Consider the following 56,859-nt stretch of genomic DNA (forward strand, 5'->3'; position numbering starts at 1 on the left):
CATCTCGCGACATCACCGGACAAGCGACTGACCCTCGCCAACAAGGCGCGAGACAATTGGACAAACTGGCTCAGCTTCATTGCCAATGGATGCCCAGCAGAACCAGAGAACTGGCCTGCCCAGCCCAAGAAAGGCGACCGCCGGTTCACCGACCCCGGCTGGACCAAACCGCCTTTCGCCGCTTGGGCGCAGGCGTTCCTGCTGACCGAAGACTTCTTTGATGCGGCCACATCGAACGTACCGGGATTGAACCCGGCAAATGACGCAAAAATGACCTTCATGATGCGCCAGATGCTGGACGCCATGTCACCCAGCAACTTTCTTGCCACCAACCCCGAAGCCATCGCACGCACTGTTGAAACAGGCGGGCAAAACCTCATTGACGGCGCAGCGCACGCCTTTGCCGACATGCAAAAAGGGCTGAAAGGCGATCGCAAACGACCCACGAAAGTGGTGGGACGGGACGTTGCCATCACCAAAGGCAAAGTCGTCTATCGCAACCGCCTGATGGAGCTGATCCAATACGCCCCACTTACCGACACGGTACATCAGGAACCGGTTCTGATCGTGCCCGCCTGGATCATGAAATATTACATCCTCGATCTCAGCCCGGACAATTCAATGATCCGCTACCTGACCGAACAGGGGTTCACCGTATTCGCAATCTCATGGCGCAATCCGGGGGCAGAAGACGCCGATCTTGGCATGCTCGATTACCTCCATCAGGGGCCCATGGCAGCGCTTGATTACATCACTGACGCAACCGGCGCCCAGCAGGTACACGGAACCGGCTACTGCCTTGGCGGCACGCTTCTCTCGGTCGCTGCGGCCAGCATGGCCCGGGACAAGGACACGCGGCTCGCCAGCCTCACCCTGCTCGCCGCACAAACGGATTTCAGCGAGGCCGGTGAACTGATGCTGTTCATCAACGAAAGCAAGGTGTCCTTCCTCGAAGATGTCATGGCCGAACAGGGCTACCTCGAAGCCGACCAGATGATGAGCGCCTTCCAGATGCTGCGATCAAACGATCTGATCTGGTCGCAGATGGTCCGCAAATACCTGCTGGGCGAAGGCGAACCGCCGATGAATGACCTCATGTCGTGGAACGCCGACAGCACCCGGATGCCTGCACGGATGCACTCCGAATACCTGCGCCAGATGTTCCTGAACAACGACCTCGCTGCCGGACGGTACCACGTGGACGGACGTGCAGTTTCGCTGCGCGACATCCGTGTCCCGATCTTCGGTGTCGGCACGGAAACTGACCACATCGCCCCGTGGAAATCCGTGTTCAAGATCCACGATCTGGGCCATGCGGACGTCACCTTTGCCCTGACCAATGGCGGCCACAATGCCGGGGTCGTTTCCAAACCTGGCCACCCTCGCCGCCACTTCCGCCTCCACACCATCCGCGACGATGAAAACACCCTGACCCCCGAGGATTGGTGCGACGTGGCCGAGCTGCACCAAGGCAGCTGGTGGCCCGCCTGGACGGCATGGTTGTCCGACCGGTCCGGCAAAATGGTCAAACCTCCGAAAATCAAGAATGCGTTGGCGGATGCGCCGGGAACCTATGTCAAAATGGAGTAAGATATGCTGCCCAAAACCGACTTTCTGGCCGGTAAGAAGGGACTTGTTGTTGGTGTCGCCAACGAAGATTCAATTGCGGCAGGCTGTGCCCGGGCCTTTCGCGCCTCACAGGCCGATCTGGCACTGACATATCAGACCGAAAAATCGCGCAAATTCGTAGAACCGGTCGCACAAGCCGTCGATGCAGATATTTTCATGCCACTGGACGTCACCGACGATGATCAGATGGATGCCGTGTTCGACGCCATTCAGACACGCTGGGGCCGGCTCGATTTCCTTGTCCATTCGATTGCCTTCTGTCCCCGCGATGACCTGCACGGGCGGGTCGTCGACTGCTCAAAGGAAGGGTTCGGGCTGGCCATGGACATTTCGGTCCATTCGCTGATCCGGCTGGCCAAACGGGCAGAACCCCTGATGACCGATGGCGGCACGATCCTGACGGTGTCCTATCACGGTGCTGAAAAGGTCGTGGACAACTACAACATCATGGGCCCGGTCAAGGCCGCGCTCGAGGCCACCACCCGCTATCTTGCGGTTGAGTTGGGGACCAAGCGTATCCGCGTCAACGCCATGTCCCCCGGCCCGCTGCAAACCCGTGCGGCCTCTGGCATCGATCATTTCGACGCGCTGATTGACGATGCCAAAACACGCGCACCCCTGAACCAACTGACCACCATCGAAGAGGTCGGCGCGATGGCTGCCTGCCTCGTCTCGGACTTTGCCCGCTCGGTCACCGGAAACACCGCCTATATAGACGGAGGCCACCATGTCGTCTGACATCACCCCCAGCATGGGCTACATCGAAAACCGTCCCTTCGATGAAATTGTTGTGGGCGACAGCGCCGATTTGGTCCGCACCCTCACCGCACAGGATATCGATGCCTTTGCCGTGGTGTCGGGCGATGTGAACCCCGCCCACGTGGATCAGGAATTCGCCCAGGAAGAGGCCTTTCACAAGGTCATTGCTCACGGCATGTGGGGTGGCGCTCTGATCTCGAACGTATTGGGCACGCAATTGCCCGGTCCGGGCACGATTTACCTTGATCAGACCCTGAAATTCCTCAAACCGGTTGGGATCGGCGACACCGTGACAGTGCGTGTCACAGTCACCGAAAAGGACCCCGAAAAAAAGCGCCTGACACTGGATTGCATCTGCACCAACGGCGATGGAAAACCCGTCATCACCGGGCAGGCCGTCGTCCTCGCCCCCACCCACAAGATCAGGCGCCCGCGCGTGGTCATGCCGGACCTCGTCATGCACCGCCGGGGTGCAGGGCATGACCGTCTGCTGGAGGCCGCGGGCAAGCACCCTGCCCTGCCCACGGCCGTCGTGCACCCCTGCGATGCGACCTCTCTGGACGCCGCTTTGCAAACCTTCGATCTGGGTCTGATCCATCCTCTTCTCGTTGGTCCGGAGGCCCGCATCCGGTCGGTGGCAGAGACAGCAGAACTGGACATCAGCGCGCTCGAAATCATCGACACCCCGCACAGCCACGCCTCTGCCGAACGGGCCGTGGCGCTGGTTCGTGAGGGTCGTGCCCGGGCCCTGATGAAAGGCGCGCTGCACACGGATGAAATCATGTCGGCCGTGGTGTCAAAAACCACCGGCCTGCGCAGCGAACGCCGGATGAGCCATGTCTATGTGATGGACGTGCCCACCTACCCCAAGCCGTTGCTGATCACCGATGCCGCGATCAACATCGCCCCCGACCTGCAAACCAAGGCCGACATCGTCCAGAACGCCATTGACCTGGCCCATGCCATTGGGATCGACGCGCCCAAAGTCGCCCTGCTCTCTGCCGTGGAAACCATCACCCCGCGGCTGCAATCGACGGTCGAGGCTGGTGCCCTGTGCAAGATGGCCGACCGGGGTCAGATCACGGGCGGTGTGCTGGACGGCCCGCTCGCCTTTGACAACGCGATTTCGATGCGGGCGGTGGCGACCAAAGGCATCACATCTGCCGTCGCAGGTCAGGCCGATATCCTCGTGGCCCCGGATCTTGAGGCGGGCAACATGATCGCCAAACAGCTCATGTATCTGGCGGGCGCCGAGGCGGCTGGCATCGTGTTGGGTGCGCAGGTTCCGATCATCCTGACCAGCCGCGCCGACGATCGCCGAACCCGTGTCGCCTCCGCCGCGATTGCATCTCTGTTCAGCGGGGCTCTGGATCGATGAACGCTGCAATCCTGACGCTCAATACCGGGTCTTCCTCGCTGAAATTCGGGCTCTACCGAGACGCCCCCGAACCCGAGATGTTGCTGACCGGACAGGTGGACGGGCTGGGCGCGGATGCCCGGTTGGTGCTGGAACGGGCAGGGGAGAAAACCACTGAAACCCTCAGCGCCCCAACCCATGAGACTGCCCTTGGTCAGGTCATCGAGACGCTGAAGCCGCACATGGCGGGTCTGCCAATCTCCGGCATCGGACATCGCATCGTGCATGGCGGCCCACAGTTTGCCGAACCCATGGTGCTGACCCCGGATGTTCTGACGGCGCTGGACGCGTTCTCACCCCTCGCTCCGCTGCATCAGCCGCACAACCTTGCCGGTGTTGAGGCGGCCCGGGCTGCCTTTCCAGACGCGGTGCAGGTCGGGTGTTTCGATACGGCCTTTCACCGCGGTCACCCGTGGGTCAACGACACCTTCGCGCTGCCTCGCAACTTCTATGACGAAGGTGTGCGGCGGTATGGGTTTCATGGGTTGAGCTACGACTACATCACCGGCATCATTGCCCGGGATGAACCGGAGCTGCACAAGAAACGGATGGTGATTGCTCATCTCGGAAACGGGGCCTCCATGTGTGCTGTGCGCGAGGGCAAGAGCGTTGGCTCCACCATGGGGTTTTCCGCGCTCGACGGTCTGCCGATGGGCACCCGCTGCGGGCAGATCGATCCGGGCGTGGTGCTGTATCTGATCCAGCAGAGGGGCATCGCGCCGGACGATGTGATGAAGATGCTGTACCAGCAAAGTGGCCTTCTGGGGTTGTCGGCTGAGACGAGCGACATGCGTGATCTTCTGGCTTCGGACCGGCCAGAGGCGGGGCAGGCGATTGACTACTACGTGTTCCGCGCCCGACGCGAGATCGGGGCTTTGACAGCCGTGCTGGGCGGGATTGGCGCGTTGGTGTTCTGTGGTGGGATCGGGGAGAATGCAGCCCTGATCCGGCAGCGCATTGTCGAGGGGTTGGAGTATCTCGGGATCTCAATCGATCCGACCCTCAACCAACAGAATGCGCGTGACATCAACAGTGGTGCAACACGGGTCATGGTCATCCCCACGGATGAGGAGCGCATCATCGCCCGCGCGGTCAACAGTGCCATGTGGCAGCGCGCGCAAAGGGCGTCCTGAGTGGCTTTTCACGAGTTTGGCGGTAAGACGACCATTTTATCACGTTTATGAGTGGGGATGGCGGACGTTTTGACAGCCGTGCAAATCTGAAAAATGTATTTAAAACAGAGAATTAAGTGTATTTCTGTGTTTATGTGATCAACGCTGGCGTAGCCCTCCGCAAAACTTCAAATTGATATAATCGTTGTGGATAAGTCCGTTCCGCGTTAAGCACAGTTTAACGGTAGAAATCGCGCAAAAAGCGATATTACACGAGGCGGCAGCATGGGAAATCCCCAATTAGAGCCTGTTATAGGCGATATGTCCTTTGATGAAATCATCCTTCGGCAAGGGGAATTGATTTCTGACAGGCTGAACATCCTGCGTCAGGAACAGTACCCCCCGAACGCCCAGAAAGGCCTGCGGCAGTTTTCGCTGGCCGAGGTGGCCTATTTCCTGGGTGTCACGCAATCCACGATCAAGAAGCTGCATCTTGAGGGCAAGGGCCCGGAACCCGAAACATCACCGTCAGGGCGGCGGTCATATTCGGCTGAACAGATGCTGGAATTGCGTGCCTACCTGGATGCGCATGGCCGTCCCGGCAAGCGGCAGTACCTGCCGCACCGGGCCGAGGGTGAGGAATTGCACGTCATCTCGGTCGTGAACTTCAAGGGGGGCAGCGGCAAGACGACCACGGCCGCGCATCTGGCGCAGCATCTCGCGCTCAAAGGGCACCGGGTGCTGGCTATCGATCTGGACCCGCAGGCGTCGTTGACCGCGCTACATGGGATTCAGCCTGAGTTGGACTCTGTTTCATCGCTTTATGAGACGTTGCGCTATGACGACGAACGGCAGCCGATCAGTGCGGTGATCCGGCCCACGAACTTCCCGAACCTCGACATCGTTCCGGCCAGCCTCGACCTGCAGGAATACGAGTATGACACGCCTGTCGCGCTCACCAGCCGCGACCCGTCCGAGGGGCGCGCATTCTTTACCCGCATCTCGAAGGCGCTGGAGGAGGTTGAGGACCGCTATGACATCGTGGTCATCGATTGCCCGCCGCAGCTTGGCTATCTGACCCTGACGGCCCTCACGGCGTCGAGTTCCGTGCTGATCACCGTGCATCCCCAGATGCTGGACGTGATGTCGATGAGCCAGTTCCTGTTGATGCTGGGTGGCATCCTGCAAACGATCCGCGAGGCGGGGGCGGAGATGCGGCTGAAATGGTTCCGCTATCTGGTGACGCGGTTTGAACCCACGGACGGGCCGCAGAAGCAGATGGTCGGCTTTCTTCAGGCCATGTTCCCCGAGCAGATGCTGGAAGCACAAATGGTGAAATCGACCGCGATTTCTGATGCGGGCATCACCAAGCAGACGCTTTACGAGGTCGAACGGGCGCAGTTCGTACGGTCCACCTATGACCGGGCGATGGGGTCACTGAATGCGGTGAATGACGAGATTGCGGGCCTTGTGCACCAGGCCTGGGGCCGGGATATACCATGAGTTTTGACAGCCGTGCAGATTGGATTTTTGAGCGCACGAAAAGGAGGATGACATGGCCAGAAAGGACCTGTTGAAATCCGTGATTGGTCAGCCGACCGACACGCCAAGCGGGGCAGGGCGGTCAAGCTACGCCATGCGCGGGGCGTCGAAGTCGATGAAGGTGTCGATTGACAGTCTGGCCGAGCATTCCAAGCGGTTGATGGAAGGCGAAACCATTGTCGAGATCGATCCCGATCTGGTCGATGTATCCTTCGTCAATGACCGGTTGACGGGCGATGATGAGGCCTATGAGGACCTGAAAGCGTCTATTAAAGCCAGTGGTCAGGACACGCCTGTCCTGCTGCGGCCGCACCCGGATGTTGCGGATCGCTATATGGTGGTCTTTGGACACCGTCGCGTGCGTGTTGCCCGCGACCTTGGCCGGGCCGTGCGCGCGGTCGTCAAGGAGATGGACGATGAGGCTCATGTGCTGGCGCAGGGTCAGGAGAATACGGCGCGGGCGGACCTGTCCTTTATCGAGAAGGCGCTGTTTGCGCGGAACCTGTTTGATCTGGGGCAGGGCAAGGATGTCATTCAACGTGCCTTGACCATTGATGGGACGTTGCTGTCACGGATGCTGGCCGTGGCCCAGACCGTGCCCGAGACCATCGTGACCGCCATTGGACCCGCCAAGCAGATCGGGCGGGACCGGTGGGAGGGGTTCAAGAAGCTGATGGCGGATGAGGCCAATCAGGGCATCGCGTATCGCATCCTCAAGACCGAAGGGTTTGAGCAGCTCGACAGCGACACGAAGTTCGAGATCATGCACAGCAAGGTCGAGGAAGCGGGGAAAGGGCCCAAACGCCGACGGGCCAAGGCCGCACCGCCCAAGCGGACCTGGACCGCTGGCGAGGGTCGGATCAAGGGTGTGATTGGACGTGTAGGGCGGGCCTATAACATCTCGCTGACGTCCAACGATTCCACGGCGTTTGGCGAATATCTGTCCGAAAACCTTGATCAGCTTTATGCGGATTTCCTCAAGAAGCCGGACCCTTGACTACCGTGGTTTTATTGTGCCGGGCCGTCACAACCCTGCGGCTTTTGTGAGGTTGACGCGGAACCGGTCGCGGCGGGTCACTTCGGCGGAGGCGTGGCCTGCACGCAGGGAGTGACCGGAGAACAGGGCGAGGCGTTCGGCCTTGGGCAGCTCTGCGCGGATGCCGCTTTTGAGAACAGTCGCCTTGATCAGCCGCGCCACGTGCTTGTCGTTGAGCCGTGTGTCGAGCGCCCTTTTCCCGTCTCGCGACGTGCGGACGAAGACCGGGCCAAAGTCGATCTTGGCGAAGTGCAGCCACTGTTCCAATGCATGTACCGGACAGGTTTGATCGCTTGAGCCGCGCCCGATCTCGACCTCCCGCCAGCCGGTTTTGGCGTTGAGCGTCAACACCGCGCCATTGTCGAGGATTTCGATCCAGCCACCGGAATCCAGAGTGTCATCCTTGCCGACATTCAGGCTCACGATTTCGCTTCGGCGCAACCCGCCGGCATATCCGATGAGTAGGATGGCGCGGTCCCTGAGCCCGCGCAGATCGTGGGGCAGGGTGGCCACCATGGCGCGGATGTCTTCGGGCAGGATCGCTTCCTTTTGCGCTGGCGGACGGGCGTGTGTGCGTTTGATCCCAGCCATGATGGCGGCGATGTGCCGGTCCTTGCGATCAAGGGTGAAGCCGCGTTGTGCATAGTTCCAAACCAGGCCGGAGAGGCGGCGGTCGATCGTTGACACCGACAGGGCAGGGGTCTTTCCCTGGGGCGCGGCGAGGTCCGTCAGATAAAGCCCGATCATTTCCGGCGAGGGGGGCAGGGGTTCGGTGCCTTTCAACCGGCACCAGCGGGCAAAGTGTTTCCAATCGGCGGCATAGGCCTTGTTGGTATTTTCGGCGGTGGAGGCCTGGGCGTAGGTGCGCGCTGTGTCGACAAGCCGATCAAGGGCACCGGACCCGGCGAGGCCCCCGGTATGCGAGGGTAGGGCGAGGGCATCGTTGTCTGTGGGTTTCGTTCCGCTGGGTTCGTCGACGGTCATTGCATCTGTGGATGCTGCGCTTGATTTCCGGGGTTTCGGGCGGTGGGTTTCAGATGGTTCGCTCATATTTTTGACTGCAGCCCAGATATGTCCGATAAGACAACTTTATTGGACATAAATGCGAACTTCAAGGTGGGGCGGTTTATACACTATCTGGTAGCCAAAAGCGCCGTTGCTAGATAGTCTTGTGGCATGACCTACCAACCCGCAGCTATCGATGACGACTTGAACACTCTACCGAAACTCCCGGGTTGGGTCACCTCCCTGCGTGCGGAAACCCCTGAAACTGTGGCTTTTCGATCCGGGGCAGCGCTCATGGCGCTGGACGCGCTGGTGAGCGATCCGCGTTATGGCGTGCCGGTGAAACTGCTTGCCAATTGTGTGGCGTTGAAAGCGGCCACCGCCACCTCGAAACTACAGGGGCGGATGGCGCGAGAGGGTGATATCCGGGATGCGTTCCATCTGACGCCGCCCGGTGAAGCGCGGGGACCGGATGGCGATCTCCTGGCCTTCTGGCGCGAGGCAGCGCGGATGCGACTGACCGGACGCGATTGGCAAGTGGTGCTCAAAGGGTTTGTTGGGTCCGAATTTGAGATGGACGTCGATGTTTGGCTGCAATCGGCTGTGGCCCATAGTCGGACCCATGGGCCACTAGCGGGATGTGTTGCGGTAGTGCGCGCGGTTTTGGCGGTGGACGACCGGGCGGAGCGGGCGGCATGTCTGTTGTCGGATATCGTGTTAGCGCGTTGCCTGAATTGGCCGATGATCCTTCCCGTCTCTGCCCTGAACCTCACCAAAGCAGTATTGCGCGATCTCGTCGGGAACGGGCAGGGGGCTGACCTCGCGGTGCAGCAGCGTCTTTTGCAGTCCACTGAAGAGGCGATCCGACTGGCACGAGACCTGGCACAGCGCGGGGCGGCGCTTCAAGTGGTTGCCCCAAAGCTACGCGCCAAAGGATCGGACGCCGCGGTCGCGCTGTTCCTGTCTGAGGATGCGGTTGCGCCGTCAACTATGTTGTCGCCCCTGATCCAGGGCACCGACATTCCCATGACGGACCGTGCTGCGCGGCGGTTTTGTGATCGGCTGGTGGAAATGGGAGTTGCGCGAGAGCTGACCGGACGCCCGACCTTCCGCCTCTACGGGATCGCGCCATGACAACTGCAACCAAGAAGCGGAAACCGGTGGACGAGCGCGGCGCCATCTTTGACCGGGACCTCGAGGATCTGCCGCAGGAGCTGCGCTGGCGCGAATGGATGGGGCGGATCGAGGCGGTTCTGTTCGCGAGCGCGACGCCCGTCGGGCGCGAGGATCTGGCACGCGTGGTGGGGAACGTTTCGGTCGAGATGCTGATCGATGACATCCAGGCCGAGCTGGCCGGTCGTCCCTATGAACTGGCGCAGGTTGCGGGCGGCTGGATGTTCCGCACCAAGACGCATTTCGCCGAGGCGATCAATGCCGCCGCCGATTTGGGCGACCAGTCCTTGGCCTTCAGCGAAATGGAGATGGGGGTGCTCTGCGCCATCGCCTATCACCAGCCGATCGATCGGGCGGGGCTCAAGGACATCTTCGGCAAAGAGGTCAGTCGCGATCTGCTGGCCCGGCTGCGCTATAAGGATCTGATCGCGAGCGGCCCGCGCGCCCCGCGCCCCGGCGCGCCACATACATTTGTGACGACTGAGACGTTCTTGGTGACGTTTGATCTGGAGACTCTGAGAGATTTGCCTGATCTTGATCTCAGCGTTGGCGGTGAAGCTGAAGACGTCTAAATTCTGCGGTCAGGGCCGGTGCGCTTTCAATTGGTCGAGCTTTGACTTTCAATCAGTCAGAAGTTCGAGTGCCAATCAGACAGTATCTCGCTTTCAATTGGTCGGATATTGACTTTCAATTGGTCGGGCGCGTACTTTCAATCGGTCGAGAGGAGTCGCGCGGTAATGTACCCAAGATTTACCAAGGCCAGAGTAGAAGAGGCGCTGTCCGACACCCGCGTGGTTCTCATCTCGGGGCCACGTCAGTCCGGCAAGACGACGCTTGCAACCGACATTGCGTCGGACAAGACGCCCTTTCTGACATTGGACGATGCCAACGTTTTGCGGTCAGCGATCGATGATCCGGTGGGGTTTGTCCGCGGATTGGACCGCGCCGTGATCGATGAGATCCAACGCGCGCCCGACCTTCTGCTCGCCATCAAAAACCTCGTCGATGACGACAAGACTCCGGGGCGGTTCCTCCTAACGGGTTCGGCCAACCTCATGACCATTCCAAAAGTGGCGGATTCCCTTGCCGGTCGCATGGAGGTCGTTCGGTTACTTCCTCTCTCACAGGCGGAAATTCTGGGTACGAAATCAGAGTTTATTGATCGGGCCTTTGCTCGGGAGAAACCGACAGCCGAGCATATGATCGTCGGTGATGAGCTCGTTGAAAACGTCCTTTCCGGCGGGTATCCAGAAGCGCTCGGCCGGACGAGATGGTCCCGGAAGCAGGATTGGTATCACGGCTATCTTGATGCGATCGTTCAGCGGGACGTCCGTGACGTCGCACAGATCGAAAAACTCGCCATCATGCCAAAACTAATGTCGGTGCTGGCCGAGCACTCGGGGCAGTTGGTCAACTACACGGGTATCGGTGCTGGCCTCGACCTTAATCATGTCACCACACAAAAGTATGTGAGTGTCTTCGAGAGTCTCTACCTTGTTCATACCCTGCAGCCCTGGTTCACAAATCGACTGAAACGTCTGACCAAGTCACCCAAACTACATTTTTATGATGCGGGCCTTCTCGCAGCGATGCGGGATGTTTCACCCGAAGTGGTCCGCAAGGACAAAACGAGTTTCGGTGCGATCCTGGAGACGTTCGTGTTCAGCGAACTGCGGAAGATCGCGACCTGGAGCGAACAGAGGTGCACGTTCTCGCACTTCCGGGACAAGGACAAGAACGAAGTCGACATCGTATTGGAGAACCGCCGCGGCGAGGTCGTCGGAATCGAGGTGAAGGCCTCTGCTACCGTTTCGGCGAGTGATTTTTCTGGCATGCGCAAACTTGCAGAAGCATGCGGGAAGAAGTTTGTCCAAGGTATGGTGCTCTACGATCACGACCAGGTCGTTCCATTTGGAGAGAATTTATTCGCCGCACCGCTTTCATGCTTGTGGAGTTCACCATGAGGATTGTCAGCGCCAGATGCATCGAAAATATGACGGAAGGACATTTCAGCTTCAGTACTAGATGGCGGAACTTTCGCGCGCAAATTCTGCTGGCTGCGGCCTGGGTTGGCCTCGTACCGCGACAATACAGTACAGGCGGTCGCACAGTGCTTGGCCGGATACCAAAGCGTGGCAGCCGATACCTGCGAATGCTCTTCGTTCAGGCCGCCAAGGTTATCTTGATGCGAACCAACCGTTGGCCGGACTTTAGCTTTGGAGATTGGCTGACGCGAGCCGCAGAACGGATGAACCGCAACAAGCTTGCTGTCGCCTTGGCCAATAAGCGGGCACGAATGGCGTGGAGCATCTTGAGATACAAAACGGCGTTTGACGCGCCCAGAGACGAGATCGCCATCGGCGTGTAAGTCGGATCGACCCAGAAGAGTTCGCGACTGAAAGAAAGCATGGAGCGGAACAATTACGCCCCCAGAGGCTGACGGCCCATTCGGTCAATTTGGACCTTGCCGCTAATGAGACCACGGCGCGTGCGTAACCCCAACACGGCCACGACCCGCGTGTCGATCAGTAGGCTGGATACATATGAGCCACTTCCGAGAACATGCGAGAAATCATTTGCGAACAGCAGCCGGTACATACATTGGGGCCGATAGGGACTGAAGACTGACGTAACGACGTCTTGTTTGCGCTGTAGTGCCGCAGGATCGGTGAGAATCGCCGTACAAACAATCCGCAATTTAGACGGACCGGGGTCATAGGCTCTATTGTTTTCGGTTGGTATTGCCGCTGGGACCAGTCATAGAGAACAATGCTCTCCGTATCGTTGAAATCAGTTCTACAGCACGCAAGATACTTTCCACTGTGGTCGGCGCTGACCGCTGTGAGGTGGCGCTCCTTTGACTCTCGTTCTGCTGGATTGGGAACGACATTCAGAGCCGTCATGCGTTGGTTCCCACCAGCAAAGCGCCGATTTGACCGCGAAGCCAAACGGGTCTTTCCCGATATGAAGCGCAGTACACGCGCCAAGCTTGGCCAAGATATGGGCTGGCATATGGGCAGAACGCTGTTTGAGATTTATCATGATGCTGATTTTCAAACCCAACACTATAAGTTCAGGGTCTCCGGTCCTGGCATTGTTGCTCTCGAAGAGGCTCAAAGGGCTGGCAGGGGAGCGATCATTGTTTCCGGCCATTTTGGACAGTGGGAAGCTATTCGCGCCGTGATCAAAATGCATGGGCTCGAAAGCGGAGCTGTATATCGGCCACACAAGAACCGCCACTACGAGCGTCGCATTCGTGCTGGAATCGAGGCAGGTGGGAAGCCGATCTTGGCGACCGGCCGCGTTGGAACCAGAGCCCTTGTGCGGCATCTGCGGAATGGTGGCATTATTTCAATTTTGCTCGATGAAAAATATTCAGAAGGTGTAAGGATACCGTTTCTCGGGCATGACGCTCTCACATCTCTGTCGGCGGCCCATCTTGCACTGAAATACGATCTGCCCATGATCCCTGCATTTGGCACCCGCATTGGCGATGGGAACGCATTTCGCGTAGAGTTCGAAGCCCCAATCCCCCACACCGACACCATCCAAATGACGCGTGCTTTCAATGACAGTTTGTCTGCGCGGATCATGGCGAACCCGGAACAGTGGTACTGGATGTTGAGACGGTGGGATGGTGTTTGAAGGAGTGCAGTTCGCTAGCCGATCGTCCTAGTTTGAAGGATGTTGCGCCTTCCACCAATGACCGGTTTGGGGAGGTTGCGCTGCAGCGACGGGTAGCCAGCTGAAGGTCAGCTCGGGGCCGTTATCTTGGCAAATCAGAGCTAGTTCGTGGGATTCTGCGGTGGCTGCAATGGCACCAAGGAGCCTAGACTTACGAATGCTGCGCCCTAAACTAGTGGCCGCTTTCTTTTCCAAGTCTACATGAGTTTGCACAAGGGTTTGGGTAGGTACTGAAACGGGTTAGGTTACTCCAAACTATCTGCGATGTATCGCTGCACTCCTCTGCGGTCGTCGAGCTTAACCTTCACAGAAATCAAGCGTGATCGACATCCAGACAAGCGATAGATACAGATCAAAGTCGACCACACCAACGCTGACCATAGAGCGACAGACATCTTCCGCCTCGAGTATGCTGGCCTATTTTGGCGGCGAATTTTCCTGCGCCGTCGTTTCCATTCGCAACCAAGAGCGGGAAGAGTTTTCATACCGGCTCAAGGAGCACCGCTTTTGCTACAACCTGTCAGGGGGAACTCGTGAAACAGTGATTGTCAAAAACGGTCGACAAGATTTCCGCGGGGCGGATGAGCCTGGCATGCTGACCGTCTTGCCATCGGGATCGGACCGTCGATCAGTCTTGTTTGGATCGGATCTTCGGATTTTACGGTTTGAGATGTGCGCGGACAGTTTTGCCGCGCGTGCCCAGCGTGCCTTCAGATCACAAAAACAGTTGCCGATCATGCCGATGGACAACAGCTGTCATTCTCGCCTCGCCCAATTGGCAAAGGAAATGGCGCGGAGCCTCGTTTGCGGAGCGGAAACGATCCACTTTGAATTTCTTGCAGAGACGCTTGTTCACAGCGTCCTCACTGCAAGCGGCCACCGTAAGAAACCCGACAGCGTTTGGGGCTTGCAACCTAGAGCGCTGACGAGAGTTGTGGACTATGTCTATGCACATCTGGATCGGCGCATTCGTTTGGACGAACTCGCGGCTGAAGCGGGGCTGGCCCCGTCACCCTTCATTCGTGCTTTGCGCTCAAGCACTGGTCGGACGCCGGGTCAACTTGTGCGTGACATCCGGATGGATCGTGCAAAATCCATGCTCCGTGACGATCAGCACTCTGTTTCACAGATCTTTGTCGCACTCGGATATGCGACCCACAGCCAGTTTAGCGCCGCTTTCCGCAAAGCCGTTGCTGTTACGCCCTCTGACTATCGCAAGAGATATCGGACCTGATCGGTCAATTTTTGAACAGTCCAAATCGCTGACAACTCTTATCTGGATTTCCGAAGAGGTTGCGCGGCACCCTGAACGGTGAGCCCGTTCGAGAATGCGGGGTGCCCTCGCAGCCACGAGTTTTTGGATTGCGAAGGGACACGGAATGGCTGCATCTGCACACCAGTTACGCATCGATCTTACCATCAACGACACAGTGCATGGCATAGATATCGATCCACGCACGACGTTGTTGGATCTTTTGCGTGAGACGCTGGATCTGACTGGAACCAAGAAAGGCTGCAATCACGGGCAGTGTGGGGCCTGCACTGTGCACGTCAATGGTAAACGGGTCCTGGCGTGTCTGACGCTGGCAGCGCTGTGCGACAGGGCTGATGTGCGTACAATCGAAGGCGTTGGTACGCCCGAAGAACTGCACCCGCTCCAGGATGCATTCATCGCCCATGATGGTTTTCAGTGTGGATACTGCACCTCGGGTCAGATCATGTCGGCTTTGGCGGCGCTGGAAGAGCCATGGGGGCCGGACGATGCAGCAATCAAAGAGGCCATGAGCGGCAATATCTGCCGCTGCGGTGCCTATCCCAACATTGTTTCGGCAGTTCAAGAGGTTCGCAACAGCTCGGAGGGTGGCCGCAATGCATGAGTTTACCCTGATCCGTGTCGAAACGGGCGAAGCAGCAGTCTCCGCCCTGACAGCACATCCAGATGCCCGGTTGATTGCAGGCGGCACCAATCTGGTCGATCTGATGAAAGAGGGCGTTGAGGCCCCGACGCACTTGATTGACATAAACGGTCTTAGTGACCTCGACCATATCGAAGTGCGTGCCGATGGTAGCCTCATGATCGGGGCGATAACCGGCAATTCAAGCGTCGCGTGGCACGCCGATGTTCAGTCACGTTTCCCCATGATCTCCGAAGCAATCCTCGCCGGAGCCTCAACGCAGCTTCGCAACATGGCGACGATGGGTGGCAATCTTCTGCAGAAGAACCGCTGCTTCTACTATCCTGAACACAACGCGCGCTGCAACAAGCGCGCGCCTGGCAGCGGCTGCGATGCCATGGACGGGGTGAACCGCATGTGTGCGGTGCTTGGCACGAGCGATCAGTGCATCGCGGCACATCCGTCGGATGTGTGCGTCGCGTTGCGCGCACTTGATGCCATCGTGCATGTGCAGGGTGCCGAGGGTCGCCGACAGATCGACTTTGCCAATTTCCACAAGCTGCCCGGCGATACACCCCATGTCGAATTTTCCCTGGCGCATCATGAACTGATCACAGCCATTGAAGTGCCGGGATTGCCTTTCGCTGCGAACTCAACCTATCTCAAACTGCGCGACAGAACGAGCTATGCCTTCGCCCTTGTTTCTATTGCCGCGGCTTTGAAGCTGGACGGCGACAAGGTGGAAGACGTGCGCCTTGCCGTGGGCAGCGTCGGCACGGTGCCGTGGCGCAGCGCGGACGCCGAAGACGCGATGCGCGGCGCACCGGCGACGGCAGCGACATTCACCAAAGCGGCGGAACTTTTCTTTGAAGGCGCAAAACCCCGAGCAGGCAATGGATTCAAGATCGAACTTGCCAAGAGGGCCATCGTCCGGGTCATGGAAGGATTGAGGGAGCAGGCAGCATGAATGTGGAGAGCAAGGTCATTGGAAAGCCAATCTCCCGGGTCGACGGACGACTGAAAACCACTGGCACTGCCCGTTATGCCGCAGATAACCGCCTGGCCGAAGATCGACAGCTGCATGGAGTTTTGGTCAAGAGCAGCATCGCGTCTGGCCGCATCACGGGGTTTGATCTGTCTGCAGCGCAAAGCATGCCCGGATTTGTCCGCTTTCTAAGCCACCTCGATGGCGGGTTGATCCGCCGCATCAAAAATCCCGCAGATGGAACCTTTGCGGCGGGCGAAGAATACACACCCTTCGACAGAGATCAGGTTCACTTTGTCGGCCAGCATATTGGCCTGGTTCTGGCGCAGACGCTTGAGGTCGCAGAAGCGGCTGCAAAGGCCGTCGTGGTGAACTACGAGGCGTCGACCGCAAAGACGGAGTTTGATGACCCGGACGCAGAGGTGCGCCAGCCCAGTTTGTATAACACGGGCGAAGAACTTCAGGTGTCACGCGGAGATGTCGAGGCTGGCCTTGTCCAGGCCACTCACGTCGTCAACGCAACCTACACCACACCGATCGAGCACCATAATCCAATCGAGCCGTCGGCAACGCTCGCGGTCTGGAACGAGGATCAGGTGACGGTCTACGACGCCACGCAAGGCAGCGTGAACGACAAGAACTACGTTGCGTTCGGGATGTCGGTGGACCCTGAAAACGTGCGCGTTCTGAACCCTTTCATCGGGGGTGGTTTCGGCTGCAAGGGTTTTACTTGGCCACACACTTTGATCGCGGCGGCTGCCGCGCGTGCAGTCAACCAACCCGTGCTGTTGGTTCTGAGCCGGAAGGACATGTACACCTCCTGCGGGCACCGCCCCCATACAGAGCAGGAAGTGACACTGGCCGCGAACGCTGACGGGGTTTTGACAGCAACGAGGCATCTTACCCATAGCTACCGCTCTCCGGTCGGAGACCATGTGGAACCCTGCGGGGTGACAACCGTGATGTTGTATCAGTGCGACAATTTGGAGGTGAGCCACAACATCCGGGTTCTGAACCGTCCTTCCGGAACGCCGTTGCGGAGCCCTGGTGAAGCCCCCGGCACGTTTGCCCTGGAAAGTGCCATGGACGAGTTGGCAGAAAATCTGGGCATGGATCCGGTTGATCTGCGTCGCCGTAATCACACCGAGATCGATCAACGAAATGGCCGCAAGTGGTCATCGAAGCACTTGCTCGAATGCTATGATCGTGGTGCCGAAAAAATCGGCTGGGGGCGACGCAAGGCACCCGGACAGTGGCGTGATGGCAACGATCTTGTCGGGCTTGGGATGGCGACATCCTGTTACCCAGGCTACCGTATGCCGGCCCAGACTCGTCTGACGCTGGACCGCGATGGCACTCTGCATGTGGGTGTAGCGGTGCAGGACATTGGCACCGGGCTTTACACCGTCTTGGCACAGATGGTGGCCGAACGGTTTGGCACATCCCCCGAAAATGTACGCGTGTTGATCGGTGACAGCGACCTGCCGCCGGGGCCTCTTGCCGGTGGGTCCATGACCACGGCGAGCGTCGCTGCAGCGGTGGATGATGGCTGCCGTGCACTTTCTGAGAAACTGCGCGCCCGGCTGGTTGATATGGGGCATACCCCTGGCAATGAACCGCTGGTGATCGACGGCGGAGCGTTACAGAGCGGTCCACTCTCGGTTCCAGCAGCCGAAGTGATGCCGACCGATGTGCATGAGATTGTCGCGGAAGGGGGCTCCGATGACACCTACGGATTCACAGGCGGCGTTGAAACCGACAAAAGCTTCTACTCCTTCGGTGCTATTTTCGCCGAAGTTCGGATCGACCGGGATTTCGGCATCATTCGTGTGCCCAAGATGACCGGCGTCTTTGATGTTGGCCGGGTGATCAATGCCAAGACCGCGCGCAGCCAGATGCTGGGCGGCATGACATTCGGCATCGGCATGGCACTGATGGAAGAAACCTTCATTGATGACAAAACCGGCCGGTTCGTGAACCCGAGCTTGGGCGAATACTATGTCCCGGTGAATGCCGATGTGAATGAGTTCGACGTCGAGATGCTGGATATCCCCGACTACGATTTCAACCCGTTTGGCGCACGCGGCCTTGGTGAAATCAGCAACGTAGGTGCGTCCGCGGCCATCGCCAACGCAGTCTACAACGCAAGTGGCATCCGCGTGCGCCACCTGCCCATACGCCTTGACGATCTTCTGAAGGACCTACCGAGATGACCGACACAACAGCCCGCCCCGACTTTGTGACCAAAGCACATGATGCCACTATTCGAGCTGCAACCGAATTTCTCGAGACGCTTGGACGTGGTGACATGGAGAGCCTGATGACGCTCTGGCATGATGAGGGAAGGTTGGAGTTTCCGTTTTCCCCCAAGGCCGAGGCACCCGTTGTCGGGATCGACAATCTGCGCTCTTATTTTCTGGACACCAAAGGCTACAAAAAACCGCGCGGCTTTCCGATCAAGGCTGTGCATCCCGGTGCTGACCCTGAATGGGTGATCATCGAATTCCACGGCGATCTGACGAACACTCGGACGGGAAAGGAGTACTCGAACGAGTATGTTGTGATCGTGCAAGTTACCGAGGGCAAGGTGATCTTGTTTCGAGAGTTTTTCGATTCACTCAAACGCGCGAACGAGGAAGGCTGACCGGACAGCCCGGAGTCGGAAGGGCGGCGATGATAGCGGCTCTTTTCCAACCGGCAGCGCTGGACGCATTTGCACAGGATGGAGCGGTCAATTCCCAGTGTTTAACAAAAGGACAATTGAGCCAGCAGGCTCCGGCGTATATTCGGTGCGATGCTTCTACAAGAGGGCGCTTTCACTCACTGACCTTGCTCTGTTTTATCGTGAAGCCGCCATTGGCGCAGCCGAAGCGAAGCCGAGCTTGAACGAATTTCCGCTCAGGGCCGCCTGCACCAGAATGACTTTTGTTGGCCCAATTGCTGCTGAGATCCTTAATCGGGCGAAATCAGGAATTTGAGTTCAGCTTTTCGTCGCACCAACGTTGTACGGCATTGCAAAAGTGTTCCACCCTGGAGGGCCGCATTGTGCCCGATGGCAGTGCCATGTTGACTGGTAAGCAGGCTGCGCGCAGATCCTGTGCAGCTTCGAGGAGCGCTTTGTCTTCAAGTTCTGATGCGATAAACCAGCGCGGCATGATGGCAATGCCCACACCTTGCATTGTCGCCTCGTAAATCGCGTGAATATTGTCACTCGCCATCTTCGGTTTGACGGAGAATGTCTGTGTCCTTTCTTCTTGATCGAACAGTTCGATCCTGTTCCCTTCGAAAGGGCCCAACGTCAGCCAAGGCATTTCATGCAGATCGCACCCGGCATGTCTCTCCAAACATTCCGGCGTTCCCACGACCAGCCGCTCGACACGTGCCAGTTCCCGCACGACCAAGGTGTCGTCCGGGACAGGGCCAACTTTGAACCAACAATCGCAGCCTTCCTCGGCAAAGCGAATGGGATCATCACGCAATCGCCAGTCAATTGTTACTTCGGGATGATCTTTCAAAAACTGAGCAGCGGCTTTAACAAAAAGGCTTTGACCAAGGGCTACCGGGGCAATGACCCGAATGGTGCCTTTCAACGCGCCTGCACCTAAATGTCGATCCTCAAGCGCTTCCCATGCTCCGAGCATCCGTCGGGCGTCCGCCAATAGGGCGAGCCCATCTGGTGTTAGTGTCACATCATGTGTTGTGCGACGCGCCAAGACGACGCCCAGTCGCTTCTCCAGCGCCACAAGCTGCCGAGAGACTGATGGCTGTGATGTCCCCAAATCACGTGCGGCTGCGGAGAGCGATTGCCTCTCTGCGATCCTCACAAATGATTCCAACAGTGCAAGGCGATCAAAGCGGGTGGTCATGCGTGAAACGTATAACAATTTTACCTTTCATGCCACTACCGTATTTCCCAGTGCTGGATAGGTTCCTCTCAATCGAAATGAAAGGAACCAGGACATGACAAATGATCTCAACCCCACATTCACGTTTCTTAACGGACGATCAGTGAACCGTATCGGTTATGGTGCCATGCGCTTGACTGCGCAGCCCCGAAACTTCGGCCCCTATGCCGATTGGCGAGGTGGTATTGAGTTGCTCCAACGCGCCCGTGACCTCGGCGTGACGCACATAGACACTGCCCGCGCCTACGGACCCCATGAAAACGAGAAACTGATCGCCGACGCGCTTGTTGGTGAGAATGGCAGCTACGGCGAGATGTTTATTGCGTCCAAGGGCGGGGTCGAAAAAACCGCAACCAGCATCAACAGGGATACAACCGCTGAAACGATGAAACGCCATCTTTACGACAGCCTTGCAAACCTGCGCACCGACAAGATTGATCTCTACTACGTGCACTCACCAGACGGAGTCACGCCGATTTCCGAAAGCATCGCTGCGCTGGAAGACATGCGGCAAGCTGGAAAAATCGACATGATTGGTTTGTCCAACGTCTCCCAAGCGCAAGTCGAGGAAGCCCTCAGGATCGCCCCGATCGCGGCCGTCCAGAACCGCTATTCGCCAGCCGATGCGCGGGATGAGGTGCTCGAAGGAATGATTGACTGGTTGGACGAAAAAGGTATCGCGTTCGTGCCCCACGGTCCGCTTGGGGCAAATCCGATGAAGCGGGGGGCAACTGTCGATCCCAATGTTGCATTGCGCTCGCTTCTGGCGCGGGCCCCCAACATTCTCGTCATTCCCGGTACGACAACCATAGCCCACCTAGAAGACAACGCTGCAGCATTAGGGGCGTGAGATGCGCGGGATCCTGATTTCGTGGGCAGCAGCATGGCCGACAATCACGGGCTTGCTGTTCGCCCTTGGAAGAGTTTTGGAACATTGGCCGCTGGCGCTGCGAACGCTTCTTTTGACTGGCATGATGGTCCCTGTGATGGCTCTTTTGATCGTACCAGCTTTGAACCGGTTGCTTAACAAGGCCACGAAGAGCTAGCGACAGAAGCGTCACGACGATGCATGATTGCCGCCCAAGGGCGATGTTGTCATCGGACTAAGTGTCCGGTCCAGCTTGGACTTAAGGGATGTCCAAAGTCGAGCCGCGCGCGTCGAGGGCACGACGGCGGAACGCAGGCGTTGGCAACTGCCACAATGCGCTGCGCAGATCGCGAAGAAGCGGGGAGACAGGCCGAGGCAGGAGTCAGAAAACCTAGCGGCGAGCTCAAACGGTTGAAGTGTCAACGGATGCCGAAGCGCAACTTTGCTATACGTGCCGCCGGTTAGAACCCCATCAGCTATCGAAAAACAGTGTCTCCGCCCGTTGGGGTGGACGACAAAAACAGCTGAGCGGTTACACCATCACTCTGAACTACCAATCAGGAGACCCCGACAAGACCTCGCGTACAGATCACAAATTAATGAAACAACCAGGAAATGCGCGCCGTTTGCAGAACATAGTACTCCGTGACGGCACAACATGAGTATCAAAGAGAAAGAAACTTCAATGAAGAAGCTAATTATCCTAGCTGTTCTCAGTCTCTCCGCTTGCGAAACACCTGCAGAGATTTCCGCCCGCAATCAGCTTGATGCTGCCTGTGTCGACGGAGACCTGCAAGCTTGCAGGGCTGTCCAAGAGAGGGTTGCCGCAGAGAATCAGGCGCTAGCGACAACTGTCGCAGGACTTTGAATACGGCGGCCGATACTTTTCGAAGTGATATCGGCAGACCCAAAAGACCTTGATCGATGACATTAAAACTTGGGCAGCCGCGACGAAGAAAGCCTAAAGTCGGCGCTGCCCAAGCCTATCTTTGGGACTGCCCATAACCGGTATCAACCAGGCCAGCTTGAGATGGCTGTCAATTGTGTACCGACAACCGACGTCCGGGATTGCACTACCGTCACTCGCGGGGGCACATCACCCTATTGGACAAAGAAGGTTAAACGGGCGCTGAATGACATTGGAAATCTCCATCAGCATCATCACGACAGGCATTTGTTTGTTTTGCGCGCATCTTTTGTTGCTCAGGCGGCGAGACACCGGGGTATATCTGCCCCTCGCATTGTTGTTCCTGTTCCAAGGGACGTCTACTGGCGTCGCTGCAATGGCCGAGACGTATGATCCCAATGGTTTGGGCATCCTTTTCCGTATCAGCGTCCTTGTCGGTGGCTTGGAAATCACCATCCCGTTCCTCTTTTGGGTCTATGTGCGGGCGCTTACTACGGAAGGCCAAACGGAACGTATTCCAAAATTGCGGTATCACGTGATCCCGATCGTTCTGGTCTTGGCATCATTCTGGTCTCTCTTGTTTCTTCCAGACGGATTTGCAGAAGCGGAGTTTGACGATGATGACCCACAGGCGTTGGGATTTGTACTCATTGCGTTGGCAGTTCTACTCGCGGATTTTGTGTTCAAGGCGATGATAGGAACATACGTCTATCTGACCATCCGCCGCCTTATGGCCTATCGGGCCCGCCTTAGGGATGTGTTTGCCAGTACGGAAAACCGAGAACTGACTTGGATATGGATGATCTTGATCTGCTTGGCCTTTTACCTCTGCGTGAGCATTGCCTTTACCGCATCAGTTTTGTCAGGTCTTTTTGCCGAAGATATCTATGGCACCTGGTTACCAACACTGAACGGCGTGGCGCTGCTAGGTTTATTCTGGGCTATCGGTGTTTGGGGGTTGCGACAGCGTCCGGGAATGACCCGCCAGCCCGTTGTTGCCCCGCCAGAGCCCGACCATCCTCAGCCGCAAAAATATGAGAAGTCCGCGCTTGATGATGATCGGCTACAGCGCATTGCCCGCAAGGTTGAGGCGGCGATGGAAAAGGACGTACTCTACCGTGACCCAAACTTGTCACTTTGGGATTTGGCAAAGCATATTGGCGTCACGTCTCATTACGTGTCTCAAGCTCTGAACACTCATCTGAACAAAAGCTTCTTTGATCTTGTGAATGGGTGGCGGATCAAGGATGCGATCGAACAGTTGAACGCGACAGACGAGACAATCCTTGTGATTGCCTACGATGTCGGCTTCAACTCCCGCTCTGCGTTTTATAAAGCATTCAAACGCGAAACAGGGAAAACCCCTTCTGATCTAAGAAAGTAGCGTATGTTTCTGTCGGTGAATACGAACACCTCAGACCTTCTTGGCCTGATTGAGCTCAAACCAGTCTAATACAATCGTGTATCTAATGCAGTTGGGTTGTCCTTTTGGACATTGCAAAGACCAAGGGTATGTCACTGGCTGAGGCCGCCGCACTGCTCGTTGATCAAAACGACACGCATTTACTATTTACGATCTGAAAATCCAGTCAAGCCACGTTCTGCGGGAACAAGCAGACCTTCAAGCGACACAAACGGATACACTCTTTGCCCACAGTGTGTAAGTCCGCTGGCCGTCTTACTTTGCGGTTGCGGCGAAGGTCCGGTCTGGTGAAGCTGCGCCTCACCGCTTGAACGTAAAGCGAACGACTGGTTTGGACCAGTTGCGCCAGTGAGTGATCTTAGTCCAGATTTCTTGGCTCAAGGATGCTGCACTGCCTTGGAGGTCGGCTGTGAGCTCCAAATTGCCTGATGCTGCGGGTTGCACGAATGTCGGCTTCTTATGCAGCACGCATCGTATGTGATTTGAATTTGCGAATGGCTGCCGACGCATCCTGGACTTTCAGAAATGGACGAGCCGCTGGACCGTTAAGAGGCGATTTCAGGCATGTCGCCCCGAATCTATCCCTCAAAGTATGGCGTTCTCGATGGCGCAGACCTGCCAAAACCAAGGGGCCCAGCAGCAAGGATTCCGTTGCGCAACCGTTGGCAAAAACGATCTCGTGACGGCGAAAGGCGAAATGAAACCATTCGACGCCTTTCAGGCCCATCATGTGACGGACCCCGCAACATTGGGCCAAAGCCTTCGAAGCCGTCAAAGCCGGGCCTGCAAATATATCATGGAGTTGCTCGTTTTGACCAAGAAGGATGCGATGTTGCGGCGAAACGATCAGGTCCATTGACGGTCGGTTTGGCCCAAGTGCATGCGCTTTGATCAGAACAGGCCTCTTGTTCCTGTCCGCTTGCAGAAGCGGCTGACGTGCATGGCGCAGCCACACGATCGGTTGCGCGCCGTTGTCCATTGTGGTGACCAGATCGCCTGCGCGCAGGGTTTCGACGGGCCGCCGACCATCTGGAGTTTCTATCAGCGTTCCCCTTGCAAAACAGGGCACTGTTCCAGGTGTTGAAGACGACGTGGTTTGATAGCTCGCGCCACCTTCTGATGTGGCGATGGACTCTTGGTCCCCACTATGCTCACCGATTTGTGTTGCGGATATTCCATTCGCAGGCCCGTCAATCGCCGTGATTGCGTCCTTGAATGAGATGAACTGGACAACAGTGCCAGTATCGTCAACCAATGCCAGGGCCTGGTCGTTCTTGATGTCCGGAAAATCCGGATCGGTTGCGTCAAAGAGGTATACGTCCTGGCCTGCAATGGTCTGCGTTGATGGATCGAAGGAAAGCGTGGCGGCAACCGCGCCATCCTTGTCATAGACGACAAGGGTATAACCTGACACATCGGTACCAGCGGGCATGACGACTTCCACGAAGTTGTCGTTCGCCCCCCCGTCGTAATCTACCTCTGAAATATAGCCAGACATTGCGCTCTCGTATCTTCACCCGAGCGCTAATTTGTCATTGAGGCATTAAAACAGTGTTTTTGGGGTGACTTCGTGGTCGTTTGAACGGGGATCAAAATTGCAGCGGTCACATAGAAGTTCCAGCGGTTTGAGGGAAACATCTTCACGCGCGAAGAAGCGTTTTCTCCGTCCCCAGAACCAGAAACCCGCATCGGACGGAATTTCGGAGACACATGATCGCGTGGGTACAAACTGGACATTGAACGCTTTTGGGTCAACGACCGCTCTGTCCCGCATACTATGGTTGGGCCGCAACTGAGCTTAGGGGCTGCAGCGAATGTCTCCTCTGACGGACCGCAATGCAGCATCTTGTCGATTGTCTGAAGGTCCGCTTAGGGTCGCTTCTATTTGAGGAGATAGAGGCACTGTTCGCAATGACGGCCAAACCATTGCGCAAAAACAATACAATTTGTGTGGCCGTGATGAACCCGAGATTGCCCTCAAGCACGGCAGCATTTGAGCCAGGTAGCTCACTGCTCAAGAACGACACCCGCTTCTGCCAGTTCAAATGCCTCCAGATGAATGCCGGACGCCGAAGCCCCCTGTCGGACCGCTGCCTTTGCCTGCTCCAGATGGGTCGGATCCGACATGGCAGCATCTAGCGTGACGCTGACCAAGATGGTCTGCAGATAGTGCGCCTTGGCCATCTCCTGTTGGGATGCATTGTCTGATGAAAGCAGTGCAGGAAATGCGGCAATCGCAGGGTTTTCAGCTGTCTCCCGTCACACGCGCTGAAGGTGAATTTAGCACGTAGGTTAACGCTATCGGAGCACTTGAAAAGGTCCAACAACTTGCCGTCTGCATTGTCTGGCAGGGGGAAGTAGCTAAGCGAACCCTAGATGGAAGCCGACAATCAGTTCAGTTGCTGCTTCGGTCGAAAGGACCAATGCGAATAACCTGTTCGAAACAGAAGAAAGACCTGCGCGCGCCGGGCACGACGCTCCAAGCCGGGCACGAAACACATCCGACGGCCCCGCAAAGCGCAAGAATGTCGCTGCATCGTTTCAGAGTCAGAAACCGGTGGCCAATCGAACTTGTGTGTCCGCGTCAAAAACGGTTGCGCAGCCGCGGTCGAACGAAAGCGGAACCCGGTTCGAGCCCGGCGCAAATCGTGCTGGCATACGTGCCAAAACGTCGACACCGGCCCATTCGAATGTCAGAAACGTGTCTGACCCGGTGTCTTCCATCATGCTTGGGTTGGCCTCAACAAGCGCACTTTCTTCGGTAAAGTTGAAATGCTCCGGTCGGACACCGACAAGCACGTCCTGTGGCAGGTTGGAGAGTGAGGTTGCGATCCGGCTATCGCCTATCTGCAAGTGCCCATCTGCTAAGGTTGCCGGGATCAAGTTCATCGGCGGCGACCCCATAAAGTCTGCCACAAAGGTATTGGCGGGCATGTCATAGATCTCGGTCGGTGTCCCGATCTGCTGCACATGGCCACCCTTCAGAACGACGATCCGGCTTGCGAGTGTCATGGCTTCGACCTGATCATGGGTGACGTAGACGATGCTTGCGCCTGTCTGCATGTACAACCTTTTGATCTCCGCGCGCATCTCGACACGTAGCTTTGCGTCCAGGTTCGAAAGCGGCTCATCGAACAGGAACAGCCTTGGGTCCCGTACCAACGCGCGCCCCATCGCAACGCGCTGGCGTTGCCCGCCGGACAGCTGGCTAGGTTTCCGGTCCAGTAGATGGTCAATTTGCAGCAACTCGGCCACAGAAATGATTTTCTGCTGCATCTTGGCCTTCGGCATACCGCGGATCTTCATCCCGAAACCGATATTCTCACCCACGCTCATGGTCGGATAAAGAGCGTAGGATTGGAACACCATCGCGATGTCGCGGTCCTTGGGTGGTTCTTGCGTCACGTCGCGCCCACCGATGAAGAGTTGGCCCGAACTGATCTCTTCCAGCCCCGCGATGCAATTCAGTAGCGTAGACTTGCCGCACCCCGAGGGACCGACAAGCACAAGGAATTCACCCTCGGCCATATCGATATCAAGATTGTGCAAAACCTCGACTGCGCCGTAGGTTTTGCGCAAACCACGCACCGATAGGGCAAGGGGGGTATCAGTGTCATCGAGGGCCATCGGATATCTCCGGTTTTGGGGCGGGCCCGGTAGAGCCGCGAATGATCAGATCGGCCTTCAGCGTCACCTGAAGCTCATGTGCCGGGGTGCCGTTCAAGTGATCGACCAACATATGCGCCAGCGGTGCGCAGGCATCACGCATCGGCGCGCGCGTGACCGTCAGCGCCGGTTCGAAATTGATTGCGCGGGTTTGCGGCAGCGCGTCATCGTGGGCCATGACCGATACATCGCCGGGCACACTCAGCCCGCGATCGCGAATGGCACGCATGGCGCCCGCCGCAATAACGGTCGATGCACAGATAATGGCGGTCGGCGGGGTGGCAGCTGACAGAAGATCAAGCGCCTGAGAATAGCCGTGGCTTTCCAGGCTCGCGCCTGTCCTTATCAGGTCTTTGTTCAATCCGAAATCTTCCATCGCGGCCTCGAACGCGGCGAGGCGATCATGCGCAAACGCGGCCGAAACTTCGCCGTTGATCAGTGCAATTCGCCGATGGCCCAACTGCGCCAGAAGCCGAACGGAATCAGTCGAGACCGCAAAATTATCTATCCCGAAAGTCGGGTAGTTCGGACACGCCCGATCCTGACCGTGTAGCACAAATGGGATGCCACGCTCTTGCAGAAAAGAGACCCTGGGGTCGTCAGGGACCGGCGCATTTAAAATGAAGCCATCGAGGACATCGCGTTCCAGCATACGCTGATAGGGCAGCACTGGATCCTGAGCCTGATCGACGGCCAGTACGAGATCGATTTCGCGCTCAGACAGCGCGGCCGTCAGCCCTGTTAACATCTCAAAGAAAGTCTGGTCGGCACTCATGTCCGGCTTGATCTTTACGATCATGCCGACCATTCCGGAACGCCCGGTCACAAGCCGTTGCGCCACTCGGTTCGGGCGGTAGCCGAGCCGATCTGCAGCCTCCCGCACCCTATTGCGGGTTGTTTCCTTGACCTCGGGAAACCCATTCAAAGCACGACTGACGGTTGCCACCGACAGCCCAAGCTCTTCCCCGATTTTCTTCAGCGTTGCCAAGGGTAGACCTCAAAGCGTTTTAAAAAACTGCGCGCAGTGTACAAAAACAGTGCCAGCATACATCAAAGAAGACAAATTTAAAACGTTTTGAATAATGTCGGATTTCTTGGTACGTTCTCCGCAGAATCGTCCGGAGGTTTTCATGTCAGACTGGTGGCGCAACGCCGTGATCTATCAAGTTTACCCACGGTCCTTTCACGACTCAGACGGCGACGGCGTTGGAGACCTGAAGGGCATCACTCGTCGCCTGCCGCACATCGCCTCTCTTGGTGTCGACTGCATCTGGTTAAGCCCTGTCTTCACGTCGCCGCAAAAGGACATGGGCTACGATGTGTCTGACTATTGCGATGTTGATCCGCTCTTCGGCACGCTGGCGGATTTCGACGCGCTCATCGCCGAGGCGCATCGCCTGGGCCTGAAAGTCATCACTGATCAAGTCCTGTCCCACACCTCTGACCAGCACCCATGGTTTCGCGAAGCGCGCGTCAGCCGCGACAACCCAAAGGCTGACTGGTATGTCTGGGCCGACCCGCAGCCCGACGGATCACCTCCGACGAACTGGCACAGCCATTTTGGCGGGGCGGCATGGGAATTCGATCCGCAGCGCGGACAGTACTACCTGCACAACTTCCTCGCCGCGCAGCCCGATCTGAATTTTCATAATCCAGACGTACAGGACGCGATCCTGGATACATGCCGCTTCTGGCTCGAGCGTGGGCTTGATGGCTTCCGTCTCGATACCGTGAACTACTACGTTCACGACCAGCAGCTACGGTCGAACCCGCCGGCGCAGGTCGCGCCGCAGGTGATGGCGACCGACCTCTTCGGGATGCAGGACAACATCTACAATAAGAACAGACCCGAAAATCTGGCCTTTCTGGAACGGTTGCGTGCACTGACCGATGAATACGCCGATATCATGATGGTCGGGGAAGTGGGCGACATTGGCACCCGCTCCATCCGCATCATGGGTGAGTACACCGAAGGCAGCGCGCGCCTGCACATGGCCTACAGTTTCGCCATGCTCAGCCCGGAATTCAGTGCCGATCACTTCCGCACCTGCATCGAAGGTTTCCAGCAGGGGGCACCGGGTGGGCACCCCAAATGGTCCTTTTCGAACCACGATGTAGAACGCCATGTCAGCCGCTGGTCGCAACACGCAACCTCCGAAGATGATATTGCGCGGCTGGCCTGCGCGATGCTGATGTCCTTTGAGGGCGCGATTGGCATCTACCAAGGCGAGGAATTGGGCCAGACCGAGACCGAATTGGTTTACGAAGAGCTGACCGATCCGCCTGCGTTGCGATTCTGGCCCGGCATCAAGGGCCGCGACGGCTGCAGGACGCCCATGGTTTGGGAGGCCGAAGCGCCGAACGCGGGCTTCACCTCTGGCAGTCCCTGGCTGCCCGTTAAAGCTCCGCAAGCGGCCCGTGCCGTCGATCTTCAGGAGGCGGCCAACGACTCGGTCCTGCATTTCTATCGCAACGCCATCGCCTTCCGCAAAGCCAACCCTGCGCTGCAATCGGGCCGCACCGCGTTCCTGACGGCCCCAAAGGCGGTTCTCGCTTTCCGGCGTGAGACCGCCGAACAGACGCTCACTTGCGCCTTTAACTTGTCGAAAGAGCCGCTGACGCTGACCCTCTCGGACGCCGCCAACCTGACGGGTCCGTACAACGCGGCGCTTGAAAACCAAACCCTCACGCTGCCCGGCAACGGGTTCGCCTACCTCAGCCATGACGGGCACCTGTCCTTGTCCGCCTGAAACGCATCTCTGGGAGGATACCATGAGAACGACCACCATCCTGACCACCGCAGCGTGTCTGCTTACCACCGCGATCCCTGCCGCCGCCTTCGACGACGACAGCCTTACGATCTGGACCGGCAGCAACCGGGACCGCGATCAGCTTATGGCCGCCACCTCCGCCTTCACCGAAGACCTCGGGATCGAGGTGATCGTCGAGGTTGTCGATCCCGACCTGCCACAGAACTATCAGCAGGCAGCCGCCACCGGAGATGGCCCTGACATCTTGATGTGGGCCCACGACCGCTTTGGCGAATGGGCCAGCGGCGGCCTGATCCAGCCGGTTTCCCCCGCAGCCGGATGGGTCGAAGGTGTCCTTCCTTCCGCTATGGACGCGGTGCAGTTTGACGGGAAGACGTGGGGTTATCCCGTCGCGGTTGAGGCCGTCACGCTGGTCTACAATGCCGATGTGATCGATACCCCTCCTGCCTCGTTTGAAGAGATCATTGCAACCGGCGAAGCCAACATCCTCTGGGACTACAACAACACCTATTTCACGATGCCGATGCTGATGGCAGATGGCGGCTATGCCTTCCAGAAGGTCGATGGAAGCTATGATGGCAGCCAAACCGGTGTCGCCACTGACGGCGCAATCGCAGGTGCCGAGGTTCTGGCGGCGCTGTTCGAGAACGACATCATGCCCGAGGGCGTCGACTATGGTGTGATGGATAGTGCAATGGCCAGCGGCGATGTCGCCATGGTCCTCAATGGACCGTGGAGTTGGGACGGCTATGCCGATGCTGGTATCAATGTTGCTGTGGCTCCAATCCCGTCTGTAAACGGTAACACCGCGCCACCCTTTCTGGGCGTCCTATCGCTTGGCATCAACGCGGCTACACCCAACGCCGATCTCGCAGTGGAACTGATCGAAAACTACCTGCTGACCGATGAGGGGCTGGCCACTTGGAACGCCAACGGAGCCCTGGGCGCAGTGGCCGACATCTCTGCCGCCGAAGCGCAAGGCGATCCGCTCGTTTCCGGAATGCTTGAGGTTGCGGCCAACGGTGTTCCGATGCCCTCGAACCCCGAAATGGGGGCTTTCTGGGCGGCCATGGGGCCCGCGCTGACGAACATCACATCGGGCACATCCGCGCCGGTCGATGCGCTGAACGACGCCGCCACGCGGATCATGGAAGAATAAGGTCCACGGGGTGGCCTTGTGCCTCCCCAATCGCCATGACCACCCGCACCGATATTCACGCACAGCCAGCCTCGGCCTTGCCTCGCGTCATGCTTGTCGCTGCGGTTTTTGCTGTGCTCTGCGCGGTGGCCTTCTATCTCTACCAGATCGCGCAACCGCTCTTCGGGGCGATCGTTCTTGCTCTGGCGACAGGCTTCGCCGTCGTCTTCGGGGCCAGCCGCTTCTACGGCGCGCGGTTTATCTTTCCCGGCATCGCAGCGGTCCTGATTTTCATCGCCTTTCCGGTGATCTACACAATTTACATCGGCTTCACGAATTACAGCAGCTCCAACCTGCTGACTTACGACCGCACGGTCGAGGTCCTGACCTCACGCGCGTCGGTCGATCCGGCGACGGAGCAGCCTTTCGCCGTGGCACAGGATGATCGCGGCTACCGCATCTGGTTGCCCGAAAGCGCCCTTTTGTCCGAACCTGTCACCCTCACCGACGAGGAAACCGCCACGCTTTCCGAGGCCCAGGCACCCGACACCCTGCTTGAAAGGCGCGCGGCTGTGCGCCTGCGCTCGGGCCTCCAAACCCTGACCCTGACGCTGCCCGATGGCACGAAGCTCCAAAACTCGGGCCTGCGGACATTCGGCACCGTCACGCCTGACTACACCCGCACCGACCGGGATGAGCTGACACGCTTCGATGGCATGGTCTTGCGCGCTGACCATTCCACAGGCTTTTTCACCGACACCGCGGGTGAGCGGGTGCCGCCCGGTTGGCGGGTGCCGATTGGCTGGGACAACTTCGAACGCATTTTTCGGTCCGAAGGCATTCGTGGCCCGATGCTTCGCGTCTTCGTCTGGACGTTCTTCTTCGCCTTCGCCTCGGTCGTATTGACCTTCACTCTAGGCCTGACGCTTGCCGTCATCCTCCAATGGCCGCATCTGCGTTTCAAGGCGATCTACCGAATCTTGTTGATCTTGCCCTATGCGGTGCCCGCCTTCATCTCGATCCTCGTGTTTCGCGGGCTGTTCAACCAGAACTTTGGCGAGATCAATTTGATCCTTGAGGCGATCTTCGGCATCCGGCCGAATTGGTTCACCGACGGCACATTGGCGCGGACTATGGTTTTGGTGGTGAACACCTGGCTTGGCTACCCCTACATGATGCTGCTGGCGATGGGGTTTCTTCAAAACGTGCCCGAAGATCACAAGAAATCCGCGGCACTCGAAGGAGCGTCCTCTGTCCGCATCTTCTTTTCCATTACGCTGCCGCAGATCATCCCGCCGTTCCTGCCGCTTCTGATCGCCAGCTTCGCGTTCAACTTCAACAATCTCGTCCTGATCTTCCTGCTGACCCGCGGCTTGCCCGACATTCCCGGCACCGTAATCCCAGCGGGCGAGACAGACATTCTGGCAAGCTTCACCTACCGCCTTGCCTTCGACAATGCCGGTCAGCAGTTCGGGTTGGCCGGGGCGATTACGCTGCTGATCTTCCTGGTCGTGGCTGCGATTTCCTATGCCAATTTCGTGGCGATGCGCCGCGCCGCTGAAAAACGGTCGGGGAGGGCGTGATGTATCGCGGCAAAGTATCTAGGATATCCTCTGTATACACCGGTTTCGTATCCGGTAATCTCGGCATGCCGGGGCGCGTCTCATGATCGTCGAACGCCCTCGCGACCTTCTGATCAAGAAGGTCCTTGCCCACGGCTTCCTGCTGGTCTTCCTCGGGCTGATCCTCTTTCCCTTCATCGTTGTCCTGTCGATTTCTTTCCGTGAAGGCAATTTCGCCGTGGGCAGTATCATCCCGGAAAACCCCACATTGGAACATTGGGTCTTGGCGTTCGGGTTCGACTATACCCGAGCCGACGGCACAGTGGTTGAACCGCCCTATCCGGTTCTGCGTTGGATGTGGAATTCGATCAAGATCGGCTTGATCGCCAGCACCGGTGTTCTGGCTGTGGCCACAATCTCTGCATATGCGTTCAGTCGGATACGCATTCGCGGCAAGGGCGCGATGCTGGATGGTCTGTTCCTGATCCAGATGTTCCCAACGACGCTGGCACTGGTTGCGATCTATGCCATTTTCGACACTTTGGGTGAGGTCTCACCCATCCTCGGCCTCGACAGCCATCTCGCGCTGATCCTGATCTATATGGCCGGAGTGACGCTGCATATCTGGACGATCAAGGGCTACTTTGACAGCATCGACACCGCACTCGACAAGGCCGCCGCCATAGATGGCGCGACGCCTTGGCAGACATTTCGCTTCATCTTCCTGCCACTCGCCGTTCCGATAATGTCTGTCGTTTTCGTCCTCGCCTTCATCGGTTTCGTCAATGACTATCCGATAGCTTCCGTCCTCATCCGGTCCGAGGACCAGATGACGCTGGCTGTCGGCAGCCGCCTCTACCTGAATGAATTCAGGTACTTGTGGGGAGATTTTGCTGCTGCCGCCATCCTCTCGGGCTTACCGATCACTGTTGTTTTTCTCATTGCTCAACGCTATCTCGTATCGGGTCTCAGCGAAGGTGCCGTCAAAGGCTAGGCACCTGTTGCGACGGAGAGTTTCTTCAACGAGCCATTCTCTATCCGCCGCAATGCGATCCGCATCATGCGTGGACACGAAAGCCCCGAACCTTTGGCATCGCCTTGGCAATCTTCGGCTGTGCCGTGATCAGTTTGGCCTTTTTTCGGAGCAGCGAACGTCGGCACCCCGCCAAAAGTGGTTTTCGCAGCTCTCGCAATGTGCGCAAACTGTGAGCTTGAACAGGTCACGATTGTGTTCTTGCAGCGAATGTCGGAAATGCGGGCTGCACACGTAGCATCGGTACCAAGCGCTGGAAGGCAGGTATGGGCCGTTTCTTTCGTCACCACGGGTATGGGTCTCACAGATACTGCACCGCATCCGACACGATCTCTAACCTTCGTTTCTGGCTGTGTCATCCGCAACCAAAGGACCTGCGTTACGCGCCAGTGTACCATCAACAAACGCGTCATTTCTTCTGCATTGATGGCAAGGAACCCCCATCCGAACGCCAAACCGAACCAGATCACCGCGGGGGCGGTGACGTGGATCGCGACTGACCACTGTGCACTTACATCAGTGACAATGGATGAGATCGAGTTGGCTACGGCGCACTGCACCCCGATGAAATGGGTCACGTTGATCGGGTGGATGATCAGGACGCACGCGAGGACCCCAAACACCATTGGGGGTTTCCAGAACGGCCGCAACGCCTCTTGCATAAAGCCATAGTAAGTCTGGTTTCAGAAACCAATGGGAGGGCGCCATTGGGATGCGAACCGTACGGAAACTGATCACTGGAGCAGTGCGGATACCTCTGACGCAGATCGGTAGGGATTTCAGCATGCTCTTTTTGTTGCATTATCTTTCGATGCAGCTTCAACGCATGTCGGATGCGTGAACGTTTTTGGTCCTAATATCACTCCATCTTCATCGCTTCGGTTTCGATGTTGATCCGAACCTCATCGCCAACCAGACCGTTGTCGACGCCATAGGTCATGCCAAAATCACTGCGCAGGATCGTGGTGGTCATCGACAAGCCCAACACTTCTCTCTTATGGCCGAAAGGATAGTCGGCGACCTTGTTGAGAGTCACGTCCAGTGTCACGGGTCGAGGTCACGCCCAAAATGGTGAGATCCCCCGTCACCGTGCCCGTCGTATCCCCGGTCGGAGTGCCTCCACTCGCGACAAAGGTGATGGCCGGGTGCGCCGACACATGCAGGAAGTCTTTGTTGCGCACATGCCCGTCGCGGGCGTCATTGAACGTGTTGACCGAACTCGCGTCGATGGTCACCGCCACGTCACTCAATTCCTGCATATCGACATCATAGTCGAATGCGCCGCTTAGGTCAGTGAAAATCCCCAAGGTACGGGCGTAGCCAATGTGCTCGATGGTAAAGTAGACATTGGTGTGTTCGGTATCCAGTTCATAACGCGCCATGTCGGCGTGTGCCGTGGTGGCAAAGGCCGCTGTCAGGGCTGCGGCGATGAGGGGCATGCGCATCGGGTTGTTCATCCTCTCTGGGGCGCAGGGCAGGTGGTATGTGAAAGAGCGTCGCCACCCGCGTTGCGCGGTCTACATGTTGTATCCGATATATAGGGCGTTAGTGCAGCAGGGCAGGTAAATGTAATGCGAGCGGGGCAACTTCGGTGCGCGACATGGAACGTCCACCGCGGCAAGGGCACTGACGGCAGAGTTGATCCCGCGCGTACTCTGAACGCGATCGACCGGGAACTGGCCCCGCGAGGTCTTGACGTTCTGGCCTTGCAGGAGGCGGACGAGGAATGCCGCCCACACGCGCGCATTTTTCACGTGGATCAAATCGCTGAAAGCACTGGGCTTAGTTACATTCACGAGCCCGCCTTGCGCTGGGGACCGCAGAGCGATGGGTTCCTTGGCACAATCCTATTCCTGTCGCCTGCACTCACTCCCACGCACACCGATGTCATCGACCTTCCGGGTCATTGCCACCGCGGAGCTGTTTCGGTCGAAACCTTGTTCGAGGGCCGTTCAGTCCGCATCATGAGCACGCATCTGTCACTGTTCCAGCCGCTGCGGATCGTGCAAATGCGCATCATTGGACAATACCTGCGTCGCCGACCGCAAATGCAGACCCTTCTTTTGGGGGATCTCAATGAATGGCGACCCTGGGGTGGGTTGATGTTTGACCGTCGTCTGGTCGGCACCCGCCTGCGGGGTCCAGTGCGCCCCACCTTTCCCAGCGCGCAGCCGCTCTTGCCGCTCGACCGTATCTTGACCGAAGCTCCGGGCGAGGTGCAGCAGATCCGGGCCGTGACATCCGCCGAGATGACCGCCGCATCGGATCACCTGCCGCTCGAGGCCGTTGTCACAGTTCCGTGACAGGGCTGAATATTCCACCGGCTCAAGTGTTATTCAAACTGTCAGACGGCAGCCAAAGACCTAGGTATTGCGGCGGAAAGAATGGAAAACCAAATGTTTCTTAGCACCCCACAAATCGTTGCGCAGCGGATCGAAGGGCAGGCGCCCGTCAGCACGTTCCTTGCCGTATCCGCCCTTGTCAGCGCGGCGCTGGCGCTGGCGGCGTTCTACACATTTGGCACGCTGACCGGGCCGGTTCTGGTCTTCGCGGCGATTGTCATGATCGCAACCTACGGTCTGATCCAAAACTACCCGCACCCGGTGCTGGGCCTGTGCAATGTTGTCACTTTGCTGCGGGCTGCGATGGTGGCCTTTCTGATTGGCGCCGTGCTTGTCCCCGGGGTGTCCGTGTGGGTGGTGTTCGGTTTGGCCGTCGCCGCCTTCGCGCTCGACGGGATTGACGGCTGGTTGGCGCGACGCGCGGGCCTTGTGTCCGACTTCGGCGCGCGGTTCGACATGGAAACGGATGCGGGGCTGGGCGCAGTCATATCCCTGTGGTTGCTCGCGAGCGGCACGACGGGACCCGAGATACTGCTCCTCGGGTTCATGCGCTACGCATTTCTCAGTGCAAGCTTTATCTGGCCGGCGCTCCAAGCCCCTTTGCCCGGCGTTCCGACGGAAGGCGATCTGCGTGGTTCAAATCACGGCTCTGATCGTTTTGATCTTTCCACTCACGCCGCAGGCGTTTGTGCTGCCCGTCACAGTGTGCGCCGTGCTGCTGCTGAGCTGGTCCTTCCTCGTTGACATCCTCTGGCTGGCGAGACGCGCTGCATGATACGGGTGGCGGCGCTTGCACTTGCGGCGGCGGTCATCTTCGCCGTTCTGGTCTTGCCGAACCACCCCGGCACGATGAAGTGGAGCGCGCTGAACCGCTGGCCGCTGGAATTGCCCGTCCTGCTGCTGGCGACGGTTGCTTTCGGACGGCGCTTTGGGGCGACGTATTTTCTGGCACTGCTTCTCGTGGTCTCGGTTGTGATCAAGGTCGCCGATTATGCGATGTTCAGCGCCTTCAACAGAACGTTCAACCCGATCCTCGACACATTCCTGATCTGGGCAGGGCTATCGCTGCTGCGGGACAGTGTTGGTGGCGTGCTGACCGTGCTGGCTGCGATCGGCGTTGTTGTGTTGCTGATCCTGCTTTTTGTCGCGCTCGAACGAAGCCTGCGTATCTGGGCCGGTCTGTCACCCGCCCGACCGTTGCGGATTTCGGCGGCGGTGCTTGCACTCTTTGGTGCAGGTTGGGCGGCGGCGGATGCGGGCCACCACCTTGAATATTGGCGGTTCGACAAAAGCCCCCCGGGCACGGCGTGGACGGCGCGTCTCACCCTTAAACGCGGGATCGAAGTGCAGCAAACCGCCGTCGAACTGGCCCGCTTTGCGCAAGACGCGCGCGTTGACGCCTATGCCGATGCAACCGGGATTCTTGATCGGCTCGAGGGCCGCGATGTCATCCTGATCTGGATCGAAAGCTATGGCCGCGCGAGCTTTGACAACCCGCTTTACGCACCGACGCATCTTGCAACGCTGCGCGCGGCACAGGCCGAAATCGCCCAGACCGGCATGGCCATGAAAAGCAGCTGGCTGACCTCGCCCACGTCTGGCGGTCAAAGCTGGCTTGCCCACGGTGCACTCGCCAGCGGGCTCTGGACGTCAGACAACGGGCGCTACAACGCGATGCTTGCCAGCGGTCACAAGTGGCTCTTTCACTTCGCACAGGACGCAGGCTACCGCACGTCCGCCATCATGCCCGCCATCACGGTGGGGTGGCCCGAAAGCCTTGTCATGGGGTTTGATCAGGTCTTTCCCGCAGCCGACATTCCCTACAAGGGGGACAAGTTTCGCTGGGTGACGATGCCCGACCAGTTCACACTGGCCGCATATCCGGACCTGTTGCCCGGCGACCCGGGCCCGGATTTCATTCAGATCGCCCTGATCTCCTCTCACGCCCCGTGGACCCCGATCCCGGACATCGTGCCGTGGGAGGCGATCGGAGACGGAACGATCTTCAACGACATGGCGGCGCGCGGGCCCGTACCCAAAGAGTTGTGGCGCGACCGGGATGCCGTGCGCGACGCCTATCGCCGGTCCGTCAACTATGTGCTGCAAACGACGTTTTCGCACGTGGCCCGTCTTGGCGAAGCCGCGCCACTCGTGATCGTCGCGGGCGATCATCAGGCCGCAGGGTTTGTGGCGGGCAGCGACAATATGGACGTCGCGGTTCACATGATCGGTCCACCTGCGGTTCTGGACCTCATAGCCGATTGGAACTGGACCGACGGCCTGATCCCCGCAGCGGATGGGCCAGTGCGGCGGATGGACAGTTTCAGAAACGACTTTCTTTCCGCGTTTTCCAGAAACATCGTTTCAAAGGTCGTGTCGCGGTGACGGTCCGCTGGCTCAAGCTTGCCGTCTCCACAGCCTGCCTTGCCGCGCTGCTGTGGTGGACCGATGCTGCAGCGGTGGTGGAACGGTTGCAAAACGCCGACATGACGTGGATCACGCTGGGACTGCTGGCAATCACGGCGTCCACGTTCGCAATGGCAAGCCGTTGGAAAATCGCCGCAAGCGAAATCGGCGTCCAGATCACCTATCCGGTGGCCGTGCGCGAATATTATCTCGCCCAACTCATCAACACGGTGCTTCCTGGCGGCGTCGCAGGCGACGTCACGCGAGCCGTCCGCGCGCGGCACACGGCGGACCTGAACCGCGCCGCACAATCGGTCATGGCCGAGCGCCTGCTGGGCCAGATTGCGGTCCTCGCGTTTATGTTCGTTGGCTTTGCCGTGGCGCTTTTGGTGACGGGTGGCCTTGAATTTGGCCAACTGGGGTGGGTGGTGATGACCGCCCTCGCAGGTTGCATCATCGTTGCCGTAGCGGTGTCGAGATTGCAAAACGCAACCGGCCGATTTCTCCGCATGACCTTTCAGCTGACGCGCCGCCCTGTGGTGATCCTGCATGGCCTGATCACGACGCTTTGTCTCGTCTTTGGCTTTTACGCCTGCGCGCGCGCAACCGGCGTCATCATGCCAGCCGAAGCACTGGCAACCTTGATCCCGCTGATCCTCTGCGCGATGCTGATCCCTCTATCGGTCGGCGGTTGGGGATGGCGTGAAGGGGCGGCCGCCGCTCTTTTTCCGATCATCGGAGCCCCTGCCAGCGCGGGTGTCGCGACCGGCATCACCTACGGTGTTGTCCTGCTTGCCGCAGCACTGCCCGCAGCGGTTATACTCGTCGCACAGCCCCCTCTCGACACTGCCTCATCCAAAGGGAAACCTGACCTACCATGACACAACCCGCTCATCTCACCCGCCGCTTTTTTCTGCAAACCAGTGCCGCAGGCGTCGCCACCGCCGCCGCGGGCGTACCCGCCTTTGCGGCGCGTGACGTCAATTTCCAGCTGTCGTGGCTCCATTCCGTCCAATTCGGCGGCAGCTACATCGCCGCCAACAAGGGATATTGGAGCGACCTCGGCCTCAATGTCTCGCTCAGCCAGGGCGGACCCAACGCGCCGGTCGAGCCGCCCGTGGTCTCGGGCGCGGCATTGGTTGGCATCTCGGCTGCCGACTACACCGCCGCGGCGGTGGCCCAGGGTGCGCCTTTCAAGATCATCGCCGTGGCCATGCAGAAGAACCCCTTCGCCATCGCGTCACTGGCGAGCAACCCGGTGAACACGCCCGATGATCTGGTCGGCAAGCGGATCGGCATGGCCGTGGCCAATACGCCCGTACTACAGGCGCTGTGCACGCTGAATAACGTGGACATCAACGACATCGAAATTGTCCCAACCCAGTATGACCCGGCACCACTTGTCATTGGTCAGGTCGACTGTCTGCTGTGCTGGGAGACGGACCTGCCCGTGGCAATGACCGTGCAGGGCGTCGACAATACCACTATGCTGATGGCCGACCACGGCTACGCCCTGCATTCGCAGACGTACATCACGACCGAAGACACATTGGCCAACCGACGCGCCGATCTCTTGGCCCTGCTCAAGGGCGAGGTCATGGGGTGGAATGACTACCTTACCGACACCGATGCCGCCGCCGCACTGACGGTCGAGATGTTCCCCGATGCGGGCCTCGATCTCGAAGCGCAAAAGCTACAGGCCGCGCGTCAGGTGCCCCTTATGTTCAGCGACCTGACCGAAGAGAGCGGGTTCGGCTGGTTTACCGACCACACCGTCGCTTCAAATATCGAGACGCTGGCCTTACTGGGGCAGGATGTGCCGGCAGACCTGTGGGATCGGTCCCTGCTCGAAGAGGTGCACGGCTGACTGAAAACCAAGGTCTGTTCGGGCATGGCCAGCGTCGACATCCATTGCAATGACGTCAGCAAGAGCTTTGGCGCGACGGACGCGGTCGCGCCATTCTCTGTCACACTTGCTGCCGGGCAGACCACGGCGCTTGTGGGCCCCTCGGGCTGTGGCAAGTCGACGATCCTGCGGATGATCGCGGGGCTCGAGGCTCCGGACACCGGCACCATCCTGTTGGGCGCGGAAATACCCCGCGCCGTGGCCCGGCGGGGCGGAGTGGCAATGGCCTTTCAGGACCCGACGCTTTTGCCTTGGCGCACCGTGCGCGCCAACGTTGCATTGGGCGCGGAACTGGCGCGCAAACCTGCTGGCGACATTGATGCGCTGATCGACCTTGTTGGATTGAAGGGATTTGCCAACCACCGTCCGGCGGAGCTGTCAGGCGGGATGCGCCAGCGCGCCGCAATTGCACGCAGCCTCGTCTCGACACCGGAGGTTCTGCTGCTCGATGAACCCTTTGGCGCGGTCGACGCGATGACGCGCAGGCGGTTGAACGCAGAGCTCCCGCCGCTCTGGCGGTCGCGCGGGGCTACGGTGGTGCTGGTCACCCACTCCGTTCAAGAGGCGGTCCTGTTGTCCGACCGTGTGCTGGTCTTGTCGCCACGGCCTGCGCGGCTCGTCGCAGACATTCCAATCGACCTGACCGGTGCACGTGACAGCGAGTTGTTCGATACGCCTGCGTTTCTGGCCCTGTCACGCGCAGTCTTTTCCGCGTTGGAGCAGCCATGACCGCCGCGCTGCGCCATACCGCGCCAATCCTCCTCGCCCTGGCGATTTGGGAGGGTATTGCTCGCATCAGTTCAGGTGGCTTTCTCGTCAGCGGTCCAACAGCGATTGCACGTTACATGGTCGACAATGCCGCGCTGCTTGCCCGTGCCATGGCCGAGACGTCGATCAACGCGGCGTGGGGCTTTCTTTGGGGCAATCTTGGCGCGATGGTGCTGGCCGCTGCGATCATGTTGGTGCCGCGCAGCGAACGCGCGCTGTCCGCGCTGGCCCTGCTGGTCTTTTGCGTACCGCTGATTGCCAGTGGCCCGATCCTGCGGGTGCTGTTCGGGCCGGGGCAGGGGCCCCAGATCACGCTGGCCGCGCTCGCCGTGTACTACACAACGCTGCTGGCGCTGCTCGTTGGTTTGCGTGCTGTTTCGCAGAATTGGACTGACCTCATGCAGGTCTACGGGCACGGTGCGGTCTCAACGCTCGTTCGGGTGCGCGCCCGTGCAAGCCTACCTTACCTGTTTGTCGGACTTCAGATCAGCGCACCCGCCGCTTTCCTCGGCGCGATGATCGGGGAGTTCACCGGGGCCGAACGTGGGCTCGGCGTGCTGACGCTGCGTGCCATGCGCGGGCTGGATACCGACGCGACGTGGACGCTCGCGCTGCTCGCGGCGCTTATCGCGCTGGCCGCCTACGCGCTGATCGGAAAACTGGGCGAACGGATGGTCGGCTACAAACCGGTCATTCTTTTGTCTGCGCCCGCCGCGTCCATGCCCAAACCACCCTGGGCGCGCCTTGCTGAAGTGGCACTCATCGCGGCCCTGGTCCTTGCCCTGTGGCAATTGTCGATGGACGCGTTCGGCCTCAACCGTTTCTTCGCAAAACGGCCCGGCGATGTGTGGGCATTCCTGACGGACCCCCAGAACCGCAACACCCTGCTGGCGGCGCTGTCCGAAACCCTGTCTTTTGCACTGCCGGGCTATCTTGCGGGACTGGCCTTGGGGGCCGGGCTGGCGGCTGTACTGGTCCTGTGGCCGCCCTTGTCCCGCGCGGCCCTGCCCGTTGCGGTCGCCCTGCGCGCCGTGCCGATTATCACCACAGCGCCACTCTTGGTGTTGGCATTCGGACGCGGTTTGATCGGAACTATCGTTGTTGTTGTGGTAATGATCTTCTTCCCTACGTTTGTCGCTTGCCTCCAGGGGCTGCGCCAGACACCGGGTCAGACCGTCGATCTGTTCAAGAGCTATGGGGCTGGGCGCTGGCATCTGCTGCGTGCGGCCCAGATCCCCGCCATGCTTCCTGCCTTTTTCGCCTCTGCCCGCATGGCCGTCCCGGCGGCCCTTCTGGCGGTCACGACGGTGGAGTGGCTGGCGACGGGCAAGGGGATCGGTGTCCTGATGGCCATGACGGCCAGCACGTCCAACTATAACATGCTGTGGGCCTGCGTTGCGGTGTTGGCGGTCGTCGCGGTGGGGTTTTACGCGCTTGTTGCCGCACTGGAACGGGCCGTCCTTCGGACCTATGCAAGCGAGCAGGTGACATGACACAGGCCGTTTTCGCCATCCCCGGCGACAAGGATCGCCGCACCGGCGGGTTCATTTACGAAGCGCGCGTGCTGAAAGAGCTGAACGACATCGGTTGCGCCACGCAGCATTTGCAATTGCCCGACAGCTTCCCGGATCCAACCCCGTCCGATATGGTCGCCACCCTCGCGGCCCTGCACGCCGTCCCTGATCACCACCCCATCATCCTCGACGGCCTCGTCTTTGGCGCCATCGACCCGGACGGTTTGGCCAAGGTAAGCGCGCCGGTCATCGCCATGGCGCACCATCCGCTCGGGCTCGAAACCGGGCTGCCTGCTGCGCGTGCGTCCTTTCTTTTGCAGAACGAGGCAGCGGCCTTGCGTCACGTCGACCATGTCATCGTTCCAAGTGAGGAAACCGCCCGCATCCTCTGCCGTGACTTCGATGCCGATGCAAACAAGGTCACAATTGCACCACCCGGCTTCGACAGGCCCGTCGTCAACCGAAGCCCGACGGATCCACCGCTTGTCCTGTCGGTCGGACTGCTCGCCCCGCGCAAGGGCCACGACGTCCTGCTGACCGCGTTGGGTCATCTGCGCGATATGCCATGGCAGGCCAGCATCGTGGGCAAGGCCCATGATCCCGTCTATGCAGCCGCGCTTCGCGGTCAGTCCCGCGATCTCGGGATCGATGAACGCGTGCACTTCGCGGGAGAGATCGACCAAAACGCTCTGTCATCGCTGTTCAATGCGGCATCCGTCTTCGTCCTCGCGACCCGCTACGAAGGCTACGGCATGGTTTTGAGCGAGGCGATGCAATTCGGGCTTCCGGTGGTGTCGTGTCGCGTCGGTGCTGTGCCCGATACTGTTTGGGATGCTGGCGTTCTGGTTCCGCCCAATGATCCGAAAGCCCTCGCACACGCAACGCAACTGATACTGCAAGACCGTAAGAGAGCCGAAGAGTTGTCCCGCCTATCCACCCAAAGATCCAATGCTCTTCCGCGATGGAGGCATACCGCACGCATATTCGCAGACGTCATTGCGAAGGTGAAAGCCGCGTGACCGTCAGCCTGACTACGAGCGCTGTCGCTGGCGGTCGGAGATGCCAACGTGTGTCAGACTTTGCGTGCGCGGCGTGTCCGTCGTCAGATGTTTTGGGACAGATGGCTGCCTGATCCAAGAGAGAGTCTGGCTCATCTGGTTCATGTGATTGCCTGACGTCAGCGCCATTGGAACAGTTTAGGGCGATTTGATAAGGGAGGGTTTCTGGCACGTCGTAACCACCAAGGAGTGGAGATGAGACGGAAACCCGGAGCCAAACAGAGCCACGGCGACGGCGGGTTTTTCAAATTCCTTGGTAGAGCCTATTCAAACCCGGTCAGCCTTGTGCACGATGCAACGCGGAGACTGTTATGTTTGAGTCAAGGTCCGGACGATGGTTCGGGAAGTTTGGGCATCACCGGCCACATGATTGTTGGGTTGTGTATGCCCTTGAACGTCTTCGCCTCCTTGGTGATCCCGCGCTCGGCACTTAGCCTTTTTGCACCCTTGACCGTACCGTCCTTATTGAAGGTGAGGAATCCTCCGAACTGGTCCAGAAAATAAAACTTGGGCGCGGCGACGTCATTACGGTCCACCATGATCATCACCATGTGATGCGCATGGAGCGACACCAGGAAGAAATACACTCCCGGTTCGGGATCCTTCGAGGTCTCGGCCAGCAGGGTGTCCTCGAAGTCGGGGGTCCAACGCCCGGCCTTAGCCTGATAGGAGAAAACCAACCGTTCCCCCACCGCACCGTGGCGTCGCAGGAGGTGGGCCAGCCGAGTAACGTTGGCCCCATCTTCGGATCTTGCGTTTGCTGCCTTGGCAGGACCGATGACCTCGGGTTCGATCAATGCGCTCATCCCTTGGTTGCCTGCGTTCATGCACTGCAGACGGCTCAGGCGGCCTGATGCGGCTTTCTTGTCCCAGCGCTTGTAGACCCGCTTCATCTTGTGTGACGGCTTGAGGCCACCTTCCTCGGGTGCTTCATCGACCCAGCGCCCGGTTCCCCCGGCGCGCTTTTGCGCCTCATCGCCAATCGGCTCATGGTCGACCTTCTGGTCATACATAGTCTCCCAGATGAGCTCGCCGACATTCCTGCGGCCCACTTTTGCGTCGGGATAGTCGACGGTGAAGATTTCGACGAGGTCTCGTTTCGAGGTCTCGGAAAGTGGCTCGATGTCCGCCAATAGTTCGCTGGGTTTCCCATACCCGTCTGCCAACACCTTCTTTTGGATGGAGCTAAGAGTGGGGTCACTCTCGCTGGCTTCTGCCTCGCCGGTGGGCGGCGCGCACTGCACAAGGCCGGGCGCTGTGCGCTGAACGGTATGGACCAGTTCATGGGCTATGAGCCGTTTGCCCAACAGCGTGTCGGGATGGTACTCGCCATTCGCGAAGCCGATGTGATTTCCAAGCGTGTAGGCGCGTGCATTGATGCCACGGGCGGCGGTGCCGGTGCGGGTGTCGTCATGGATGCGTATCTTGGAAAAGTCCTGGCCCAGGCGCGGCTCGAAATAGGACCGCTCGTATCGCGGGAGGGGACGTCCCCCGGAGGAGATCGCCGCCGCCGCTTGCGTGACGTTGCCCGCGTTTGACGGGGCAGCCCCAGACGGTTTTGACCGGATCTCCTGTGCGTTGTCGCCCTTGTCATCCACGACCTGGCGTCGAAGCCCGGCCGCAGTGTCAGGGGTTGAAGGATTTGCGGTCATTGCGTCCGGGACTGCCTGATCGGCGACGCGGTCGGCCTCCTGTTCGTACCTGTCTCCGGGCGTATTGAGGGTGAGATTTGGTCTGATGCCGCGTTTCTCCTGCGCCTCGCGCTCCAGGAGCCCCTCTCTCCCTGAAAGACCCACCGCTTCCCCGGAGGCGCGCTGAAACGCACTTGCCCGTCGAGGCGTGACATCCGGTTCTGGCGGGGCGTACACGCGGGTCATAGGAAAAATCTCCTAACGATTGCGGCGTCATTCAAAGTTAAACCGACAAGTCCCCGTTTGATTGGGATCGTAGCACTGAGGGGGCCGGAAAGCGAGACAGAACTAAAGAGCACAGTAACGTCCGCACCTTGCAGAGCACTCCAGAAGCCTGCGGCAGCGGCCATTCGTGTGCCGTCTGGCGGAGTGCCGAAAACAGTGTGAAAAGAGATGATTACGCAGATTTGAAAACGCTTTGGGTTGACAGCTCTTACTGATTCCCCAGAGCGGCACTTGACTCGAATCGTTAATTTCCGCCTCCTAAAGGGGTGCAGCGATGCACAGCCGGGGGGCTACGGACAGACTTACAGTGAATCCATGCTTTGCTGCTTGCGAGGCAACTTGTTTATTGCGCGATTATTTCTTTGCAGGCCACGTGTGCCTCTGATGTCCTTATAAAATCAAAAGTAGCGCCGAGTTTTATTGGATTTGACTGCCGCATAGTTAAAGCAAGGGAGTTGTTCCATGCCTGTCAACGTGTCCTATCCCGGAGTTCTATATTCAGGAGGTGCCGAGCGGTTCCCGCGCCATTGCCGGTGTGCCAACCTCCATCGCGGCGTTCATCGGCTATACAGTGCGCGGCCCGGTGAGCGAGCCGGTTCAGATTTTCTCTTACGCGGATTTCGAGCGGCAGTTCGGAGGGTTCGATGCAGATAGCGATCTTAGCTATGCGGTGAACCACTTCTTTTTAAACGGTGGTGGCACGGCATGGATCGTGCGGGTGGCGGCGAATGCGGAAGCGGCCACTGTGGGACTGCTGGATTTCGACGGCAACCCGAGCCTGACGGTGGAGGCTTCCTCTGAGGGTGCTTGGGGGAACAATCTGCAAATCACGGTGGATCACGACACTTCCGATCCCTTGAACACGTTCAACCTCACGATCGTCGAATTGGGGGAGCGGAACGGGAATCCGGTTGAGCTGCGGCGGGAGGTACATCGCAATCTTTCGATGAACGACAGAGCCGCAACCTATGCCGTGGATACGGTAAATGCTGCTTCCGATCTGGTGGAACTGACGGATGACAGCGTGGGTGGCGGCGCCGGTTTTGCGCGGAGCCGGGATATTCCTCAGGCGGTGATAGATGATCTTAATGCGGATCGGCGGCGAATGGTTGTGTCCGTCGATGGGAGCCTGCCAACAGAGATTACCCTCTTTAACGAGGGCGACGCGCCGCCTGCGACGCGCGCAGCGATTGAGACGCGGATCGTGGCGCAGATCGGCGCGATGCTGCCAGGGGTTGCTGCTGTATCGAGTGCAATCGAGGGCGATCAGATCGTGATTACTTCGGGCACGAGCGACCGTCGCTCAGCCGTGGTGTTCCGCAACGCGCCGCAGCAGAATGCAGCGGCGCATCTGGGCTTTGGAGCTGCCAATGGTGGTATCGAGGTGTCCGGTGCGGCAGAGTTGCGGCCTGCGCTGCCCCACACGACGATTGCGGATTTCGCGGCGCTGACGGGCGCCATCGAGGCCAATGACGAGTTGCAGTTCGATCTGGTGGATCTGACGGATCCAGGAACGTCGCTCGCGGATGTGACGGCTGTGTTCGCGGCGGTGCCAGCCGATGAAGAAGAGGTGCGCGCGGCCATCGAGGCGGCGCTGCAGGCGGATGCGGCCCCGGCGCTGGCGGGTGCAACGGCGACGATTGTGAACGGAGCGTTGCGGGTCGTGCCGGGCGCGGCGAACCCGGTTACGGGCATTCTGATCTCGGATGCGGTGGGTGACGCGCTCGCCTCGTCGGGCGTGGATGTGCTGGCCAATGTTGGCTTTTATCAGCCTGGCGTTGGCCCGACTGTAGGTGCGCAGGTGTCGGGCATCACCGGCGCAGATGGGGACCCACCAACGCTGACTGCCGAGATCGTGGGCGACCGGATTCAGAAAACGGGGATATTCGCGCTCGAGGATGCCGACATATTCAACATCATGTGCCTGCCGGGCATTCAGGATGAGCCTGCGCTGACAGCGGCGGTCGCCTATGCAGAAGAGCGGCGTTCGATGATCATCATCGACATCGATCCCAATGTGGATACGCTTGAGGAGGCGCGCACTTGGATTGAGGGCGGGCCCTTCCCCTCGAACAACGCGATGGCTTATTTCCCTCGCATTCGCATGGCGGACCCGTTGCAACAGAACCGGCCGCGACCTTTCCCGAATTCGGGGGCAATGGCGGGGGTTATGGCACGCACGGACAATGCGCGCGGCATCTGGAAGGCTCCGGCTGGCATTGAGGCTGGGCTGCGAGGCGTTCAAGAGCTCGACTATGCGCTCAGTGATCCGGAGAATGGCGTGTTGAACCCGTTGGGGCTGAACTGCCTCCGGAGTTTTCCCGTTTATGGCACGGTGGCTTGGGGCGCGCGCACGCTCGTCGGGGCGAACGCGCGGGCGAGCGAATGGAAGTACATCCCGGTGCGGCGCACGGCGCTTTTCATTGAAGAAAGCCTTTATCGTGGCACGCAATTCGCCGTTTTCGAGCCAAATGACGAGCCTTTGTGGGCTGAGATCCGGCTTTCGGTTGGATCCTTTATGAACAACCTCTTTCGGCAGGGTGCGTTCCAGGGATCAACACCGCAGGAGGCGTACTTCGTCCGATGTGACAGCACGACGACGACGCAGGCGGATATCGATCTTGGCATCCTGAACGTCCTCGTTGGTTTCGCGCCGCTGAAGCCAGCCGAGTTTGTCATCATCTCGCTCCAGCAGATCGCTGGACAGGGTCAGTAAGCGCAAAGGAGAAAGACTATGGCTGAATTCAGTGTGAATCCGCAGCGCTTCGATCCCTACAAGAACTTCAAGTTCCGTGTCCGTTGGGACGGGCGCTTTGTGGCGGGGATTTCCAAGGTAGGGGCGCTCAAGCGGTCCACCGAGGTGGTCGAGCATCGCGTCGGTGGGGATAGTTCGACGGGGCGAAAATCGCCGGGACGTACAAAGTTCGAGCCGATTACGCTGGAGCGCGGCGTGACCCATGACGAGGATTTCGAACGCTGGGCAAACCTTGTGTGGAACGTCGAGGCGGGATTGGGGGCCGAAGTTTCGCTCTCCGACTTTCGCAAGGACATCATCCTAGAGATGTACAATGAGGCGGGACAGTTGGCGATTGCCTATAAAGTGTTCCGCTGCTGGGTATCGGAATTCCAAGCGTTGCCGGAGTTGGACAGCAACGCGAACGCCGTCGCCATCCAATCCATCAAGCTGGAGAACGAAGGTTGGATCCGCGATGTGGAGGTGCAGGAGCCGACCGAGCCCTCCTTCGCCTGATCTGAAATGAGAGTCTGATGGCACAGCATCTGACATCCACCAGCATCCTGCAGGCGTGGGAGGCCGGGGTGGGCCGCCGCCCACTGGATCGCGGTTTGGCACTGCTTTGGGCGGCTGGTGTATCCGGAGATTTGGCAGCGTTGCCATTGGCTGAGCGGGATCGCGGACTGTTACTGTTGCGGGCAGCGACGTTTGGGCGCGACTTGGAGGCGCAAGCGGTTTGCCCGGACTGCGGTGAGGTGTTGCAGTTAGCATTGGATGCAGAGGCTTTGGCGGGCGCGTTGCCGGAGATGGCCGAAGAGATTGTTGGCGTCGGCGACGACGAGATTTGGCTACGACCGTTGACGAGCCGCGATTTGGCCGCCGTGGTAGCCGTGCCGAATGCAGACCTGCCAGCCGCTTTGCGGGCCCGGGCGACAGGAGGGGAATGTATTCCACCGACGTTGGTCGCGGAGATCGACGCCCGGCTTGAAGCGCGGGAGGCCGAGGGGGAACTGACGACGCGGTTGTCCTGCACAGCATGCTCTGCCGTGTGGACAGAGGTGCTGGACGTTGTAGCACTTGTCTGGGCCGAGGTGGAAGCAACGGCGTTGCGGCTTTTTGGTGAGGTTGCAGAATTGGCAGCCGCGTTCGGCTGGGCCGAGCGGGATATTCTGGCACTTTCAGCTGTGCGGCGGCAGACATACCTGCGGATTGCGAGAGGCGGATGAGCAGTGTGTTGCAGCGGCTGGTCGCGCGCGCCGCGGGCGGAGAGAAGCCCGGATTGCAGGCGCGTCTGCCAGCACGGTTCGAAGCTGGCGGCATGACGGAGGACGGATTTTCCGAGCGGGTGGAGGACGTTGCGGCCGAGCCTCGGCACGCGCGTGAGGAGTCTTCGCCGCGACCTGTCAGGGAGGTGCCTGCCAGCGAGAGTATGACCGAGGACGTGCGCGCCGAGTCCTTAGAAGCACGTTTTTCACCCGACATGCCATCTCCGGCGGTGCCGAAGCGACGGACCGAGCCGGAGCGTGAGGATCGGCAGGACGATGGGCCGCTATTCGTAGAAGTTCGAGAGGGTTCCGATGGTACATCAGTTGGGCCAGCACCTCTTTTGACCGCCGAGGAGCGCGTGATGGAACGCGTTGTTAAGGAGGAGCGGCTGGTAGCGGAAAGCGCGCCACCCAGTGCATTCCTTGCAGGGGATGAACCTCCTGAGCCGCTGTTGCCGACTGAGCCCGCTGAGCGCGAGGTCGGATCTTGGCCCGTTGCGCCGATGCCCGCGCAACGTGTTGAGCGAGGGACGCCGTTGGGCGAACCGCTGGACACGCAACCGCCCGAGATTTCCATCCATATCGGGCGGATCGAGGTGCGCGGTGAGGCCGAAAAGGTGGCCCCGCGGAAACGGGCGCAGCGGGACCTGAAGCTGTCCTCACTGTCCGACTTTCTTGGCGGGGGTGCGTCGTGAGCAATGTGCTGGCTATCTCCGCGGTGACGCAGTTGATGAAGGACCTCATCAACGATGCGATGATCAACGGAAATATCAGCCAGGTGCTGGGCTCGGATTTCACCGTGACGGCATTGCCGCCGAACCGCGTGGTTTCGGAGAATTCGGCGGACCAGGCGACGCAGTTGAACCTTTTCTTGTACCGCGTCTCGCCGAATGCGGCGTTGCGGAACTCGGATATGCCGACACGGAACCGGGCGGGTGATTTGGTGTGCCGGCCGCGTCTCGCGCTCGATCTGCACTACATCTTGACGGCGGTTTCGGCAGAGGAGCTGCACGCGGAGATACTGCTGGGCTACGCGATGCAGCTTTTCCACGAACAGGCGATGCTTCCGCGTGAGGTGATCCGGGAAGCGCTGAACCTTGCGATCATCGATCAAATACTGCCGCCCGAGGATTTCGACCCGATCCGCGCCTCCGAACTCGCTGATCAGGTGGAGATGATCAAGATCACGCCGCGGACGCTTTCTATGGACGATATGTCGAAGCTCTGGACGGCGTTTCAGGCGAGCTACAGGACGACGGTGGCCTATGACGTCTCTGTCGTGCTGATTGAGCGGGAATTGCCGGTGCGACCAAGCTTGCCGGTTTTGTCGCGGGGCGGGCTGGTGGACCCGGAGACAGAGCGCGACCCCGGTTTGACTGTGCGCCCGGACCTGGCGAACACTGTACCGACGCTGACGGCGGTCACGCCGGAAGACGGGCATCCGGTGATGCGGCTGGGCGGGAACGTGGTGCTGGAGGGGTTCGCGCTGGATGGCGCAGAGGTGACAGTGCGCTTCACCGAACCCGGCACGGGTGTTGTGCTGGCCATGCCGCCGCTTGAGCCGGCAGCGCCGAACCGGTTGGTGGTGACGCTTCCTGAAGGGGTGCCGCTCTTGCCAGGATCGCCGCAAACGGGCGGGGTATTCGACCCGGCGCGTTGGCGTGTTGGCGCGTACGTCATTGATGTTTCGATTTGGGATACTGAGGGGCGCGAGATGGTTTCCAACGCCTTGCCCCTTGCGCTGGCGCCATTGAGCACGGCCTCGGCCTTGGCGGTGCTGGCGGATGTGGAACTGACGCTGACCTGTGCGCCGCCGATTAGGCCTGGACAGACGGTGGCGATTGCCGCTGGAGCGTCGGCGATACCAGTGGACACGCCGGTGGTGCCGGTAAATGAAGCATCCGCCACGTTCGCTGGCCTGACCTCTGGCGTTGAGGTGCCGGTGCGATTGCGTGTCGATGGGATCGACAGCCCGGTGATCGACCTGACAACAGAGCCCCCGAGCCTTGAAACGGTGACGATCCCATGACGGTGACGATGCAGACAACGCCCGAGATGGAGTTGGCCCTTCTGCGGGAAGGGCTGGAGGCGACAATCGGCTCTGTCAAGGCGCGGCTTTCGGCATTGGCGGAGGGTACGGCACTACCGCCTTTCTCAGTATCCAAGGAGAGTGCGTTGCTTCGGCTGTCGACGATCTTCCGGTTGACGGAGGTTGAGCAGGAATTGCTGGTGCTTGCCGTGGCGGTTGAACTCGATGGGGCGACGGCGGCCGTGGTTCAGGCGCTTGGCGGGCGCGACGTGTGCGATGTGTCAGTCGCGGAGCGCCTCGTGGGTCCGGCGATTTGGGATGCGCTTGTGCCCGAAGCGCCGCTGCGGCGGTGGCGGCTGCTGGAACTTGGCGGGACTGGGCCGCTCTGGCAGCGAAGCTTGCGCGCGGATGAGCGGATCGTTCATGCTTTGCTTGGTACGATGTACCTCGACCGGCGGTTGGAAGGCATGGTGCGCCCGGTTTGGGCCGACGGAGTCGTGAGCGCCCGGGAGCGCGACTTGGCCGAGCGGTTGGCGCAGGCCTGGCGAGGTGTGGCGCGCCCGCCGGTGATCCTGCTAGGCGGACGGGATGCAGCTGCCAAGCGCGCGCTTGCAGCGGAAGCCGCAGCGCGGCTGGGCATGGGGCTTTATCGGATCGCGGCGGTGGATATTCCAGCCGATTGGGTGCAACGCCACGCGCTTGCGATCTTTCTGGACCGGGAGTTGGCGCTGTCCTCTGCAGCCGTGCTGATCGAAGGTGCAGGGGAGGCTTTTGCAGATCTGATCTCTGGCCCAACAATCCTGGCAGCGGACGACCCGGACTTGCCGGAGCGTCAGCCCGTGCTGCGGCTTGATCTGGCCGGGGCGGACCGGCGTGAGCGGCGGGATCTTTGGCAAAAGGCGTTGGGACCCCGGGGCGAGGCGGCATTGCTTGATCGCGTTGCGGCGCAGTTCGCATTGCCGCCATCGGCCATTCGCGCGGCAGCGGCAGAGGTGGAACCGGGCATTGCGCCGGAGGCACTGACCGGACGGCTTTGGCAGGCGGCGCGGTTACAGGGGCGGCGAGCGCTGGATGGGTTGGCCGACCGGATCGAAAGCCGGGCAGGCTGGCGTGACCTTGTGCTGCCGGAAGATCAGCTTTCTGTTCTCAAGGATCTTGCAGGACACCTGCGCGATGCTTGGGTGGTAAACCAGGAGTGGGGCTGGGAAGGCAAAAGCCCGCGCGGCCTGGGTGCGGCGGCGCTTTTTGCCGGGCCTTCGGGCACCGGTAAGACGCTGGCGGCAGAGGTACTGGCAGGCGAACTGGCACTCGATCTCTACCGGATCGACCTGTCGCAGGTTGTTTCCAAGTATATCGGTGAGACCGAAAAGAACCTGTCACGGATTTTCGAGGCGGCGGAGGACGGTGGGGCGATCCTGCTGTTCGACGAAGCGGATGCGCTCTTTGGCAAACGCTCGGAGGTGAAGGACAGCCATGACCGTTATGCGAACGTGGAGGTAAGTTACCTCTTGCAGCGGATGGAAGCCTATTCAGGTCTTGCGATCTTGACCACAAACCAGAAAGGCGCGGTGGATACGGCGTTCTTGCGGAGGCTCCGTTACGTGTTGAATTTCCCGTTCCCCGATGCGGCGGCGCGGGCGGAGATCTGGGCGCGGATATTCCCGGACGAGACGCCGCTTGACGGGGTCAGGCCGGACGCGCTTGCGGCGCTGAATATTGCCGGGGGTGCCATTCGCTCCATCGCGCTCAACGCTGCTTATCTGGCAGCCGGCGTTGGGGAACCGGTGCGTATGGGGCATGTGCTGCGGGCCGCGCGGCGGGAATACACCAAACTTGAGAAGCCCTTCACGTCGGCAGAGATGGGGGCATTTCGATGAGTGGCACTCGGATCACACTTCGGATTGACCGGGTTGTCGTGGATCAGCCCGGATTGACGCCGGACGCGCTGGACAGCGCGTTGCGCGCGGCGATCGAGACGCATTTGGCCGAGCGTGGGACCGCCGCATTTGTAGGGGAGCGCGCGCGACGGCGACTGCGCAAATGCCACGGGCAGCGGATGCCTTGCCGGTGCGCCTTGCCTCTGCGGCGCTGAAGGCGGTGACGTCATGAGGGCGCGGGTGGCACGGCGGCGGGGTGCGGGTGTGCAGAGCTCCGTTTCGGTGAGCCGCCCGGGTGATGCGCATGAGCGGCGGGCGGATGCGGTGTCTGGCGCGGCGCTTGGCGGTGTGACGTCTCATCTGGGCGCGTCGCACGCGCCAGCTGTTTCATCCGGGGCGCTTACCGAGGCGGCGGATGCGACGGCGCTTGGTGGGCGGGCATTGGGTGCTGCGGAACGCGCCTATTTCGAACCTCGCTTTGGACGGGATCTTTCCACGGTGCGCCTGCATACCGGCGCGAGGGCCAACGCGGCCGCAGCGGGGATCGGGGCCGAGGCTTTCGCGCATGGTCAGCATATCGCTTTTGCGCCCGGTGCCTATGCGCCCAAGAGCCCGCGCGGGCGGCGAGTGCTGGCGCATGAGATTGCGCATACGCAAGCATCGGGCGGACCGACGATCCAACGGCTTTGCACGGCGAACAACATTTGCAACCCGCCCTCTGGCGGGCTCGTTGCGGGCTCTGCCGAGGGCTTCAGTGAGGATCAGGAGGCAGAGGAGGCGGACCCGCGGGCACGCCGCCGCGGCATGACGCCAACGCGGGCGCGCAGCAGCGGCCATGCGGGAAGGGCGCGGCAGCTTGAGCAGGTGCTGACGGCGCATGATGCCTCTCGCGTCGCGCTGGTGCATGGCATCTTCATCGATGCTGATTTGGCCGATGGAAGCTCCGCTATGTTGGCCGATTGCGGACGCTGGGCGCGGGAGAGCCTGCCAACCGGAGACACCGATCCGGACGGGTTCGCCGCCGCCACGAAGCGCTGCATCTTCGTGCCTGGGAAGCTCAATCGAGGGGCTCTGAAGTTTAACCGCGGTGCGCGGCGGATTTTCGGCGAAACACGTGATGCGTGGCACGCAGAGGCGCTTGCGGCGCTGGTCCACGAGAGCGAGCACGCGCGGTTTGAGGATAGGATCAGTGGCGGGCTGACGCGGCCTGCGTCAGTGACGACGGCGACGTGCACCCATGCCGCAACGCAGGGCGAGCTTTCCGAGATTGTGGCGCTGGCCTCTGAGTTTCCCACGCATTTCGATGCGGCGGAGGCCGAGACAAGCCCGAGCGGGCCAGCACATCAGCGCCTCGATGCGAACATCGATTTCATCGCGACCTTCGATCCCAACAGCGAGAGCATTCCCGGATCGCTGCAGGCTTTGGGCTGCAAGTGCGAATGCAACGAGGTTGAAACGATGGTGACCCAGACGATGGATGCAGTGACGACGGGTTGGACGACAGCGCAAAAGGCCGGGCTGCGCACGGCGTTGCGGGGGCGGCTGCCCAACTGGCCAGCGGCACCGAGCCCATGATCCGTGAAGGCGCACATAACGCGGGAGGTTGCCATGGAGCGTAGCGTTGCCGTTGAAGCTGCCGACGCTGCAGTGGTGCAGCGGGCCTGCGACTGTGGCGGCGGCGGGGCATGCGCAGCTTGTGCGGCTGACGAGCAACTCGGAGTGCAGCCGAAGCTGACGCTTGGCGCACCGGGAGATGTGTATGAGCAGGAGGCCGACCGCGTCGCGGACCGCGTCGTCTCGGGGGCGGGGCTGACGGGCGCGCCGATCGCCGCGACGCCGTTGGTGCAGCGGATGGAGGTGGAGCCTGAGGAGGACGAGACGTTGCAGAGGAAAGCCGAGACGCTGCAGCGGATGGAAGAGGAGGAGGATGACGAGGCCGTCCAGATGAAGCCCGAGTCGATACAACGCATGGCGGAGGAGGATGAAGAGGAAGCAGTGCAGATGAAGCCGGATCGTCTGCAACGGATGGAAGACGAAGAGGAAGAAAGCGTCCAGATGAAGCCTGCGGCATCGGGACCTGCCGCGCATACGGGCGCAGCGGCCGCAGCGGTGGCCACGGGCGGGCAGCCACTTTCATCCGCGGACCGGGCCTACTTCGAGCCGCGATTGGGCTATGACTTCTCACGCGTGCGACTTCACACGGATGCGTCTGCGCAAAGGGCCGCCCGGGATATCAATGCCCGCGCCTACACCCTGCAAAACCACATCGCCTTTGCGCCGGGCGAGTATGGTACCTCGACCGAGGGGCGGCGGCTCATGGCGCATGAGCTTGTACATACGTTGCAGCAAGCAAGCGCGTCAGAACCGCGTGTTCAAAGACTAGAGTGCCCTGAGCAGGGCGAGCCGATCTTCGAGCAAACTGGGGATGATGTCGAATTCAAGCCTTCAGTCACCGCTGCCGCAACGGTGGCGGACGATCCAGATGGCGACGTAAACTCCGAAATTCTGGAGAATGCTGCCGATCTCACCCAGTTCGACTTCCATGTGGGCGACACGATCCGACTGTCCTTTGAAGACGAAGACCTTGAGGCAATGGAGGATGTTTCGCTGGCATCCGCCACGTCGGGCATCGAGATAGTTGAGGTTGGTGGAGATGGTACGTTTCTCTTGCGAGTATTGACTGGGCCAGAAGGGGAGACAGAGCAAACAATCTACAAATTGCAGGCGACGGGTGCCGACCTGCCGGAGCCGGTGACAGTGCAATTAATGGTGTCAAAACTGCCGGAGCGGGTAGATGTCATTGACCCTGAGGCTTTGGCGCTTGACGCGAAACTGGAGCGAGTCAAAAGAGCGCGGCGCAGCCTGCGTGGAGATACGCGCAACTTGCCCAAGAGCACACGTAGAAAAGTGCGCCGCCAAACGAAAGAACAGCTGCGCACCCGCAAGCGACGGCTGAAGGCCGAACGTCGCGCCAAGAACAATGAACAGCGCGGCGTTGCGGTGCGCCCGTAGGAGCGCCAGAAAGGCCGGAGCCAAGCGGGCGCAACAATCCATGAGCGATGACACGCGCAAGGCGCTCCGGCAAGCAGATCGCGCCGAGATCGAGAATCTTGCGACAGCCTGCACGCTCGAGGATCAGAAGCTTATCGAGGCTGCACTTGTAAGAGCCATTGACGTCGCTAATGGTGCAATTGCCCGCCTGAAACCTTCCGGACAACCTTCAGATGCTGTTACTGCGGCTCTGTTGGAGATCGCCCACCATGAAGTTCGTGAAGGAAATGCCGACGAGACCAAGGCGCTACTTCAGCGTTTCGTCGATGTATTGAATCTTGCACGCAATGGCATGGGTTCGGTTTCGTTCGAGAATTTCCGGTGCGGCTCAAAGAACTGTGGCGACACAACCGGTGCCTATGTAACCGCGGATAGTCGCAACGCTGGAAACACAGTGAGGCTTTGCCGCTCCTGGCTCCGAGGTACTGCGGGATTCAAGTATGCGGCCGGCCCACGAGATGGCCGAGCCTATGCTCTCTTGCA

50 protein-coding genes and 1 pseudogene (2 of these 51 running past the window's edge) are annotated in these 56,859 nt (G+C 59.6%); 41 read left to right on the top strand and 10 right to left on the bottom strand.

Going from position 1 to position 56,859, the window contains the following annotated elements; translation table 11 throughout:
* From ACZ1HN_RS00875 to repB, 6 genes are all read left to right on the top strand, one after another.
* Positions 1-1,590 carry the 3' portion of a PHA/PHB synthase family protein gene (locus ACZ1HN_RS00875; protein WP_472726085.1) on the top strand. It extends 126 nt beyond the left edge of the window, so only the last 1,590 of its 1,716 coding nucleotides appear in the window; its start codon lies beyond the left edge, outside the window; it ends in the stop codon at positions 1,588-1,590.
* A 3-nt stretch (positions 1,591-1,593) separates the two neighbouring features.
* Positions 1,594-2,367 carry an enoyl-ACP reductase FabI gene (gene fabI, locus ACZ1HN_RS00880; RefSeq protein ID WP_472726086.1) on the top strand — a complete coding sequence of 258 codons (774 nt, stop codon included), beginning with the start codon at positions 1,594-1,596 and terminating at the stop codon, positions 2,365-2,367.
* Entirely contained in the window at positions 2,357-3,766 is a 1,410-nt protein-coding gene (locus ACZ1HN_RS00885; RefSeq protein WP_472726087.1) for a bifunctional enoyl-CoA hydratase/phosphate acetyltransferase, read from the top strand. The genes fabI and ACZ1HN_RS00885 overlap by 11 nt, the downstream gene beginning before the upstream one ends.
* Entirely contained in the window at positions 3,763-4,938 is a 1,176-nt protein-coding gene (locus ACZ1HN_RS00890; protein WP_472726088.1) for an acetate/propionate family kinase, read from the top strand. The genes ACZ1HN_RS00885 and ACZ1HN_RS00890 overlap by 4 nt, the downstream gene beginning before the upstream one ends.
* A 300-nt stretch (positions 4,939-5,238) precedes the next feature.
* A complete protein-coding gene (gene repA / locus ACZ1HN_RS00895) occupies positions 5,239-6,420 on the top strand; it encodes a plasmid partitioning protein RepA (RefSeq protein WP_472726089.1) in 1,182 nt (393 codons plus the stop codon).
* 52 nt (positions 6,421-6,472) lie between these two features.
* Positions 6,473-7,456: a plasmid partitioning protein RepB gene (gene repB, locus ACZ1HN_RS00900; protein WP_472726090.1), complete on the top strand. Its 984-nt coding sequence runs from the start codon at positions 6,473-6,475 to the stop codon at positions 7,454-7,456.
* Between the two features lie 27 nt (positions 7,457-7,483).
* Here the strand turns inward: repB and ACZ1HN_RS00905 are convergent, their stop codons facing one another.
* Positions 7,484-8,479, bottom strand: a complete 996-nt coding sequence (locus tag ACZ1HN_RS00905) for a tyrosine-type recombinase/integrase (RefSeq protein ID WP_472726262.1) — start codon at positions 8,477-8,479, stop codon at positions 7,484-7,486.
* A gap of 192 nt (positions 8,480-8,671) precedes the next feature.
* Between ACZ1HN_RS00905 and ACZ1HN_RS00910 the strand changes: the two genes are divergently transcribed.
* The 10 genes and pseudogenes from ACZ1HN_RS00910 to ACZ1HN_RS00955 all read left to right on the top strand — a co-directional run bounded on the left by ACZ1HN_RS00910 (position 8,672) and on the right by ACZ1HN_RS00955 (position 18,881).
* A complete protein-coding gene (locus tag ACZ1HN_RS00910) occupies positions 8,672-9,634 on the top strand; it encodes a DUF1403 family protein (protein ID WP_472726091.1) in 963 nt (320 codons plus the stop codon).
* A complete protein-coding gene (gene scpB, locus ACZ1HN_RS00915) occupies positions 9,631-10,245 on the top strand; it encodes an SMC-Scp complex subunit ScpB (RefSeq protein ID WP_472726092.1) in 615 nt (204 codons plus the stop codon). Before ACZ1HN_RS00910 ends, scpB begins: the two co-directional genes overlap by 4 nt.
* 165 nt (positions 10,246-10,410) lie before the next feature.
* Positions 10,411-11,637: an ATP-binding protein gene (locus ACZ1HN_RS00920; RefSeq protein WP_299206027.1), complete on the top strand. Its 1,227-nt coding sequence runs from the start codon at positions 10,411-10,413 to the stop codon at positions 11,635-11,637.
* 95 nt (positions 11,638-11,732) lie between these two features.
* Positions 11,733-12,041: pseudogene (locus ACZ1HN_RS00925) on the top strand (transposase); the annotation flags it as partial.
* Between the two features lie 401 nt (positions 12,042-12,442).
* Positions 12,443-13,318 carry a lysophospholipid acyltransferase family protein gene (locus ACZ1HN_RS00930; RefSeq protein ID WP_472726093.1) on the top strand — a complete coding sequence of 292 codons (876 nt, stop codon included), beginning with the start codon at positions 12,443-12,445 and terminating at the stop codon, positions 13,316-13,318.
* A gap of 631 nt (positions 13,319-13,949) precedes the next feature.
* The gene (locus ACZ1HN_RS00935; protein ID WP_472726094.1) at positions 13,950-14,591 is read left to right on the top strand and encodes a helix-turn-helix domain-containing protein; all 642 of its coding nucleotides are present in this window, start codon (positions 13,950-13,952) and stop codon (positions 14,589-14,591) included.
* 145 nt (positions 14,592-14,736) lie between these two features.
* Positions 14,737-15,234, top strand: coding sequence for a (2Fe-2S)-binding protein (locus ACZ1HN_RS00940; protein WP_472726095.1), 498 nt, complete (start codon positions 14,737-14,739; stop codon positions 15,232-15,234).
* Complete coding sequence (locus ACZ1HN_RS00945) at positions 15,227-16,219, top strand: FAD binding domain-containing protein (RefSeq protein WP_472726096.1); 993 nt, start codon at positions 15,227-15,229, stop codon at positions 16,217-16,219. The genes ACZ1HN_RS00940 and ACZ1HN_RS00945 overlap by 8 nt, the downstream gene beginning before the upstream one ends.
* Entirely contained in the window at positions 16,216-18,450 is a 2,235-nt protein-coding gene (locus ACZ1HN_RS00950; RefSeq protein ID WP_472726097.1) for a xanthine dehydrogenase family protein molybdopterin-binding subunit, read from the top strand. Before ACZ1HN_RS00945 ends, ACZ1HN_RS00950 begins: the two co-directional genes overlap by 4 nt.
* Positions 18,447-18,881, top strand: coding sequence for a nuclear transport factor 2 family protein (locus ACZ1HN_RS00955; RefSeq protein ID WP_472726098.1), 435 nt, complete (start codon positions 18,447-18,449; stop codon positions 18,879-18,881). The genes ACZ1HN_RS00950 and ACZ1HN_RS00955 overlap by 4 nt, the downstream gene beginning before the upstream one ends.
* Before the next feature lie 322 nt (positions 18,882-19,203).
* Here the strand turns inward: ACZ1HN_RS00955 and ACZ1HN_RS00960 are convergent, their stop codons facing one another.
* Positions 19,204-20,103 carry a LysR family transcriptional regulator gene (locus ACZ1HN_RS00960; RefSeq protein WP_472726099.1) on the bottom strand — a complete coding sequence of 300 codons (900 nt, stop codon included), beginning with the start codon at positions 20,101-20,103 and terminating at the stop codon, positions 19,204-19,206.
* 94 nt (positions 20,104-20,197) lie between these two features.
* On the opposite strand from ACZ1HN_RS00960, the gene ACZ1HN_RS00965 reads away from it, so the two are divergent.
* The 3 genes from ACZ1HN_RS00965 to ACZ1HN_RS00975 all read left to right on the top strand — a co-directional run bounded on the left by ACZ1HN_RS00965 (position 20,198) and on the right by ACZ1HN_RS00975 (position 23,301).
* Positions 20,198-20,992, top strand: a complete 795-nt coding sequence (locus ACZ1HN_RS00965) for an aldo/keto reductase (protein WP_472726100.1) — start codon at positions 20,198-20,200, stop codon at positions 20,990-20,992.
* Positions 20,993-21,668: 676 nt separating this feature from the next.
* A complete protein-coding gene (locus ACZ1HN_RS00970) occupies positions 21,669-21,878 on the top strand; it encodes a hypothetical protein (protein WP_472726101.1) in 210 nt (69 codons plus the stop codon).
* Positions 21,879-22,143: 265 nt separating this feature from the next.
* Positions 22,144-23,301 carry a helix-turn-helix domain-containing protein gene (locus ACZ1HN_RS00975; RefSeq protein WP_472726102.1) on the top strand — a complete coding sequence of 386 codons (1,158 nt, stop codon included), beginning with the start codon at positions 22,144-22,146 and terminating at the stop codon, positions 23,299-23,301.
* 496 nt (positions 23,302-23,797) lie between these two features.
* On the opposite strand, the gene ACZ1HN_RS00980 is transcribed toward ACZ1HN_RS00975, so the two are convergent.
* The 4 genes from ACZ1HN_RS00980 to ACZ1HN_RS00995 all read right to left on the bottom strand — a co-directional run bounded on the left by ACZ1HN_RS00980 (position 23,798) and on the right by ACZ1HN_RS00995 (position 27,994).
* Positions 23,798-24,838 carry a Hint domain-containing protein gene (locus ACZ1HN_RS00980; protein ID WP_472726103.1) on the bottom strand — a complete coding sequence of 347 codons (1,041 nt, stop codon included), beginning with the start codon at positions 24,836-24,838 and terminating at the stop codon, positions 23,798-23,800.
* Positions 24,839-25,347: 509 nt separating this feature from the next.
* A complete protein-coding gene (locus tag ACZ1HN_RS00985) occupies positions 25,348-25,524 on the bottom strand; it encodes a hypothetical protein (protein ID WP_472726104.1) in 177 nt (58 codons plus the stop codon).
* 363 nt (positions 25,525-25,887) lie between these two features.
* Complete coding sequence (locus ACZ1HN_RS00990; protein WP_472726105.1) at positions 25,888-26,967, bottom strand: ABC transporter ATP-binding protein; 1,080 nt, start codon at positions 26,965-26,967, stop codon at positions 25,888-25,890.
* Positions 26,954-27,994: a LacI family DNA-binding transcriptional regulator gene (locus ACZ1HN_RS00995; RefSeq protein WP_472726106.1), complete on the bottom strand. Its 1,041-nt coding sequence runs from the start codon at positions 27,992-27,994 to the stop codon at positions 26,954-26,956. The genes ACZ1HN_RS00990 and ACZ1HN_RS00995 overlap by 14 nt, the downstream gene beginning before the upstream one ends.
* A 142-nt stretch (positions 27,995-28,136) precedes the next feature.
* Between ACZ1HN_RS00995 and ACZ1HN_RS01000 the strand changes: the two genes are divergently transcribed.
* The 4 genes from ACZ1HN_RS01000 to malG all read left to right on the top strand — a co-directional run bounded on the left by ACZ1HN_RS01000 (position 28,137) and on the right by malG (position 33,471).
* The gene (locus ACZ1HN_RS01000) at positions 28,137-29,756 is read left to right on the top strand and encodes an alpha-glucosidase family protein (protein WP_472726107.1); all 1,620 of its coding nucleotides are present in this window, start codon (positions 28,137-28,139) and stop codon (positions 29,754-29,756) included.
* Positions 29,757-29,778: 22 nt separating this feature from the next.
* Entirely contained in the window at positions 29,779-30,936 is a 1,158-nt protein-coding gene (gene malE / locus ACZ1HN_RS01005; protein WP_472726108.1) for a maltose/maltodextrin ABC transporter substrate-binding protein MalE, read from the top strand.
* A 35-nt stretch (positions 30,937-30,971) separates the two neighbouring features.
* A complete protein-coding gene (malF, locus tag ACZ1HN_RS01010) occupies positions 30,972-32,498 on the top strand; it encodes a maltose ABC transporter permease MalF (RefSeq protein ID WP_472726109.1) in 1,527 nt (508 codons plus the stop codon).
* A gap of 82 nt (positions 32,499-32,580) precedes the next feature.
* Positions 32,581-33,471, top strand: coding sequence for a maltose ABC transporter permease MalG (malG, locus tag ACZ1HN_RS01015; RefSeq protein WP_299202616.1), 891 nt, complete (start codon positions 32,581-32,583; stop codon positions 33,469-33,471).
* Here malG and ACZ1HN_RS01020 read toward each other — a convergent pair.
* From ACZ1HN_RS01020 to ACZ1HN_RS01030, 3 genes are all read right to left on the bottom strand, one after another.
* The gene (locus tag ACZ1HN_RS01020) at positions 33,468-34,172 is read right to left on the bottom strand and encodes a hypothetical protein (RefSeq protein ID WP_472726110.1); all 705 of its coding nucleotides are present in this window, start codon (positions 34,170-34,172) and stop codon (positions 33,468-33,470) included. The two genes, malG and ACZ1HN_RS01020, sit on opposite strands and share 4 nt — an antisense overlap.
* Before the next feature lie 197 nt (positions 34,173-34,369).
* Entirely contained in the window at positions 34,370-34,558 is a 189-nt protein-coding gene (locus ACZ1HN_RS01025) for a YceI family protein (protein WP_472726111.1), read from the bottom strand.
* The gene (locus ACZ1HN_RS01030) at positions 34,506-34,949 is read right to left on the bottom strand and encodes a YceI family protein (RefSeq protein WP_472726112.1); all 444 of its coding nucleotides are present in this window, start codon (positions 34,947-34,949) and stop codon (positions 34,506-34,508) included. The genes ACZ1HN_RS01025 and ACZ1HN_RS01030 overlap by 53 nt, the downstream gene beginning before the upstream one ends.
* Before the next feature lie 132 nt (positions 34,950-35,081).
* Between ACZ1HN_RS01030 and ACZ1HN_RS01035 the strand changes: the two genes are divergently transcribed.
* The 8 genes from ACZ1HN_RS01035 (at position 35,082) to ACZ1HN_RS01070 (ending at position 43,465) form a co-directional block, all read left to right on the top strand.
* A complete protein-coding gene (locus ACZ1HN_RS01035; RefSeq protein ID WP_472726113.1) occupies positions 35,082-35,813 on the top strand; it encodes an endonuclease/exonuclease/phosphatase family protein in 732 nt (243 codons plus the stop codon).
* Between the two features lie 93 nt (positions 35,814-35,906).
* Positions 35,907-36,596: a CDP-alcohol phosphatidyltransferase family protein gene (locus ACZ1HN_RS01040; RefSeq protein WP_472726114.1), complete on the top strand. Its 690-nt coding sequence runs from the start codon at positions 35,907-35,909 to the stop codon at positions 36,594-36,596.
* A 27-nt stretch (positions 36,597-36,623) separates the two neighbouring features.
* Positions 36,624-38,237 carry a sulfatase-like hydrolase/transferase gene (locus ACZ1HN_RS01045; protein ID WP_472726115.1) on the top strand — a complete coding sequence of 538 codons (1,614 nt, stop codon included), beginning with the start codon at positions 36,624-36,626 and terminating at the stop codon, positions 38,235-38,237.
* Positions 38,234-39,139, top strand: coding sequence for a lysylphosphatidylglycerol synthase transmembrane domain-containing protein (locus tag ACZ1HN_RS01050; protein ID WP_472726116.1), 906 nt, complete (start codon positions 38,234-38,236; stop codon positions 39,137-39,139). The genes ACZ1HN_RS01045 and ACZ1HN_RS01050 overlap by 4 nt, the downstream gene beginning before the upstream one ends.
* A complete protein-coding gene (locus ACZ1HN_RS01055; RefSeq protein ID WP_472726117.1) occupies positions 39,136-40,125 on the top strand; it encodes an ABC transporter substrate-binding protein in 990 nt (329 codons plus the stop codon). Before ACZ1HN_RS01050 ends, ACZ1HN_RS01055 begins: the two co-directional genes overlap by 4 nt.
* 24 nt (positions 40,126-40,149) lie before the next feature.
* Positions 40,150-40,893, top strand: a complete 744-nt coding sequence (locus ACZ1HN_RS01060; protein WP_299747551.1) for an ABC transporter ATP-binding protein — start codon at positions 40,150-40,152, stop codon at positions 40,891-40,893.
* The gene (locus tag ACZ1HN_RS01065; RefSeq protein ID WP_472726118.1) at positions 40,890-42,425 is read left to right on the top strand and encodes an ABC transporter permease; all 1,536 of its coding nucleotides are present in this window, start codon (positions 40,890-40,892) and stop codon (positions 42,423-42,425) included. The genes ACZ1HN_RS01060 and ACZ1HN_RS01065 overlap by 4 nt, the downstream gene beginning before the upstream one ends.
* A complete protein-coding gene (locus ACZ1HN_RS01070) occupies positions 42,422-43,465 on the top strand; it encodes a glycosyltransferase family 4 protein (protein ID WP_472726119.1) in 1,044 nt (347 codons plus the stop codon). The genes ACZ1HN_RS01065 and ACZ1HN_RS01070 overlap by 4 nt, the downstream gene beginning before the upstream one ends.
* A gap of 359 nt (positions 43,466-43,824) precedes the next feature.
* Here the strand turns inward: ACZ1HN_RS01070 and ACZ1HN_RS01075 are convergent, their stop codons facing one another.
* The gene (locus ACZ1HN_RS01075) at positions 43,825-45,381 is read right to left on the bottom strand and encodes an eCIS core domain-containing protein (protein ID WP_472726120.1); all 1,557 of its coding nucleotides are present in this window, start codon (positions 45,379-45,381) and stop codon (positions 43,825-43,827) included.
* 544 nt (positions 45,382-45,925) lie between these two features.
* Here ACZ1HN_RS01075 and ACZ1HN_RS01080 point away from each other — a divergent pair.
* The 10 genes in view from ACZ1HN_RS01080 to ACZ1HN_RS01125 are tightly spaced (at most 40 nt apart) and all read left to right on the top strand, a layout consistent with a single transcriptional unit that may run on beyond the window.
* Positions 45,926-48,136: a phage tail sheath family protein gene (locus ACZ1HN_RS01080; protein ID WP_472726121.1), complete on the top strand. Its 2,211-nt coding sequence runs from the start codon at positions 45,926-45,928 to the stop codon at positions 48,134-48,136.
* 18 nt (positions 48,137-48,154) lie between these two features.
* Complete coding sequence (locus ACZ1HN_RS01085) at positions 48,155-48,670, top strand: phage tail protein (RefSeq protein WP_472726122.1); 516 nt, start codon at positions 48,155-48,157, stop codon at positions 48,668-48,670.
* A 17-nt stretch (positions 48,671-48,687) separates the two neighbouring features.
* Positions 48,688-49,380, top strand: a complete 693-nt coding sequence (locus ACZ1HN_RS01090; RefSeq protein ID WP_472726123.1) for a hypothetical protein — start codon at positions 48,688-48,690, stop codon at positions 49,378-49,380.
* A complete protein-coding gene (locus tag ACZ1HN_RS01095) occupies positions 49,377-50,114 on the top strand; it encodes a hypothetical protein (RefSeq protein WP_472726124.1) in 738 nt (245 codons plus the stop codon). The genes ACZ1HN_RS01090 and ACZ1HN_RS01095 overlap by 4 nt, the downstream gene beginning before the upstream one ends.
* Entirely contained in the window at positions 50,111-51,448 is a 1,338-nt protein-coding gene (locus ACZ1HN_RS01100; protein ID WP_472726125.1) for a Pvc16 family protein, read from the top strand. The genes ACZ1HN_RS01095 and ACZ1HN_RS01100 overlap by 4 nt, the downstream gene beginning before the upstream one ends.
* Positions 51,445-53,325, top strand: coding sequence for an ATP-binding protein (locus tag ACZ1HN_RS01105; protein WP_472726126.1), 1,881 nt, complete (start codon positions 51,445-51,447; stop codon positions 53,323-53,325). The genes ACZ1HN_RS01100 and ACZ1HN_RS01105 overlap by 4 nt, the downstream gene beginning before the upstream one ends.
* Positions 53,322-53,540 (top strand): hypothetical protein, encoded by a 219-nt coding sequence (locus tag ACZ1HN_RS01110; RefSeq protein WP_472726127.1) that lies wholly within the window; start codon positions 53,322-53,324, stop codon positions 53,538-53,540. Before ACZ1HN_RS01105 ends, ACZ1HN_RS01110 begins: the two co-directional genes overlap by 4 nt.
* A gap of 13 nt (positions 53,541-53,553) precedes the next feature.
* Positions 53,554-54,900, top strand: coding sequence for an eCIS core domain-containing protein (locus tag ACZ1HN_RS01115; RefSeq protein ID WP_472726128.1), 1,347 nt, complete (start codon positions 53,554-53,556; stop codon positions 54,898-54,900).
* A 33-nt stretch (positions 54,901-54,933) separates the two neighbouring features.
* Complete coding sequence (locus ACZ1HN_RS01120; RefSeq protein ID WP_472726129.1) at positions 54,934-56,337, top strand: eCIS core domain-containing protein; 1,404 nt, start codon at positions 54,934-54,936, stop codon at positions 56,335-56,337.
* 40 nt (positions 56,338-56,377) lie between these two features.
* Positions 56,378-56,859, top strand: the 5' portion of a protein-coding gene (locus ACZ1HN_RS01125; protein WP_472726130.1) for a M35 family metalloendopeptidase. The gene runs 169 nt beyond the window's last position; 482 of the gene's 651 nt are visible here — the first part of the coding sequence; its start codon is at positions 56,378-56,380; the stop codon falls past the right edge of the window.

Source organism: Tateyamaria sp. GN1-10, assembly GCF_055693845.1.

What these genes read in the sequence shown, in the direction of transcription:
- fabI (WP_472726086.1), top strand. Translation starts at nt 1,594, where the DNA reads ATGCTGCCCAAAACCGACTTTCTGGCCGGTAAGAAGGGACTTGTTGTT.
- ACZ1HN_RS00885 (WP_472726087.1), top strand. Translation starts at nt 2,357, where the DNA reads ATGTCGTCTGACATCACCCCCAGCATGGGCTACATCGAAAACCGTCCC.
- ACZ1HN_RS00890 (WP_472726088.1), top strand. Translation starts at nt 3,763, where the DNA reads ATGAACGCTGCAATCCTGACGCTCAATACCGGGTCTTCCTCGCTGAAA.
- repA (WP_472726089.1), top strand. Translation starts at nt 5,239, where the DNA reads ATGTCCTTTGATGAAATCATCCTTCGGCAAGGGGAATTGATTTCTGAC.
- repB (WP_472726090.1), top strand. Translation starts at nt 6,473, where the DNA reads ATGGCCAGAAAGGACCTGTTGAAATCCGTGATTGGTCAGCCGACCGAC.
- ACZ1HN_RS00905 (WP_472726262.1), bottom strand. Translation starts at nt 8,479, where the DNA reads ATGACCGTCGACGAACCCAGCGGAACGAAACCCACAGACAACGATGCC.
- ACZ1HN_RS00910 (WP_472726091.1), top strand. Translation starts at nt 8,672, where the DNA reads ATGACCTACCAACCCGCAGCTATCGATGACGACTTGAACACTCTACCG.
- scpB (WP_472726092.1), top strand. Translation starts at nt 9,631, where the DNA reads ATGACAACTGCAACCAAGAAGCGGAAACCGGTGGACGAGCGCGGCGCC.
- ACZ1HN_RS00920 (WP_299206027.1), top strand. Translation starts at nt 10,411, where the DNA reads ATGTACCCAAGATTTACCAAGGCCAGAGTAGAAGAGGCGCTGTCCGAC.
- ACZ1HN_RS00930 (WP_472726093.1), top strand. Translation starts at nt 12,443, where the DNA reads ATGCTCTCCGTATCGTTGAAATCAGTTCTACAGCACGCAAGATACTTT.
- ACZ1HN_RS00935 (WP_472726094.1), top strand. Translation starts at nt 13,950, where the DNA reads ATGCTGACCGTCTTGCCATCGGGATCGGACCGTCGATCAGTCTTGTTT.
- ACZ1HN_RS00940 (WP_472726095.1), top strand. Translation starts at nt 14,737, where the DNA reads ATGGCTGCATCTGCACACCAGTTACGCATCGATCTTACCATCAACGAC.
- ACZ1HN_RS00945 (WP_472726096.1), top strand. Translation starts at nt 15,227, where the DNA reads ATGCATGAGTTTACCCTGATCCGTGTCGAAACGGGCGAAGCAGCAGTC.
- ACZ1HN_RS00950 (WP_472726097.1), top strand. Translation starts at nt 16,216, where the DNA reads ATGAATGTGGAGAGCAAGGTCATTGGAAAGCCAATCTCCCGGGTCGAC.
- ACZ1HN_RS00955 (WP_472726098.1), top strand. Translation starts at nt 18,447, where the DNA reads ATGACCGACACAACAGCCCGCCCCGACTTTGTGACCAAAGCACATGAT.
- ACZ1HN_RS00960 (WP_472726099.1), bottom strand. Translation starts at nt 20,103, where the DNA reads ATGACCACCCGCTTTGATCGCCTTGCACTGTTGGAATCATTTGTGAGG.
- ACZ1HN_RS00965 (WP_472726100.1), top strand. Translation starts at nt 20,198, where the DNA reads ATGACAAATGATCTCAACCCCACATTCACGTTTCTTAACGGACGATCA.
- ACZ1HN_RS00970 (WP_472726101.1), top strand. Translation starts at nt 21,669, where the DNA reads ATGAGTATCAAAGAGAAAGAAACTTCAATGAAGAAGCTAATTATCCTA.
- ACZ1HN_RS00975 (WP_472726102.1), top strand. Translation starts at nt 22,144, where the DNA reads ATGACATTGGAAATCTCCATCAGCATCATCACGACAGGCATTTGTTTG.
- ACZ1HN_RS00980 (WP_472726103.1), bottom strand. Translation starts at nt 24,838, where the DNA reads ATGTCTGGCTATATTTCAGAGGTAGATTACGACGGGGGGGCGAACGAC.
- ACZ1HN_RS00985 (WP_472726104.1), bottom strand. Translation starts at nt 25,524, where the DNA reads ATGGCCAAGGCGCACTATCTGCAGACCATCTTGGTCAGCGTCACGCTA.
- ACZ1HN_RS00990 (WP_472726105.1), bottom strand. Translation starts at nt 26,967, where the DNA reads ATGGCCCTCGATGACACTGATACCCCCCTTGCCCTATCGGTGCGTGGT.
- ACZ1HN_RS01000 (WP_472726107.1), top strand. Translation starts at nt 28,137, where the DNA reads ATGTCAGACTGGTGGCGCAACGCCGTGATCTATCAAGTTTACCCACGG.
- malE (WP_472726108.1), top strand. Translation starts at nt 29,779, where the DNA reads ATGAGAACGACCACCATCCTGACCACCGCAGCGTGTCTGCTTACCACC.
- malF (WP_472726109.1), top strand. Translation starts at nt 30,972, where the DNA reads ATGACCACCCGCACCGATATTCACGCACAGCCAGCCTCGGCCTTGCCT.
- malG (WP_299202616.1), top strand. Translation starts at nt 32,581, where the DNA reads ATGATCGTCGAACGCCCTCGCGACCTTCTGATCAAGAAGGTCCTTGCC.
- ACZ1HN_RS01020 (WP_472726110.1), bottom strand. Translation starts at nt 34,172, where the DNA reads ATGCAAGAGGCGTTGCGGCCGTTCTGGAAACCCCCAATGGTGTTTGGG.
- ACZ1HN_RS01030 (WP_472726112.1), bottom strand. Translation starts at nt 34,949, where the DNA reads ATGCCCCTCATCGCCGCAGCCCTGACAGCGGCCTTTGCCACCACGGCA.
- ACZ1HN_RS01035 (WP_472726113.1), top strand. Translation starts at nt 35,082, where the DNA reads ATGCGAGCGGGGCAACTTCGGTGCGCGACATGGAACGTCCACCGCGGC.
- ACZ1HN_RS01040 (WP_472726114.1), top strand. Translation starts at nt 35,907, where the DNA reads ATGTTTCTTAGCACCCCACAAATCGTTGCGCAGCGGATCGAAGGGCAG.
- ACZ1HN_RS01045 (WP_472726115.1), top strand. Translation starts at nt 36,624, where the DNA reads ATGATACGGGTGGCGGCGCTTGCACTTGCGGCGGCGGTCATCTTCGCC.
- ACZ1HN_RS01055 (WP_472726117.1), top strand. Translation starts at nt 39,136, where the DNA reads ATGACACAACCCGCTCATCTCACCCGCCGCTTTTTTCTGCAAACCAGT.
- ACZ1HN_RS01060 (WP_299747551.1), top strand. Translation starts at nt 40,150, where the DNA reads ATGGCCAGCGTCGACATCCATTGCAATGACGTCAGCAAGAGCTTTGGC.
- ACZ1HN_RS01065 (WP_472726118.1), top strand. Translation starts at nt 40,890, where the DNA reads ATGACCGCCGCGCTGCGCCATACCGCGCCAATCCTCCTCGCCCTGGCG.
- ACZ1HN_RS01070 (WP_472726119.1), top strand. Translation starts at nt 42,422, where the DNA reads ATGACACAGGCCGTTTTCGCCATCCCCGGCGACAAGGATCGCCGCACC.
- ACZ1HN_RS01075 (WP_472726120.1), bottom strand. Translation starts at nt 45,381, where the DNA reads ATGACCCGCGTGTACGCCCCGCCAGAACCGGATGTCACGCCTCGACGG.
- ACZ1HN_RS01085 (WP_472726122.1), top strand. Translation starts at nt 48,155, where the DNA reads ATGGCTGAATTCAGTGTGAATCCGCAGCGCTTCGATCCCTACAAGAAC.
- ACZ1HN_RS01090 (WP_472726123.1), top strand. Translation starts at nt 48,688, where the DNA reads ATGGCACAGCATCTGACATCCACCAGCATCCTGCAGGCGTGGGAGGCC.
- ACZ1HN_RS01095 (WP_472726124.1), top strand. Translation starts at nt 49,377, where the DNA reads ATGAGCAGTGTGTTGCAGCGGCTGGTCGCGCGCGCCGCGGGCGGAGAG.
- ACZ1HN_RS01105 (WP_472726126.1), top strand. Translation starts at nt 51,445, where the DNA reads ATGACGGTGACGATGCAGACAACGCCCGAGATGGAGTTGGCCCTTCTG.
- ACZ1HN_RS01110 (WP_472726127.1), top strand. Translation starts at nt 53,322, where the DNA reads ATGAGTGGCACTCGGATCACACTTCGGATTGACCGGGTTGTCGTGGAT.
- ACZ1HN_RS01115 (WP_472726128.1), top strand. Translation starts at nt 53,554, where the DNA reads ATGAGGGCGCGGGTGGCACGGCGGCGGGGTGCGGGTGTGCAGAGCTCC.
- ACZ1HN_RS01120 (WP_472726129.1), top strand. Translation starts at nt 54,934, where the DNA reads ATGGAGCGTAGCGTTGCCGTTGAAGCTGCCGACGCTGCAGTGGTGCAG.